Origin of the sequence: Streptomyces sp. BK79 (genome assembly GCF_044142145.1) — a bacterium.
GTDB lineage: Bacteria > Actinomycetota > Actinomycetes > Streptomycetales > Streptomycetaceae > Streptomyces.
Genome location: NZ_JBHVOC010000031.1, coordinates 1 through 53,568 on the forward strand (window position 1 = coordinate 1; position 53,568 = coordinate 53,568).

General features: G+C 72.1%; 58 protein-coding genes (1 of these 58 only partly in view). 30 read left to right on the plus strand and 28 right to left on the minus strand.

The genetic code is table 11. The annotated features are described in order from the left end of the window. Positions 1-27: 27 nt before the first annotated feature. Positions 28-693 carry a response regulator gene (locus ACFIF2_RS31410; RefSeq protein WP_395576660.1) on the minus strand — a complete coding sequence of 222 codons (666 nt, stop codon included), beginning with the start codon at positions 691-693 and terminating at the stop codon, positions 28-30. Next, positions 690-1,973 (minus strand): sensor histidine kinase, encoded by a 1,284-nt coding sequence (locus tag ACFIF2_RS31415; protein WP_395576661.1) that lies wholly within the window; start codon positions 1,971-1,973, stop codon positions 690-692. The genes ACFIF2_RS31410 and ACFIF2_RS31415 overlap by 4 nt, the downstream gene beginning before the upstream one ends. A gap of 94 nt (positions 1,974-2,067) precedes the next feature. Here ACFIF2_RS31415 and ACFIF2_RS31420 point away from each other — a divergent pair, with 94 nt between their 5' ends. Continuing rightward, on the plus strand, positions 2,068-2,634 hold the full coding sequence (locus ACFIF2_RS31420; protein WP_395576662.1) for a GNAT family N-acetyltransferase: 567 nt from the start codon (positions 2,068-2,070) through the stop codon (positions 2,632-2,634). A gap of 52 nt (positions 2,635-2,686) precedes the next feature. Here ACFIF2_RS31420 and ACFIF2_RS31425 read toward each other — a convergent pair whose 3' ends face one another. The 6 genes from ACFIF2_RS31425 to ACFIF2_RS31450 all read right to left on the minus strand — a co-directional run bounded on the left by ACFIF2_RS31425 (position 2,687) and on the right by ACFIF2_RS31450 (position 9,805). Continuing rightward, positions 2,687-4,198 carry a type IV secretory system conjugative DNA transfer family protein gene (locus ACFIF2_RS31425; RefSeq protein ID WP_395576663.1) on the minus strand — a complete coding sequence of 504 codons (1,512 nt, stop codon included), beginning with the start codon at positions 4,196-4,198 and terminating at the stop codon, positions 2,687-2,689. 22 nt (positions 4,199-4,220) lie between these two features. Beyond that, positions 4,221-5,633, minus strand: coding sequence for an ATP-binding protein (locus tag ACFIF2_RS31430; protein ID WP_395576664.1), 1,413 nt, complete (start codon positions 5,631-5,633; stop codon positions 4,221-4,223). A gap of 12 nt (positions 5,634-5,645) precedes the next feature. Next, positions 5,646-7,205 carry an SCO6880 family protein gene (locus ACFIF2_RS31435; RefSeq protein WP_395576665.1) on the minus strand — a complete coding sequence of 520 codons (1,560 nt, stop codon included), beginning with the start codon at positions 7,203-7,205 and terminating at the stop codon, positions 5,646-5,648. Beyond that, a complete protein-coding gene (locus tag ACFIF2_RS31440; RefSeq protein WP_395576666.1) occupies positions 7,202-8,542 on the minus strand; it encodes a hypothetical protein in 1,341 nt (446 codons plus the stop codon). The genes ACFIF2_RS31435 and ACFIF2_RS31440 overlap by 4 nt, the downstream gene beginning before the upstream one ends. Next, entirely contained in the window at positions 8,532-9,347 is an 816-nt protein-coding gene (locus ACFIF2_RS31445) for a hypothetical protein (protein ID WP_395576667.1), read from the minus strand. Before ACFIF2_RS31445 ends, ACFIF2_RS31440 begins: the two co-directional genes overlap by 11 nt. A 149-nt stretch (positions 9,348-9,496) precedes the next feature. Continuing rightward, complete coding sequence (locus ACFIF2_RS31450) at positions 9,497-9,805, minus strand: hypothetical protein (RefSeq protein WP_395576668.1); 309 nt, start codon at positions 9,803-9,805, stop codon at positions 9,497-9,499. Positions 9,806-10,154: 349 nt separating this feature from the next. Between ACFIF2_RS31450 and ACFIF2_RS31455 the strand changes: the two genes are divergently transcribed. Both ACFIF2_RS31455 and ACFIF2_RS31460 read left to right on the plus strand, forming a co-directional pair. Continuing rightward, complete coding sequence (locus ACFIF2_RS31455; RefSeq protein ID WP_395576669.1) at positions 10,155-11,174, plus strand: NlpC/P60 family protein; 1,020 nt, start codon at positions 10,155-10,157, stop codon at positions 11,172-11,174. Positions 11,175-11,374: 200 nt separating this feature from the next. Further along, complete coding sequence (locus ACFIF2_RS31460) at positions 11,375-12,085, plus strand: phosphatase PAP2 family protein (protein ID WP_395576670.1); 711 nt, start codon at positions 11,375-11,377, stop codon at positions 12,083-12,085. Positions 12,086-12,134: 49 nt separating this feature from the next. Here ACFIF2_RS31460 and ACFIF2_RS31465 read toward each other — a convergent pair whose 3' ends face one another. Further along, positions 12,135-12,305 carry a hypothetical protein gene (locus tag ACFIF2_RS31465; RefSeq protein ID WP_395576671.1) on the minus strand — a complete coding sequence of 57 codons (171 nt, stop codon included), beginning with the start codon at positions 12,303-12,305 and terminating at the stop codon, positions 12,135-12,137. A 93-nt stretch (positions 12,306-12,398) separates the two neighbouring features. On the opposite strand from ACFIF2_RS31465, the gene ACFIF2_RS31470 reads away from it, so the two are divergent. Together ACFIF2_RS31470 and ACFIF2_RS31475 are read left to right on the plus strand one after the other, a co-directional pair. Beyond that, the gene (locus ACFIF2_RS31470) at positions 12,399-13,349 is read left to right on the plus strand and encodes a hypothetical protein (protein WP_395576749.1); all 951 of its coding nucleotides are present in this window, start codon (positions 12,399-12,401) and stop codon (positions 13,347-13,349) included. Between the two features lie 68 nt (positions 13,350-13,417). Beyond that, positions 13,418-13,597 carry a hypothetical protein gene (locus ACFIF2_RS31475; protein ID WP_395576672.1) on the plus strand — a complete coding sequence of 60 codons (180 nt, stop codon included), beginning with the start codon at positions 13,418-13,420 and terminating at the stop codon, positions 13,595-13,597. A gap of 40 nt (positions 13,598-13,637) precedes the next feature. Here the strand turns inward: ACFIF2_RS31475 and ACFIF2_RS31480 are convergent, their stop codons facing one another. Further along, positions 13,638-14,015, minus strand: a complete 378-nt coding sequence (locus ACFIF2_RS31480; protein WP_395576673.1) for a metal-sensitive transcriptional regulator — start codon at positions 14,013-14,015, stop codon at positions 13,638-13,640. Positions 14,016-14,251: 236 nt separating this feature from the next. Here ACFIF2_RS31480 and ACFIF2_RS31485 point away from each other — a divergent pair, with 236 nt between their 5' ends. Then, complete coding sequence (locus ACFIF2_RS31485) at positions 14,252-14,872, plus strand: DUF47 domain-containing protein (protein WP_003974832.1); 621 nt, start codon at positions 14,252-14,254, stop codon at positions 14,870-14,872. A gap of 7 nt (positions 14,873-14,879) precedes the next feature. After that, entirely contained in the window at positions 14,880-15,878 is a 999-nt protein-coding gene (pitH, locus tag ACFIF2_RS31490; RefSeq protein WP_395576674.1) for a low-affinity phosphate transporter PitH, read from the plus strand. Positions 15,879-16,125: 247 nt separating this feature from the next. On the opposite strand, the gene pstB is transcribed toward pitH, so the two are convergent. The 7 genes from pstB to ACFIF2_RS31525 all read right to left on the minus strand — a co-directional run bounded on the left by pstB (position 16,126) and on the right by ACFIF2_RS31525 (position 24,566). Then, complete coding sequence (gene pstB, locus ACFIF2_RS31495) at positions 16,126-16,902, minus strand: phosphate ABC transporter ATP-binding protein PstB (protein ID WP_395576675.1); 777 nt, start codon at positions 16,900-16,902, stop codon at positions 16,126-16,128. Positions 16,903-16,959: 57 nt separating this feature from the next. After that, the gene (pstA, locus tag ACFIF2_RS31500) at positions 16,960-18,021 is read right to left on the minus strand and encodes a phosphate ABC transporter permease PstA (protein ID WP_395576676.1); all 1,062 of its coding nucleotides are present in this window, start codon (positions 18,019-18,021) and stop codon (positions 16,960-16,962) included. Then, on the minus strand, positions 18,018-19,031 hold the full coding sequence (gene pstC, locus ACFIF2_RS31505) for a phosphate ABC transporter permease subunit PstC (protein WP_395576677.1): 1,014 nt from the start codon (positions 19,029-19,031) through the stop codon (positions 18,018-18,020). The genes pstA and pstC overlap by 4 nt, the downstream gene beginning before the upstream one ends. 128 nt (positions 19,032-19,159) lie before the next feature. Beyond that, positions 19,160-20,284, minus strand: coding sequence for a phosphate ABC transporter substrate-binding protein PstS (pstS, locus tag ACFIF2_RS31510; protein WP_395576678.1), 1,125 nt, complete (start codon positions 20,282-20,284; stop codon positions 19,160-19,162). A gap of 216 nt (positions 20,285-20,500) precedes the next feature. Beyond that, positions 20,501-20,941: an NUDIX hydrolase gene (locus ACFIF2_RS31515; RefSeq protein WP_395576679.1), complete on the minus strand. Its 441-nt coding sequence runs from the start codon at positions 20,939-20,941 to the stop codon at positions 20,501-20,503. A gap of 21 nt (positions 20,942-20,962) precedes the next feature. Further along, entirely contained in the window at positions 20,963-22,345 is a 1,383-nt protein-coding gene (locus tag ACFIF2_RS31520) for a CHAD domain-containing protein (RefSeq protein ID WP_395576680.1), read from the minus strand. After that, a complete protein-coding gene (locus ACFIF2_RS31525; RefSeq protein WP_395576681.1) occupies positions 22,326-24,566 on the minus strand; it encodes an RNA degradosome polyphosphate kinase in 2,241 nt (746 codons plus the stop codon). Before ACFIF2_RS31525 ends, ACFIF2_RS31520 begins: the two co-directional genes overlap by 20 nt. Positions 24,567-24,828: 262 nt before the next feature. On the opposite strand from ACFIF2_RS31525, the gene ACFIF2_RS31530 reads away from it, so the two are divergent. The 5 genes from ACFIF2_RS31530 (at position 24,829) to ACFIF2_RS31550 (ending at position 29,452) form a co-directional block, all read left to right on the plus strand. Next, positions 24,829-25,371 carry an RNA polymerase sigma factor gene (locus ACFIF2_RS31530; RefSeq protein ID WP_395576682.1) on the plus strand — a complete coding sequence of 181 codons (543 nt, stop codon included), beginning with the start codon at positions 24,829-24,831 and terminating at the stop codon, positions 25,369-25,371. Beyond that, positions 25,368-26,276 (plus strand): zf-HC2 domain-containing protein, encoded by a 909-nt coding sequence (locus ACFIF2_RS31535; protein WP_395576683.1) that lies wholly within the window; start codon positions 25,368-25,370, stop codon positions 26,274-26,276. Before ACFIF2_RS31530 ends, ACFIF2_RS31535 begins: the two co-directional genes overlap by 4 nt. A gap of 79 nt (positions 26,277-26,355) precedes the next feature. Next, a complete protein-coding gene (locus tag ACFIF2_RS31540; protein WP_395576684.1) occupies positions 26,356-27,216 on the plus strand; it encodes an ABC transporter ATP-binding protein in 861 nt (286 codons plus the stop codon). Further along, entirely contained in the window at positions 27,213-28,730 is a 1,518-nt protein-coding gene (locus ACFIF2_RS31545; RefSeq protein WP_395576685.1) for an ABC transporter permease, read from the plus strand. Before ACFIF2_RS31540 ends, ACFIF2_RS31545 begins: the two co-directional genes overlap by 4 nt. Further along, positions 28,718-29,452 (plus strand): ABC transporter, encoded by a 735-nt coding sequence (locus ACFIF2_RS31550; RefSeq protein ID WP_395576686.1) that lies wholly within the window; start codon positions 28,718-28,720, stop codon positions 29,450-29,452. Before ACFIF2_RS31545 ends, ACFIF2_RS31550 begins: the two co-directional genes overlap by 13 nt. On the opposite strand, the gene mshD is transcribed toward ACFIF2_RS31550, so the two are convergent. Further along, positions 29,412-30,341 (minus strand): mycothiol synthase, encoded by a 930-nt coding sequence (gene mshD, locus ACFIF2_RS31555; RefSeq protein ID WP_395576687.1) that lies wholly within the window; start codon positions 30,339-30,341, stop codon positions 29,412-29,414. The genes ACFIF2_RS31550 and mshD overlap by 41 nt on opposite strands. Positions 30,342-30,522: 181 nt before the next feature. Between mshD and ACFIF2_RS31560 the strand changes: the two genes are divergently transcribed. Beyond that, on the plus strand, positions 30,523-32,334 hold the full coding sequence (locus ACFIF2_RS31560; protein WP_395576688.1) for a bifunctional metallophosphatase/5'-nucleotidase: 1,812 nt from the start codon (positions 30,523-30,525) through the stop codon (positions 32,332-32,334). Positions 32,335-32,499: 165 nt separating this feature from the next. Here the strand turns inward: ACFIF2_RS31560 and ACFIF2_RS31565 are convergent, their stop codons facing one another. Continuing rightward, entirely contained in the window at positions 32,500-32,790 is a 291-nt protein-coding gene (locus ACFIF2_RS31565) for a hypothetical protein (RefSeq protein WP_395576689.1), read from the minus strand. A 124-nt stretch (positions 32,791-32,914) separates the two neighbouring features. Between ACFIF2_RS31565 and ACFIF2_RS31570 the strand changes: the two genes are divergently transcribed. Both ACFIF2_RS31570 and ACFIF2_RS31575 read left to right on the plus strand, forming a co-directional pair. Next, positions 32,915-33,748 carry a helix-turn-helix domain-containing protein gene (locus ACFIF2_RS31570; protein WP_395576690.1) on the plus strand — a complete coding sequence of 278 codons (834 nt, stop codon included), beginning with the start codon at positions 32,915-32,917 and terminating at the stop codon, positions 33,746-33,748. Next, on the plus strand, positions 33,745-33,954 hold the full coding sequence (locus tag ACFIF2_RS31575) for a DUF397 domain-containing protein (protein ID WP_395576691.1): 210 nt from the start codon (positions 33,745-33,747) through the stop codon (positions 33,952-33,954). The genes ACFIF2_RS31570 and ACFIF2_RS31575 overlap by 4 nt, the downstream gene beginning before the upstream one ends. 4 nt (positions 33,955-33,958) lie before the next feature. Here the strand turns inward: ACFIF2_RS31575 and ACFIF2_RS31580 are convergent, their stop codons facing one another. The 5 genes from ACFIF2_RS31580 to ACFIF2_RS31600 form a co-directional block, all read right to left on the minus strand. After that, the gene (locus ACFIF2_RS31580; RefSeq protein ID WP_395576692.1) at positions 33,959-35,380 is read right to left on the minus strand and encodes a sensor histidine kinase; all 1,422 of its coding nucleotides are present in this window, start codon (positions 35,378-35,380) and stop codon (positions 33,959-33,961) included. Next, positions 35,377-36,117: a response regulator transcription factor gene (locus tag ACFIF2_RS31585; RefSeq protein WP_395576693.1), complete on the minus strand. Its 741-nt coding sequence runs from the start codon at positions 36,115-36,117 to the stop codon at positions 35,377-35,379. The genes ACFIF2_RS31580 and ACFIF2_RS31585 overlap by 4 nt, the downstream gene beginning before the upstream one ends. 61 nt (positions 36,118-36,178) lie before the next feature. Further along, complete coding sequence (locus tag ACFIF2_RS31590; RefSeq protein WP_395576694.1) at positions 36,179-37,237, minus strand: S1C family serine protease; 1,059 nt, start codon at positions 37,235-37,237, stop codon at positions 36,179-36,181. Positions 37,238-37,363: 126 nt separating this feature from the next. Further along, the gene (locus ACFIF2_RS31595; protein ID WP_395576695.1) at positions 37,364-38,386 is read right to left on the minus strand and encodes a LacI family DNA-binding transcriptional regulator; all 1,023 of its coding nucleotides are present in this window, start codon (positions 38,384-38,386) and stop codon (positions 37,364-37,366) included. 42 nt (positions 38,387-38,428) lie between these two features. Next, the gene (locus tag ACFIF2_RS31600; RefSeq protein WP_395576696.1) at positions 38,429-39,226 is read right to left on the minus strand and encodes a response regulator transcription factor; all 798 of its coding nucleotides are present in this window, start codon (positions 39,224-39,226) and stop codon (positions 38,429-38,431) included. Positions 39,227-39,472: 246 nt separating this feature from the next. Here ACFIF2_RS31600 and ACFIF2_RS31605 point away from each other — a divergent pair, with 246 nt between their 5' ends. The 7 genes from ACFIF2_RS31605 (at position 39,473) to ACFIF2_RS31635 (ending at position 44,782) form a co-directional block, all read left to right on the plus strand. Next, entirely contained in the window at positions 39,473-40,324 is an 852-nt protein-coding gene (locus ACFIF2_RS31605) for an alpha/beta hydrolase (protein ID WP_395576697.1), read from the plus strand. A 62-nt stretch (positions 40,325-40,386) separates the two neighbouring features. Then, positions 40,387-40,641, plus strand: coding sequence for a MoaD/ThiS family protein (locus tag ACFIF2_RS31610; RefSeq protein WP_395576698.1), 255 nt, complete (start codon positions 40,387-40,389; stop codon positions 40,639-40,641). Positions 40,642-40,644: 3 nt separating this feature from the next. Continuing rightward, positions 40,645-41,904, plus strand: a complete 1,260-nt coding sequence (locus ACFIF2_RS31615; RefSeq protein ID WP_395576699.1) for a hypothetical protein — start codon at positions 40,645-40,647, stop codon at positions 41,902-41,904. Between the two features lie 160 nt (positions 41,905-42,064). After that, complete coding sequence (locus ACFIF2_RS31620) at positions 42,065-42,802, plus strand: DUF2993 domain-containing protein (protein ID WP_395576700.1); 738 nt, start codon at positions 42,065-42,067, stop codon at positions 42,800-42,802. 438 nt (positions 42,803-43,240) lie between these two features. Beyond that, positions 43,241-44,086 (plus strand): sulfurtransferase, encoded by an 846-nt coding sequence (locus ACFIF2_RS31625; protein ID WP_395576701.1) that lies wholly within the window; start codon positions 43,241-43,243, stop codon positions 44,084-44,086. Between the two features lie 31 nt (positions 44,087-44,117). Next, complete coding sequence (locus tag ACFIF2_RS31630) at positions 44,118-44,405, plus strand: DUF1416 domain-containing protein (protein ID WP_100569102.1); 288 nt, start codon at positions 44,118-44,120, stop codon at positions 44,403-44,405. Positions 44,406-44,506: 101 nt separating this feature from the next. Beyond that, positions 44,507-44,782, plus strand: coding sequence for a DUF3099 domain-containing protein (locus ACFIF2_RS31635; protein ID WP_395576702.1), 276 nt, complete (start codon positions 44,507-44,509; stop codon positions 44,780-44,782). A gap of 51 nt (positions 44,783-44,833) precedes the next feature. On the opposite strand, the gene ACFIF2_RS31640 is transcribed toward ACFIF2_RS31635, so the two are convergent. Then, entirely contained in the window at positions 44,834-45,196 is a 363-nt protein-coding gene (locus tag ACFIF2_RS31640) for a DsrE family protein (protein WP_395576703.1), read from the minus strand. 244 nt (positions 45,197-45,440) lie between these two features. Between ACFIF2_RS31640 and ACFIF2_RS31645 the strand changes: the two genes are divergently transcribed. Genes ACFIF2_RS31645 through ACFIF2_RS31655 form a run of 3 tightly spaced genes read left to right on the plus strand, consistent with a single transcriptional unit; the run spans position 45,441 to position 47,460 of the window. Then, positions 45,441-46,016, plus strand: coding sequence for an FABP family protein (locus ACFIF2_RS31645; protein WP_395576704.1), 576 nt, complete (start codon positions 45,441-45,443; stop codon positions 46,014-46,016). A gap of 31 nt (positions 46,017-46,047) precedes the next feature. Then, positions 46,048-46,485 carry a Fur family transcriptional regulator gene (locus ACFIF2_RS31650; protein ID WP_395576705.1) on the plus strand — a complete coding sequence of 146 codons (438 nt, stop codon included), beginning with the start codon at positions 46,048-46,050 and terminating at the stop codon, positions 46,483-46,485. 9 nt (positions 46,486-46,494) lie between these two features. Next, the gene (locus ACFIF2_RS31655; RefSeq protein WP_395576706.1) at positions 46,495-47,460 is read left to right on the plus strand and encodes a YgfZ/GcvT domain-containing protein; all 966 of its coding nucleotides are present in this window, start codon (positions 46,495-46,497) and stop codon (positions 47,458-47,460) included. Positions 47,461-47,470: 10 nt separating this feature from the next. Here ACFIF2_RS31655 and dtd read toward each other — a convergent pair whose 3' ends face one another. After that, the gene (gene dtd, locus ACFIF2_RS31660; RefSeq protein WP_395576707.1) at positions 47,471-47,896 is read right to left on the minus strand and encodes a D-aminoacyl-tRNA deacylase; all 426 of its coding nucleotides are present in this window, start codon (positions 47,894-47,896) and stop codon (positions 47,471-47,473) included. A gap of 170 nt (positions 47,897-48,066) precedes the next feature. Between dtd and ACFIF2_RS31665 the strand changes: the two genes are divergently transcribed. The 3 genes from ACFIF2_RS31665 (at position 48,067) to ACFIF2_RS31675 (ending at position 51,357) form a co-directional block, all read left to right on the plus strand. Continuing rightward, on the plus strand, positions 48,067-48,753 hold the full coding sequence (locus ACFIF2_RS31665) for an aerial mycelium formation protein (protein ID WP_395576708.1): 687 nt from the start codon (positions 48,067-48,069) through the stop codon (positions 48,751-48,753). A gap of 97 nt (positions 48,754-48,850) precedes the next feature. Further along, entirely contained in the window at positions 48,851-49,852 is a 1,002-nt protein-coding gene (locus ACFIF2_RS31670; protein WP_395576709.1) for an asparaginase, read from the plus strand. Positions 49,853-50,064: 212 nt separating this feature from the next. Next, positions 50,065-51,357: a GNAT family N-acetyltransferase gene (locus tag ACFIF2_RS31675; protein WP_395576710.1), complete on the plus strand. Its 1,293-nt coding sequence runs from the start codon at positions 50,065-50,067 to the stop codon at positions 51,355-51,357. A gap of 174 nt (positions 51,358-51,531) precedes the next feature. Here the strand turns inward: ACFIF2_RS31675 and ACFIF2_RS31680 are convergent, their stop codons facing one another. Next, positions 51,532-51,717 carry a hypothetical protein gene (locus tag ACFIF2_RS31680; RefSeq protein ID WP_003974784.1) on the minus strand — a complete coding sequence of 62 codons (186 nt, stop codon included), beginning with the start codon at positions 51,715-51,717 and terminating at the stop codon, positions 51,532-51,534. Between the two features lie 153 nt (positions 51,718-51,870). Here ACFIF2_RS31680 and ACFIF2_RS31685 point away from each other — a divergent pair, with 153 nt between their 5' ends. Continuing rightward, positions 51,871-52,782 (plus strand): FadR/GntR family transcriptional regulator, encoded by a 912-nt coding sequence (locus tag ACFIF2_RS31685; protein ID WP_395576711.1) that lies wholly within the window; start codon positions 51,871-51,873, stop codon positions 52,780-52,782. A gap of 11 nt (positions 52,783-52,793) precedes the next feature. On the opposite strand, the gene ACFIF2_RS31690 is transcribed toward ACFIF2_RS31685, so the two are convergent. Further along, positions 52,794-52,982, minus strand: coding sequence for a hypothetical protein (locus ACFIF2_RS31690; protein ID WP_395576712.1), 189 nt, complete (start codon positions 52,980-52,982; stop codon positions 52,794-52,796). Between the two features lie 149 nt (positions 52,983-53,131). Here ACFIF2_RS31690 and ACFIF2_RS31695 point away from each other — a divergent pair, with 149 nt between their 5' ends. Then, a protein-coding gene (locus tag ACFIF2_RS31695) for a winged helix-turn-helix domain-containing protein (protein WP_395576713.1) crosses the window boundary here: on the plus strand, positions 53,132-53,568 show its 5' end (the start). 439 nt of this gene lie beyond the right edge of the window; the window shows 437 of its 876 coding nt (coding positions 1-437); the start codon lies at positions 53,132-53,134; the stop codon falls past the right edge of the window.

A 53,568-nucleotide genomic window follows, 5' to 3' on the forward strand; every position in this document is an offset into this window, starting at 1 on the left:
GGTCCTTTTGGTGTCAGGCTTTTCGTGTCAGGACGGCTTCACCAGTTTTGTGTCGTACGCCAGGATGACCGCCTGGACGCGGTCCCGGGAGCCGGTCTTCGCCAGGATGCGGCCCACGTGGGTCTTCACCGTCGACTCGGCCAGGTGGAGGCGCTCCGCTATCTCCGTGTTGGTCCAGCCCTGGCCCATGACGCGGAGGATCTCGCTCTCGCGCTCGGTGAGGGAGGCGAGGCGGTGGTCGGGGGAGCCGTCCGGTTCTGTGGCGGCCGGCAGGTGGTGGACGTAGGCGTCCAGCAGGCGGCGGGTCAGGCTCGGGGCGACGACCGCGTCGCCGGTGGCCACCGCGCGGATGCCGGAGAGCAGTTCCTCCGGCTGGGCGTCCTTGACGAGGAACCCGGAGGCTCCGGCGCGCAGACCGGAGTAGGCGTACTCGTCGAGGTCGAAGGTGGTCAGGATGAGCACCCGGGTGCGTCCGCCGGCCGCGACGATGCGGCGGGTCGCCTCGATGCCGTCCGAGCCGGGCATGCGTACGTCCATGAGGACCACGTCGGGGCGGAGTTCGGCTGCCATCCGGGCCGCTTCGGCGCCGTTGGCCGCCTCGCCCACGACCGTCATGTCGTCCTGGCTCTCCAGGAGCATGCGGAAGCCGAAGCGCTGGAGTGGCTGGTCGTCGGCGATGAGGACGGTGGTCACTGCGGGGATTCCTCCGGTAGGTGAAGGTGAACGCGCCAGCCGCGTTCGGGGTGAGGGCGTGGCCCGGCCTCAAGTGTGCCGCCGTACAGGGCGGTTCGTTCGCGCATTCCGGGCAGTCCGCGGCCGTCGGAGGAGGCGGAGAGGGCGGAGGGGCCGGGGGCCGGGCCGCCGGTACCGGTGTCCGAGACGGTGAGGGTGACGGCGCCGGCGGCCTCGTAGGAGAGGTCGACGTGTGCGGTGGCGTCCGGGCCGGCGTGCTTGAGGGTGTTGGTGAGGGCCTCCTGGACGACGCGGTAGACCGTGAGCTGGCGGCCCTCCGGGAGCGTGGCCCGGCCCCGGACGGTCGTGCGGACCGGGAGGCCGGCCTTGCGGACGCCGTCGAGGAGGCGGTCGAGGTCGGTGAGCGCGGGCTGGGGGGAGAGCTCGGCCGGCTCGGGTCGTCCGGTCTGTTCCTCGTCGCGCAGGATGTCGAGCAGGCGGCGCAGTTCGCCCAGGGCCTGGCGGCTGGTGGTGCCGATGGCGTCGAGGGCCTGGGCGGCGCGGTCGGGGGACTTGGCGGCGGCGTAGCGGCCGCCGTCGGCGAGGCTGGTGATGACGGAGAGGTTGTGACCGATGATGTCGTGCATCTCCCGGGCTATGCGGGCGCGTTCGGCGGCGGCGGCGAGGCGGATCTGCTGGTCGCGCTCGGTCTCCAGACGGCGGGCGCGGTCCTCCAGGGCCTCGGTGTAGTCGCGGCGGGTGCGGACGGTGATGCCGATGAGGGCGGCCACGCCGATGGCGGAGAGCTGCGAGCCGACCTGCTGGGTCCAGGAGCCCGCGCTGTCCCCGTAGCGGGCGACCGTGACGCAGGTCGGGGCGAGCACGACGGCCACCGCCCACGAGAGGTGGCGCAGCGGCCGGCGCAGGGCGATGTGGTGGACGAGCAGGAGCTGGAGCAGGGCCGCTTGGAGGGCGGCGCCCGACCAGGCGCTCACCAGGGCCGCGGGGAGAGTGAGGAGCAGGGCGAGCCCGGGGTGGCCGCGCCGCCACAGGAGCGGCACGGAGAGGGCGAGGCTGAGGGTGACGACGAGGCCGGTGGGGACGTCGGGGTCGTGGGCGACGTTGCGCCAGCCGCCGGAGGCGTCGATCAGGGCGGCCAGTACCCAGAAGCCGGTGAGGAGCAGGTCCCATACGAGGGGACGGCGGCGGTCGAAGGCGCGGACGCGGCGGTTGACGCGCTGCACGTACTCGGTGAGGGGTTCCGCCGTCCGCTCTCGCGCGGCGGGGTGCACGGGCTCCATCCGACCATGGTCGGGGATACGGGCGCGGAGGGCGTCCGTCCCGGGGGCGTATATCAGGTGAGGGGCGTAGTACCCGGGTATTACGGTGGCCCGCATGAGTACCTCGGTCCCCGGTGACTACGTGATCCGCTCCATACGCGCCGACGAGTGGCCCGCCGTGAAGGAGCTGCGGCTGCGTGCGCTGCGGGATCCGCTGGCGCACCTCGCGTACCTGGAGACGTACGACGACGCGGTGGTCCGGCCGGACTCCTACTGGCAGGAGCGGGCGAAGGGCGGGGCCGAGGGCGGGGACGGCAGGGCGCGGCAGTTCGTCGCCGAGGGGCCGGGGGGTCTGTGGCTCGGGACGTTGACCGTGCTGGTGGAGGAGGCCGGGACGACGGACTGGGCGGGGTTCCCCGTGGAGCGGAGCCAGGGGCACGTCGTCGGGGTGTTCGTACGACCCGAGTGGCGGGGGAGCGGGCTGACCAAGGCGTTGTTCGCCGCCGGGCTGGAATGGGCGTGGGAGAGCGGCCTGGAGCGGGTGCGGCTGATCGTGCACCCGGACAACGGGCGCGCGCAGGGGGCGTACCGGAAGGCCGGGTTCGTGCCGAGCGGCCGGACCGTGCCGCTCGCGGGCGGGGGCCCGGGGGATCACGAGCTGGAGTTCGTGCTCGAGCGGTGAGGCGGTGCCGGGGGGCCGGGGCGCCGGGGTCGCGGGGTTGCAGTGGCCGTCGCTAGACGGGGAGTTCGTGGTGGGGCCAGCGGGACCTGCCCTGTTCGCGGGAGCGGAGCAGGGCCAGGGTCGGCAGGCCGCGGTCGGCGCCGGTGGCCAGCAGCTCGGGGAGCTGGGGGAGCGGGGCCACGGCCGCCACGTCGTCCAGGACGAGGGTGAGTGGTGGGTCGAGGCGACCGGAGGATGACCGTTCGGCCATGCGCCGGCCGCGCTCGACCACGCTTGAGACGAGCGCCGTCAGCAGCGGCATCGCGCCGGGACTCGTCCGGGGGTCCTCGATGGATTCACCCACCACGTAAAGCGTTCCCTGTTCTTGGACGAAGGAATCCAAGGCGAGGGCATCAGTTCGGTTGGGAGTGCACGCCTCGCGGATGTTGACCGTGGAGAGGGCGGCGAGGGCCCGGGTGGTGAGCTGCTGTGCCATGTCCCGGCGCTCGGGGTGGGCGGTGAGGGCGCCTTCGAGTTCGCCCGCGGCTCCGGGGGCGGCCTTCGGGCTGGTGCGGAGGATGCGTACGGCGTCCTGGATCTGGAGGCCCTGGGACCAGCGGTGGACGTGGCGGACGGTACGGCCGTCGACCGCGGCGGCGTGAAGGTAGCTGCGCAGGAGCAGCTCGGCCGTGTCGCCGACCGCCTGGTCGAGCCGCGCGGTGGGGCGGACCGGGGCGAGGAGCGCGGCGGCCCGTGCCGTGGCCGTCGGCCGGTCCTCGCACCCGGCGAGGGGGGACCAGTGGAGGCGGGCCGGGGTGTCGCACAGGTGGCCGGGGTCGTAGAGGTGACAGGGGCCGAGTTTCGCGCGGGCGTCCTTGGTGTCCGCCCACAGGGCCGGGCTGGAGGTGATGACGAGGGCGGCGCCGTCCGCTTCGCGCAGGGCGTTCGCGGCGGTGGAGTGGCGGGTGGCCGGGGGGCCGTAGTGGACCGTGCCTTCGGTGCGGGGGGTTTCCCAACCGCCCAGCCGTTTGCCGTCGGCCACGGCAGCGAGGGGTTCGGTCACCGGTGGTGTCGGCTGCCGCGGCGCCCTCGGGGTCGGTACGTCGTGCACCTGCTCCGGTTCCGGCTGCCGCGCCGGCTGTGGCTGCGGCCGCGGCTCCGGTTCCGGTTGGGGATCCGGCTTCCGTACGGCCGTCATCGCCGCCCGCGCCTCCGCGCGTCGGCGCTGCCGTACCGCCCGCCAGCGGGCGACCGTGCCCATCACGAACACGGTCAGCACGACCAGCACCATCAGCTGGCCGATGAACAGCCCCCAGAACAGGCCGTACCCGGAGAGGTCCGTCGCCGGGGTGTCGGGCCAGGCGCCGGGGAGGTCGTGGGGTTCGGCGACCAGGTGGCGCATGGCGAGGGGGGTGCCGGCGAAGGTCACGCCGGCCGGCCAGGCGCCGTGGGCGAACAGGGCGGACAGGCCGGTCGCCGTCCACACCAGCAGCGTCATGCCGAGGAGGAAGGCGAGTATGCCCAGCAGCAGGCCGTCCGGGATGCCTCCCTGGCCGTCCCGCCGCCGGTCGTCGTCCGGTCTCATCCGTCCCGTTCCTCCCCCTCGGCTACGCCACCGTCGATTCGGACGAGTCGGCGATGTGCTGTTCCACGAAGGCCGCCGCCCGTTCCTCCGCCTCCAGCTCGGCCGCGCGCAGGGCGTCGTCGTTGAAGTCGGCGGAGGACTCGGTCATCGCGCGGTCGGTGAAGACCAGCGGGCGTTCGGTCTCGGTGATCAGGTGTTTGACCACCTGGACGTTGCCGTTGACGTCCCAGACCGCGATGCCCGGGGTGAGGGTGGGGATGATCTCCACGGCCCAGCGGGGCAGGCCGAGGACGCGGCCGGTCGCCCGGGCCTCGTCGGCCTTCTGGGCGTAGATCGTCCTGGTGGAGGCCATCTTCAGGATGGCCGCGGCCTCTCTGGCCGCCGCCCCGTCGACGACGTCCGACAGGTGGTGGACCACCGCCACGAACGACAGGCCCAGCCGGCGCCCGAACTTCAGCAGCCGCTGGAAGAGCTGCGCCACGAACGGGCTGTTGATGATGTGCCAGGCCTCCTCGACCAGGAAGATGCGCTTCTTCCGGTCGGGCCGGATCCAGGTGTGCTCCAGCCACACGCCCACGATCGCCATGAGGATCGGCATGGCGATGGAGTTGCGGTCGATGTGGGAGAGGTCGAAGACGATGAGCGGGGCGTCCAGGTCGATGCCGACCGTGGTCGGTCCGTCGAACATGCCGCGCAGGTCGCCGTCGACGAGCCGGTCGAGGACGAGGGCCACGTCCAGGCCCCACGCCCGTACGTCGTCTATGGCGACGTTCATCGCCTCGGCCGACTCCGGCTCGGGGTGGCGGAGCTGCTCGACGATGTCGGTGAGGACCGGCTGGCGCTCGACGATGGTCTCGTTGACGTAGGCGTGCGCGACCTTGAGCGCGAAACCGGAGCGCTCGTCGAGGCCGTGGCCCATCGCGACCTCGATGATCGTGCGGAGCAGGGCCAGCTGCCCGGTCGTCGTGATCGCCGGGTCCAGGGGGTTGAGCCGGATGCCGTGGTCCAGGGCGGCCATCGGGTCCAGCCGGATGGGCGTTATGCCCAGCTCCTCGGCGATGAGGTTCCACTCGCCGACGCCGTCCTCGCCCTGCGCGTCCAGGACGACGACCTGGCGGTCCTTGAAGCGGAGCTGGCGCAGGACGTACGTCTTCTCCAGCGCCGACTTGCCGTTGCCGGACTCGCCGAGGACCAGCCAGTGCGGGGCGGGGAGCTGCTGGCCGTAGAGCTGGAAGGGGTCGTAGATGTAGCCCTTGCCGGAGTAGACCTCGCGGCCGATGATCACGCCGGAGTCGCCGAGGCCGGGCGCGGCGGTCGGCAGGTAGACGGCCTGCGCCTGGCCGGTGGAGGTGCGGACGGGCAGGCGGGTCGTCTCGACCTTCCCGAAGAGGAAGGACGTGAAGGCTTCGGTGAGGACGGACAGCGGGTCCCGCATCAGGCTCAGCCCCTACCTTCGGATGCCGGTGGCGAACGGAAGTGTGTTCACGAAGGCGCGGTGGTGCTCGCGGTCGCACCACTCCAGTTTCAGGTACGACTTTCCGGCCGAGGCCCTTATCGTCCGCTTGTCGCGGGCCAGTGCCTCGGGGGAGCGGGAGGAGACGGTGATGTAGCCGACCAGGTTGACGCCGGCCGCGCCGCTGGCGAGGTCCTCGCCCCGCTGGTCCAGGCGGCCGTGGGCGGCGATGTCGCGGGGGTCGACGGTGCGGTTCATCTTGGCGGCGCGGGACGCCTCGGCCTCGTCGTTCGTCTTCTCGGTCAGCATGCGCTCGATGGCGACCTCGGTGGGTTCGAGGTCCATCGTGACGGCGACCGTGCGGATGACGTCCGGGGTGTGGACGAGGAGCGGCGCGAGGAAGTTCACGCCGACCGGGGTCATCGGCCACTCCTTGATCCAGGCGGTGGCGTGGCACCAGGGGGCGCGGGTGGAAGACTCGCGGGTCTTGGCCTGGAGGTAGGTGGGCTCCATCGCGTCCAGCTCGGCCGGCCAGGCGTTGCGCTTGGTCATCGCCTGGATGTGGTCGATGGGGTGGTCCGGGTCGTACATCGCGTGGATGAGGGAGGCGAGCCTGCCCTGTCCCAGCGGCTGGCGGACGCGGATGTCGGCCTCCTGGAGGCGCGAGCAGATGTCCGTCAGCTCCCGCGCCATCACCACCGCGAGGCCCGCGTCCCGGTCCAGCTTGCGGCCGTTGTGCGGGCGGGCGGCGCGGGCCATGGCGTTGGCCTCGGCCGCCAGCTCACGGGTGTAGTGCATGCAGGCGATGAGATAGGCGCGGTGCTGCTCGCTGCTGGTGGACACCATCGACTGGAGCTGGTCGTACGACTGCTGGAGCCACGGCAGCGCCTTGTCGTCGCCGCGCTGGGCGACGTCCTTGGCGTGCGCGTCCGGGTCGGCCGGGAGGGTGCGGGCGAGCATCTGGATGCGGGTGACGAAGCCGTCGCCGTTGGCCACGTGCTTGAGCAGGGTGCCGAAGCGGTCGACCAGGGCCTCCTGGTCCTCCGAGTCGCGCAGGCCGACGCCGGGGCCCTCGATCTCGATCGCGGCGGTCACCGTCTTGCGGTCGGCGTGCAGCAGTACGGCGATCTCGTCCGGCCCGAAGGGCGCCGCGAGCCAGGTGATGCGGCCGATGCCGGGCGGCGGGCCGACCTCGACCTCCCGCCCGTCGAGCCGGGTGCCGGCCTCGACGGCGCCGGAGCGGTAGGTGGTGCCGCTGCGCAGGGTCCGCTTGTAGCTGCGGTTGATCTCGAACCACTTGTAGAACGTCCGGTGCTTGTACGGCACGTAGACGGCGGCCAGCGCGAGCATCGGGAAGCCGACGAGCAGCACGATGCGCAGGGTCAGGACGGGGACGAGGAGCCCGCACATCATGCCGAGGAACGCGCCGACGACGATCAGCGCGATCTCACCGGTCTCGCGGTTGCGGCCGACGATCGCGTTCGGCCGGGCGCGGCCGATCAGATACGTACGGCGGGGCGTGACCGGATGGGACACGTGGGACTCGGTCGTCAACGCCCGTCACCTCCTGTGCTGTTCTTGCTGTTGCGGGTGTTGCTGGCGTGGGGCGTGTTCACCGGGCTGCCGGAGCGCGGTGCGGGTGCGGCGGAGGGGACAGTTCCGCCGCCGCCGTTCGAGGGGCGCGCGCTGTGCGCGGCGACTCCGCCGGAGGCGGGGTTCGAGGGGCGGGGCGCGGAGGAGGACGCGGACTGGCCGCCGCCTCCGCTGTCGCCGTTGTGGCGGGTGCTGTGGGTCCGGATGCCCTGGGCGACCAGGTTCGCCGGGGAGCTGATCACGGCGGCGGCCTTGCCCTCGGCGCCCTGCATGATGCGGTTGTTGCGGGAGCCGGCGATCTCGTCGCCGAAGCCGGGGACGAAGCGGTAGATCATCGCGGACGCGAAGATGGCGAGCAGGATGATCGCGAGGCCGGAGACCACGGCGGAGAAGGCGTCGGGTCCGTCGTCGGCGGACAGCGCCCCGGCGAGGCCGAGGACGATCACGATGACGGGCTTCACCAGGATGACCGCGATCATGATCCCGGCCCAGCGGCGGACGTGGCCCCACAGGTTCTTGTCGACCAGGCCGGCGTAGACGACCGTGCCGAGCAGGGCGCCGACGTAGAGCAGGGCGGCGCGGATGACCAGTTCCAGCCACAGGACGCCGGCGGCGAGGATCGACACCAGGGAGACGACGATCAGCATGATCGGTCCGCCGCCGATGTCCTCGCCCTTCTTCAGGGCGCCGGAGAACGTGCCGAAGAACGTGTCCGTCTGGTCGCCGGTGGTCTTGGCGAGGACGTCGGTGATGCCGTCGGTGGCCGATACGACCGTGTAGAGGATCAGCGGGGTGAAGGCGGACGCCAGCACGGTGAGCCAGAGGAACCCGATGGCCTCGGAGAGCGCGGTGCTGAGCGGGACGCCGCGCACGGCACGCTTCGCCACCGCGAGGAGCCACAGGACGAGCGTGAGGACCGTCGACGCCGCGAAGACGACGGCGTACTGCTGGAGGAACTTCGGGTTCGTGAAGTCGACGTCGGCGGTGTCCTCGACGGCGGCGCTGAGCTTGTCGACGGTCCATGCGGCGGCGTCGGCACAGCCCTTGGCGAGGGAGGAGAGGGGGTCGAGGGTGGTGGTGACGTCGGGGGTGTCGCGGCTGGTGGATCCGGCGCCGGCTTGGCCGTTCTCGCAGTACTCCTTGGCGGGGCCGCGGATGAGGTCGCAAGGGTTGTCAGTATCGGCCGGCGTCGGCGTGGGCGTGGGTGCGGCGACGGCGCGGGCGGCCAGCAGCACCACAGTCGTCTGTACTGCGGTGACGGCGGTTGCGACCTTGAGGACGCGGTGGTTAGCGCGCATACGTGAACCCTCCGTACTCCTCGACGGCCTTCGTCATGTCGTCGGCGGTGGAGGCTCGCTGATCGCGCCCGACCGGCACCGGTCCGTCCTTCTGCTGGAAGTCGATGACCTTCCAGTCGTTGTTGGTCCACGTCAGCTGGTACGTCGTGGTGTACCAGCTCTCCGTCACCGGATTGGTCGAGTTGTTACCCGACAGCCCGAACAGGGACGTGTACCAGACTTCGACGGTGGCCTTGTCGGCGCTGGATGACGTGACCTTGGTGCCCACCGGGATCACCCGCGAGACGAAGGTCTGGCCGCTGGGCGCCTTGCCGTTCTTGTCGAGACCGATGTTCGCGAGGAACTCCGCGCTCGAGTACGCACCGTCCAGGGCCTCCCTGCGGGAAGCAGCGACGTCCGGTGCATAGACGGTGTCGATGATTCCCTGCCGTCTGGCCTTGTCGAACATGTCGGCCGAGCCCAACGCCACCGCGTAGTTCGCCGCCGCGCTCTGGGCTCCCTGGTCGTCGTGGGCGAAGCCGGACTGGACCGGGCGGGTGCCCGAAGGGGCCGTCGCCGCGGCTTTCGGCTTGTCGGCGGCCGGGTCGTCCGAGGACGCGGAATCGTCTCCTCCACGGTTCGCGAAGGCGATCGCCGCGATGAGGAGGACGACGACGCCGACCACCGTGACCAGGCTCCGGGACGACGAGCGGCCGCCGCGCCGGGGGGTGCCGTAGCCGTCGCCCTCTCCGTCGGGCAGCCGGGTCCGTGTCTGCCCGGTGCCGCCGTAACCGCCGGAGGACTGGTGGTCGTCTCCCAGACTCATGCCGCGAACGCCCCCTCGACGTCGTGCCTGCCGTAGAAGTACGACGGTAGCCGTGCTGGTTCCCGCGCGGGCGCGGTGTGGTGACTCGACATCAGGGAAACGCAACCTCAGCCGGTTGGCACGACGGGCGGGTGGGATGGGTGGTGGAGCTACACGGCCATGCCGTACACGATGGTGAAGAGCGTGCCGAGTGAGCCGATGATGAACACGCCTGTCAGCCCGGCGATGATGAGGCCCTTGCCCTGTTCCGCGCTGAAGGTGTCGCGGAGCGCGGTGGCGCCGATGCGCTGCTTGGCGGCGCCCCAGATGGCGATGCCGAGGCAGAGCAGGATGGCTACGGCCATGACGACCTGGACCAGCGTCTTCGCCTCGGCCCCCAGCGCACCGAAGGGGCCCCAGTCCGGAGCGATCCCCCCGATGATGGTGTTGATGTCTCCCTCGTCGGCCGCAAAGAGCATGTAAGTCACCGCCCCTGTTGGGTAGTTCCGCACCCTCTGCGGACATGCAGAGGTCAGGCATCATTGTCGCCGACGAAGGCGCCGTCGTATGTCGACTTGGCGTCATCGATTGGCGGGTTTCGTGCGAATAGCTTGCCACCGGTCCGTCCCGGGCCCTGACAGGGTGGTGCGGACCGGTGTGCGATGAGTCGTATGGTCACTCTGTGTATCACGTCAGGTTACGCCTAGCAATGATGCTGGAGCGCAACCTGACGGGTGGTTGTGTCGTTGGGCCCTTCTGCGAAGTGACGGTTCGTCTTCCCGATCAAGTGCGCGACATGGCTGGAAAGTGTCATTGAACGGGCCGGGCATGGGGGAAAGTTGGCCCATGCGGAAGTTGTGGGTCGGTGCCGGTGTCGCGGTCGCCCTCGGGATGGGCTTCGTGATGCTGCTCGTCGTGGGCGTCTACGTCATCGCCGGGAACCTCGCGGGCGGCTCCGGCGGCGGGTCGAAGAAGCTCGCCAAGGGATCGGTGCCGGCGGCGTACCAGCCGCTCGTGCAGAAGTGGGGCAACCTCTGCCCCGCCATCAACCCCGCGCTGCTCGCCGCCCAGCTCTACCAGGAGAGCGGCTTCAACCCGAGGGCGCAGAGCCACGCGGCGGCGCAGGGCATAGCGCAGTTCATCCCCGGTACGTGGGCCACCCACGGGATCGACGGGGACGGCGACGGCGACCGGGACGTGTGGGACCCGAAGGACGCCATTCCGTCGGCGGCGTCGTACGACTGCTCCCTCGCGTCGTACGTGAAGGACGTGCCCGGGAATCCGACCGAGAACATGCTGGCCTCCTACAACGCGGGGGCGTACGCGGTGATCAAGTACCAGGGTGTGCCGCCGTACAAGGAGACCCAGAACTACGTCAAGGTGATCACGACCCTGGAGAAGAGTTTCGCGGCGCCCGAGACGCGGGTGGATCCGTCCGAGCAGGCCGCCGGGGCGATCGCCTACGCGCAGGAGAAGCTCGGGACGCCCTATCTGTGGGGTGGGAACGGGACGGCGGACCAGGGAGGCCGGTTCGACTGCTCGGGGCTGACCAAGGCGGCGTACGAGAGCGTGGGGATCGAGTTGCCCCGGGTCGCCAACGACCAGTACAACGCGGGGCCGCATCCGGGGCGGGACGAGTTGCTGCCCGGGGACCTGGTGTTCTTCTCGGACGACCTCACCAACTCGCGGGCCATCCGGCACGTGGGGATGTACGTCGGCGGCGGGTACATGATCAACGCGCCCCGGCCGGGGGCCGTGATCCGGTTCGACCCGATCGACACCCCCGACTACTTCGGGGCCACCCGGGTCACCGAGGATGGCGCGAAAGCGCTGCCCACCACGGTGTGAATGAGATGGTTTGAACACAGCGTGAAACCATGCCCTGAGCTGCGGCGACGTATCTCTCTTCGATAACGTCTGCGTGATCATTCCGTGGAGTGTGGAACGTATCAACGGGGGCCGTGCGTTCCTGTTGGCGTGACCACGGGGGTGGCGGAAGAGGCGCGCGCACGGCGCGCCGCAGGACATGACGAAGGGGCCGCAGCACCATGGCTGGACTCGCCGAATCCGGGTCGAACCCCGACGTCGAGCTGCTCTACGACATCAACGGCCTGGCCAAGGACGCGCCGCACTGGTTCGACCGCGTCATGGAGTTCGTGGGTGAGTACGGACTGCTGTTCGCGATCGTGCTGCTGGTGCTGGGGTGCTGGTGGTCCGTGCGGCGGCGGGGCGGTGAGGACGCGGCGTCGAGCGTGGCCGCCTTGGTGTGGGCGCCGCTCGCGGCCGGTGTCGCGGTCCTGGTCAACGTGCCGATACGGGGTTTCGTGGAGCGGCCGAGACCGTTCAAGACCCATGACGGGCTGGAAGTGCTGGTCGCGGGGAAGGACGACTTCTCCTTCGTGAGCGATCACGCCACCCTGTGCATGGCGCTCGCCGTCGCCCTGTTCGTCGCCAACCGGAAGTTCGGGATCGGCGCGATCGTGCTCGCGCTGTTCGGCGGCTTCATCCGCGTCTACATGGGTGTGCACTACCCCACGGACGTCATCGGCGGCTTCGCGCTCGGTACGGCCGTCGCGCTGCTGCTGTCGCCGGTCGCCATGGCCCTGCTGACGCCGCTGACCCGCGCCGTCGAGCGGTCGCCCCGGGTGGGGTGGCTGATCAGCGCGCGAGGGCGGGGCGGCGCCGCCGAGCGCGACGCCGTGATCCCGGAGGCCCGCAGGGAGAGCGCCGGCGCGGGGGAGCGCGACCTCGCCGCGTAGGGACCGCTGCGTAGGGGCCGCTCACGCGGGGTCGCGGACGCGCGGTCCGTCAGGCCGAGGCGTGCGCTCTCGCGTCCGTGCGGGCCTGGCTTCTCGCCCTGCGCGCCGGGCCGCGCCAGCCGCAGACGCAGCGGGCCAGACAGAAGCGGCCCTGCTCGACCGTCGTCGTGAGGTGTTCCGGGACTTCCTGGGGAGCTTCGAGACCGTCCTGCTGCGCCACGCCCACCACGTTACCGGCGTCGCCTGCCCCTCGTTAACCCGGACGGCAGGAGGTCCGGAGCGGGCGTGACGGCTGGGGCAGGTGGCGGTGGCGATGGTCGGGTGGGCGAAGGAGCGGCAGGGCAGGAGGGCGGGCGGCGGTCTCGCCGTCGCCGGGGGCGTGGTCGTCGTGTGTCTGACCGGCGCCGCCTGCTCCGGGGAGGGCGCGGCGGCCCAGGGAGCGGGCGGCGGCGCCGGTGATCCGGTCGCCGTGCTGCACCGGGCCGCCGACCGGCTGGTGGCCGCCGGGAGCGCGAGGACGCGTACCGCCATGGAGATGGCCAGCGGCGGGACGCGGGTGACCATCCGCGGCGAGGGCGTCTACGACTTCGAGCGGCGGTTCGGGCGGCTGGAGGTGCGGCTGCCCCAGGACCCGGCGGGGACGAGCGAGCACCGGCCCATCACCGAGCTGCTGGCGCCGGGAGCGCTGTTCATGAAGAACCGGGGAGCCGGTGTCCCCGACGACAAGTGGGTGCGGGTGGACACCACCTCGCTGTCCGACGGGAACCTGGTCACCGGCGGGGCGACCGACCCCTTCGCCGCCGCCGAGGTGCTGCGCGGGACGCGGACGGCGACGTACGTGGGGCGCACGGAGGTCGAGGGGATCGCGGTGCGGCACTACCGGGGGACCGCCGACCTGGCCAGGGCGGCGCGCGGCGCGTCGGAGGGCAACCGGGAGGCGCTGGCCGCGGCGGCCGAGGGCTTCGCCACCGCCGAGGTGCCGTTCGACGCCTACCTCGACGACGAGGGCCGTATCCGCAAGGTCCGGCACCGCTTCAGCTTCGTGAACGGGCACGAGGAGGAGACCGTGGCCGTCGCCTCGACGACGCTGCTCCGCGACTTCGGCGCCGCCGTGCGCGTACGGCTGCCCGAGGACCGGGACATCTACGCCGGCAAGATCGCGTCGGAGCCGGGGGAGGCGGGGGAGGCAGGAGAGCCGGGGGAGCAGGGGGTGCCCGGAGAGGCGGGGGCGGGTGGCTCGGGCGGCTCGGGTGGCAAGAACTAGCCCTTCCGTGCCATGCGCGGTGCGTAGGCCGCTCCCTACTCTAGGAAGCCGGTGACGGCAGAGACGAGGTGACGCGCGTGGCTCCGGTCGGCGGTACGACGGTTCAGGACCACGTGGCCCTCGCCGAGATCGAGCTGTGCGGCGAACTGATCATCGCGGCGTCGGCCGCCCGGGAGCGGCTCAGCCTGGAGAGCATCGACGAGGTGCTGCGGGTGGCGGAGGAGCGGCGGACCGGGGCCGACCAGTAGCCGGCCCCTCGGGCCGCCCTCCCCGGGGGGCCGGGGCCGGTCAGGTGCGCAGCAGGCGGCCGATCGCCTTCGTCGCCTCCTCCACCTTCGCGTCGATCTCGGCGCCGCCCTTGACGGCCGCGTCGGCGACGCAGTGGCGCAGGTGCTCCTCCAGGAGCTGGAGGGCGAAGGACTGCAGGGCCTTCGTGGAGGCGGAGACCTGGGTGAGTATGTCGATGCAGTAGACGTCCTCGTCGACCATCCGCTGCAGGCCGCGGATCTGGCCCTCGATGCGGCGCAGGCGCTTGAGGTGCTCGTCCTTCTGCTTGTGGTAGCCGTGCACCCCGCGGTCGTGGTCGGTCACGATGTCCGTCCCGTCCGTCTCCGCCGTGTCCACGGTGGGGGAGGGCGCACCTGCGCCGGCCTCGGTGGTCGTCATCGCGTCCTCCTGTGGGGCGGTGTGGGAAGAGTTCGGGGCGATAGCGGACATATACCCCTGGCGGGTATATGGTAACGAACTTTGCGGGGTAGGGGCCCTTCGCAGAGCCCTCGGCGTCGCCCCCCTGCTCATCACTCTGCCTGATGGGCGACACTGGGGGACGGCCCGTTAGCCGTGGCCGGATGATGCGCCTAGCATCAGCCTGACCGAAACCGATGCACCCCGAGGACCCCAACGTGCGCTTTCGTCTGACCCCCAGGGAGACGAGCTTCTACGACATGTTCGCCGCCTCCGCGGACAACATCGTCACGGGCTCCAAGCTCCTGATGGAACTGCTCGGGGCGGACGCATCCGCCCGGGCCGAGATCGCAGAGCGTATGCGGGCCGCCGAACACGCGGGTGACGACGCCACGCACGCGATCTTCCACCAGCTGAACTCCTCCTTCATCACGCCCTTCGACCGCGAGGACATCTACAACCTCGCCTCGTCCCTCGACGACATCATGGACTTCATGGAGGAGGCCGTCGACCTGGTCGTCCTCTACAACGTCGAGGAACTTCCCAAGGGCGTCGAGCAGCAGATCGAGGTGCTGGCCCGGGCCGCCGAGCTGACCGCCGAGGCCATGCCCAACCTGCGCACGATGGACAACCTCACCGAGTACTGGATCGAGGTCAACCGGCTGGAGAACCAGGCCGACCAGATCCACCGCAAGCTGCTCGCCCACCTCTTCAACGGCAAGTACGAGGCCATCGAGGTGCTGAAGCTCAAGCAGATCGTGGACGTGCTGGAGGAAGCGGCCGACGCGTTCGAGCACGTGGCCAACACGGTGGAGACCATCGCGGTCAAGGAGTCCTGACCTCTTCATGGACACCTTCGCTCTGGTCGTGACCATCGGGGTCGCGCTCTTCTTCACGTACACCAACGGCTTCCACGACTCGGCGAACGCGATCGCGACGTCCGTGTCGACACGTGCGCTGACGCCTCGGGCGGCGCTCGCGATGGCCGCCGTCATGAACCTCGCCGGCGCGTTCCTCGGCTCCGGGGTCGCCAAGACCGTCAGCGAGGGGCTGATCGAGACACCCGAGGGATCGAAGGGGATGGGGATCCTCTTCGCGGCGCTGGTCGGCGCGATCGTCTGGAACCTGATCACCTGGTACTTCGGCCTTCCCTCGTCGTCCTCGCACGCGTTGTTCGGCGGCATGGTGGGCGCGGCGCTGGCCGGCGGCACGACCGTGTACTGGCACGGGGTCGTCGACAAGATCGTCATCCCGATGTTCATCTCGCCGGTGGTCGGTCTGCTCGCCGGGTATCTGGTGATGACCGCGATCATGTGGATGTTCCGGCGGGCCAATCCGCACAAGGCGAAGCGGGGCTTCCGTATCGCGCAGACCGTCTCGGCGGCGGGGATGGCGCTGGGGCACGGGCTCCAGGACGCGCAGAAGACCATGGGCATCGTGGTGATGGCGCTGGTCATCGCCGATGTCGAGGACTACGGCGATCCCATCCCGGTGTGGGTGAAGATCGCCTGTGCGCTGATGCTGTCCGCGGGGACGTACGCGGGTGGCTGGCGGATCATGCGGACGCTGGGACGGAAGATCATCGAGCTGGATCCGCCGCAGGGGTTCGCCGCGGAGACGACGGGGGCGTCGATCATGTTCGGGTCGGCGTTCCTGTTCCACGCGCCGATCTCGACGACGCATGTGATCACTTCGGCGATCATGGGTGTGGGGGCGACGAAGCGGGTGAACGCCGTGCGGTGGGGGGTCGCGAAGAACATCATCATGGGGTGGTTCATCACGATGCCGGCGGCGGCGTTGGTGGCCGCGGTGTCGTTCGGGGTCGTGAACCTGGTGTTCTTGTAGGCGTCGCCCGGTGTCTTGGCTGGGCGGGGGTGGGGCGCGTGGTCCGGCGCTGGCCGGGTGCCGCTGCGCCCACCCGTGCCGCCCCTGGGGGTACCTCCCAGGCCGTTCAGGCACTGGGGGAGGCACGACTGCCCGCAGCTAAGTGAGCAGGTAAGAGGGCCCGCCCCCGTGATCGGGGGCGGGCCCTTTGTGCGCCTCGCGGTGGCACCGCCATGCAGCACCGCGAGGGGTCGGGGGGTGGGGCGGCCTAGCCGAAGCGGCCGGAGATGTAGTCCTCCGTGGCCTGGACCGACGGGTTGGAGAAGATGCGCTCCGTCTCGTCGATCTCGATCAGCTTGCCGGGCTGGCCGACCGCCGCCAGGTTGAAGAACGCCGTACGGTCCGAGACGCGCGCCGCCTGCTGCATGTTGTGCGTCACGATGACGATCGTGAAGCGCTCCTTCAGCTCGCCGATCAGGTCCTCGATGGCGAGGGTCGAGATCGGGTCCAGGGCGGAGCAGGGCTCGTCCATAAGCAGGACGTTCGGCTCGACCGCGATGGCGCGGGCGATGCACAGGCGCTGCTGCTGACCGCCGGAGAGGCCGGAGCCCGGCTTGTTCAGGCGGTCCTTGACCTCGTTCCAGAGGTTCGCGCCGCGCAGGGACTTCTCCACGACGTCGTCCAGCTCGGACTTCTTGAACTTGCCGTTGAGCTTCAGGCCGGCCGCGACGTTGTCGTACACCGACATGGTCGGGAACGGGTTCGGGCGCTGGAAGACCATGCCGACCTCGCGCCGCACGGCCACCGGGTCGATGCCGGCGCCGTACAGGTTCTCGTCGTCGAGCATGACCTTGCCGTCGACCCGGCCGCCGGGCGTGACCTCGTGCATGCGGTTGAGCGTGCGCAGGAACGTGGACTTGCCGCAGCCGGAGGGGCCGATGAAGGCCGTCACCGAGCGGGGTTCGACGGTCATCGAGATGTCCTCGATGGCCAGGAAGGAGCCGTAGTAGGCGTTGAGGCCGCTGACGTCTATGCGCTTGGCCATGGGTATCACTTCTTCTTTCGCGTGTCCGGGTCGCTGACTGTTCTTGCTCTGGCCGCGTCAGCGACCCGTCTTCGGGGCCTTCCAGCGGGCGATGCCGCGGGCCACCAGGTTGAGGATCATGATGAACGCGATGAGCGTCAGGGCAGCCGCCCAGGCACGGTCGTGGGACGACTCGTAGCCGGCGCCGTACTGCAGATAGATGTACATCGGCAGGGACGCCTGGGGGTCCGAGAAGGGGTTCGAGTTGATGAGGTTCGTACCCCAGACCAGCAGCAGCACGGGTGCCGTCTCGCCGGTGATTCGGGCGACCGCGAGCATCACACCGGTGATGATTCCGCCGATGGACGTCGGGACGACCACCTTCAGGATGGTGCGCCACTTCGGCACGCCCAGCGCCAGGGACGCCTCGCGCAGCTCGTTCGGGACGAGCTTGAGCATCTCCTCGGTGGAGCGGACGACGACCGGGATCATCAGGATGCACAGGGCCAGGGAGCCGGCGAAGCCGGAGTAGCCCATGTCCAGGATGATGATCCACAGGCTGAGGATGAACAGACCCGCGACGATCGACGGGATGCCCGTCATGACGTCGATGAAGAAGGTGACGGTCTTGGCGAGCTTGCCGCGCCCGTACTCGACCAGGTAGATCGCGGTCAGCACGCCGAGCGGCACGGAGATCGCGGTGGCGATGCCGACCTGCTGCAGGGTGCCGAGGAGGGCGTGGTAGATGCCGCCGCCCGGCTCGGAGTCGGAGACGACGCCCATGGAGTGGCTCAGGAAGTAGCCGTCGAGGACCTTCACGCCCTGCTGGACGGTCTCCCAGACGAGGGACGCCAGCGGGATCACGGCCAGGAGGAACGCGACCCAGACCATGCTGGTCGCGACGCGGTCCTTGGCCTGCCGCCCGCCCTCGACCTTGGCCGAGATGCCGTAGGAGCCGAGGACGAAGAGGACCGCGGCGATCAGGGCCCACTGGATGCTGCTGTGCAGGCCCGCCGCGGCGCTGATGCCGAGGCCGAGGGCGACGGAGCCCGCCGCGACCGCCCAGGGGAACCACTTGGGCAGGGTGGCGCCGCGCAGCGAGCTGGGCGGGCGCTGGTCGGAGAGAGTTGCGTGGCTCATGCGTTGGCCCCCGAGTACTCCTTGCGGCGGGCGATGATCATCCGGGCGGCTCCGTTGACCAGCAGGGTGATCACGAAGAGCACCAGGCCGGACGCGATGAGGGCGTCCCGGCCCATGGGGGTGGCCTCGTTGAACTTGCTGGCGATGTTCTGGGCGAAGGTGCCGCCACCCGCGTTCAACAGGCTGGCGTTGATGTCGAAGGTCGAGGAGAGGACCATGGCGACGGCCATCGTCTCGCCGAGCGCGCGGCCGAGGCCCAGCATCGAGGCGGAGATGATGCCGGAGCGGCCGAAGGGCAGGACGGACATCCTGATGACCTCCCAGCGCGTGGCGCCGAGGGCCAGGGCCGCTTCCTCGTGCGTCTGCGGCACCTGCCGGAAGACCTCGCGGCTGACGTTGGTGATGATCGGCAGGATCATGATGGCCAGCAGGATGCCGACGGTGAACAGCGAGCGCGGCGGGCCCTCGTTCCATTCGAGGACGCCGGTCCAGCCGAAGTACTCGTCCAGCCAGCCGAAGAGTCCCTCCATGTGCGGCACGAGGACGAGCGCGCCCCACAGGCCGTAGACGATCGAGGGCACGGCGGCGAGCAGGTCGATCACGTACGCGATGGCGCCGCCCAGCCTGCGCGGCGCGTAGTGCGTGATGAACAGGGCGATGCCCACCGCGATCGGGACCGCGATGGCCATGGCGATGATCGACGACACGACGGTGCCGAAGGCCAGGACGGCGATGCCGAACTCGGCGGGGATCCCGCTCGGGTTCCACTCGAAGGTGGTGAAGAAATTGGCCTCGTCCTTGCTGATCGCGATCGAGGCGCGGTAGGTCAGGAAGGCCGCGATGGCGGCCATGATGACCAGCACGAAGATGCCGGACCCGCGGGACAGCCCGAGGAAGATCCGGTCGCCGGGGCGGGTGGCGCCGCGGGCGGCGCGCTTGGCCTCGGCCGTGGGGGGCTGCTGGGGTGCGGGTGCTGGTGTCGGCTTGTGGGAGTCAGTGGTTATGTCCATCGGGTTCTCCGGTCTGCGGAGCCGTCGTACGCGGCGGCTCGGGTGGAGCCGAGTCGTGCGGGGCTCCTGGCGGCGGTGCACCGGACGGTGCGGCCCGGCCCCCGGGTGGAGGCCGGACCGCACTCGGGTCAGCTCAGGCCCGAGATGGTCTCGCGGACCTTGGTGATGATCTCGGTGGGCATCGGGGCGTAGCCGGCGTCGGCCAGCAGGCCCTGGCCGTCCTCCGAGGCCATGTAGTTCAGGAAGGACTTGGTGGCGGGCAGGGTGTCCGCCTTGTTGCCCTTGTCGCAGGCGATCTCGTAGGTCACGAGGACCATCGGGTAGGCGCCGTCGGCGGAGGGCGTGTAGTCCAGCTCCAGGGCGAGGTCCTTGCCGGTGCCGACGACCTTCGCGGCGCCGATGGCGGCCGTGGCGTTCTCGACGGTGGCCTTGACGGGCTCGGCGGCCTCGGTCTTGATGTCGACCGTCTTGATGCCGTCCTTGGCGTAGGACAGCTCGAAGTAGGAGATCGCGCCGCTGGTCTGCTTCACCTGCTGGGCGACACCGGAGGACTGCGGAGCGGACTGGCCGCCCTTGGCCGCCCATGCCTTGGCCGGCTCGTACTTCCAGTCCTTGGGCGCGGCGGCCTTGAGGTACTTGGTGAAGTTGTCCGTGGTGCCGGACTCGTCCGAGCGGTGGAAGGCCTGGATCTTCAGGTCGGGAAGCTTGGCGTCGGGGTTCAGCTTCGCGATCGCCTCGTCGTTCCAGTTGGTGATCTGGCTGTCGAAGATCTTGGCGAGGGTCGAGGCGTCCAGGACGAGCGTGTCGACGCCCGGGACGTTGAAGCCGACCGCGATGGGGCCGCCGACCATCGGCAGGTTGATGCCCTGGCCGCCGGAGCAGACCTTCTTGGAGGCCTCGACCTCGTCGGGCTTCAGCGCCGAGTCCGAACCGGCGAAGGCGGTCTGGCCCTGGTTGAACGCGGTGATGCCGGCGCCCGAACCGTCGGGGCGGTAGTTGATCTGCACGTCCTTGCACGCCGTGGTGTACGCCTTGACCCAGGCGTCGATCGCGTTCTTCTGGGCCGAGGAGCCGGAGGCCTGGAGCTGGCCCTTGGCGTCGTCGCACTTGATGTTGCTGTTGGCGGCCGCCGAGGCGTCGCCGCCGCTGCCGCCGCTGGTGTCGTCCGAGCCGCACGCCGTGAGGGCCAGGGCGCCGGAGACGGCGAGAGCACCGAGAGCGAGGGCCCGCCGGTTCATGCGCTGAAGCTTCACTTGAGGGAGTTCCTTCCAGGAGCCGCCGTCCTGAATCCGGCGGCGTGCGAGGAGTGGCGTTGAAGACGAAGGCTGGGGTGATACGGACGCGTATTCGGGATGCGCCCCGTATCGGTAAGGCCGAAATTAGGCAGAACAGGTGAAGCCGCCGATGGGCGTAAATGAACGGGGGGTGAACCCCTGTGGTCGGTGCGGTGAGGTCACGGAACGCTTACGTCAAGGACACGGCGGGGTACCGAGCGGACGCGTCGCGAGCAGGGCGTCGACGAGGGTCCGGTCGCGCGGCTGGGTGAGGACGACGCGGGCCGCGGCGGGCGCCAGCCACAGGATGCGGTCGACCTCGTCGGAGGGGGTGAAGGCGCCGGTGGCGGCGGCCGCCGCCCAGTACCGGACCTCCTTGGGGCGGCCGGCCGCGAGGTAGCGCACGGTGGGCAGCTCGGCGCCCGGCACGGCGGCGTACCCCGTCTCCTCCGCGACCTCGCGCAGGGCGCCCGCGAGGGAGTCCTCGCCGGGCTTCAGCTTGCCCTTCGGGTGGGACCAGTCGTCGTATTTCGGGCGGTGGACCAGGCACAGCTCCAGCCCCGGGGAGCGGGGGGAGCGGCGCCACAGGACGCAGCCGGCCGCGTGCACGGTGGTCTCGTCGTGCCCTGGGCTCACGGAACGTCCCCGCCTTCCGTCCTACGGCAGCCTGATCGGGTCCTTGCGCCAGCTGTGCTGGAACGCGTACCTCGCCGCCTCCACCTCATGCCGCTGGTCGGCGTGGAGCACGCCGAGCGCGTACGCCGTCGCCGGGGCGATGCGCGGGGTGCGGGCGGCCTGGGCCGCGGCGGCGGCGGCCTCCGAGGCGTCGCGGTGGCGGTCGAGGGCCTCGCCGGCGGCCAGGAGGCGGACGTCCTCGGTGGTCCTCTCGCTCCCGCCGCCCAGGACCTCGAGCGCGTACCGGTGCAGGCGCAGCAGCAGGCGGACCTGGTGCCACTGGGCGTCCTGGGGGTGGGGTGCCGGGTCCGGGGAGAGGCCGTGGACCAGCGCCTGGGCGTTGTACGGGTTGCCCGCGGTGACGAGGGGGAGGGCGGCCACGGCGTCGGTCAGGCGGTCCTGAGCGGCGGCGGCCAGCCGGCTCAGGTCGGTGGCGGAGGTGGCGGAGGTGGCGGAAGCGGCGGAATGGGGGGAGGCGGTGGAGGTTCCCGTGGTCCGCAGCGGGACCTCGCTGGCCAGTAAGGCGACCTTGTCGGCGACCGCGTGGAAGCGGCTGCTGCCCAGCGCCTGGAGCGCGGTGGAGTGGGCCCGGGTGCGGGCCAGGGTCAGCTGGCGGTCGAGCAGCGCGCCGGCCTTGGCGGCGCCCACGGTGAGGCTGCCGCGGTCCGGGGACGCCGGGTGGGCGGCGGGCACGGAGACGGACACGGCGGTGGTGGCGGTGGCCCGGCCCGCCTGCTGGGCCGGGAAGGCCGCCGGGCCCGACAGCCGGTGCAGGGCCTGGAGCAGGCGTTCCAGACGGGACGCGTACGCGTGCTCCAGCGCCAGCGTGCCGGACAGCCAGGCCAGCTCGGGGCGCATGCCCTCCGCCCAGTCGGCGTCCAGCAGGGGCTGGAAGGTGTGCAGGGTGCCGCTGAGCCGCCGGGCCGCGCGGCGCAGGGCGCGGACCGCGTCGACGGGGCCGGTGTGGCCGGTGGAACCGGTGGGGCCAGTGGGGCCGCCGTGGCCCGCGTGGCTCAGGTGGCCGGCGTGGCTGGTGCCGGCGTGGCCGGCGTGATCCGGGGCGTCGCCCGCCGGGCCGGACCGTCCGCCCGTGTCGCCGGTACGGGCCGTGAGGCGGGCCGGGCCCGCCCGGCCGGCGGACGGGGCCGCCGCCCGCTCCGCGCCGCGCGCCCGGTCCGCGGGGTGCGCGCCGCCCGCGCCCGCCCCCGTTTCCCGGTGCAGGCGCAGGGCGCGGAGGAACTCCGTCGCCTGGGCGCGCAGGTACCCCGCCAGGGCGTCCGCGTCCGCCGGGGCCGGCGGGCCGGCAGCGGCCGGGGCCGGTGCCGGTGCCGTGGGGTCCGTCGGGTCAAGGTGTCGCTGTGCCACGCCGGCGCCTCCGGGCGTCTATGAGCATCTCCTGGATGTTGCGCAGGGGCTGGCCGTCCGCGTCGGTCGCGTGCCGGGTCCACTCGCCGTCCGGGCCGAGGTGCCAGGAGGCGGTGCCGTCGGACATACCGGTCTCCAGCATCCGGTTCAGGGCCGCCCGGTGGGCCGGGTCGGTGACCCGGACCAGGGCCTCTATCCGGCGGTCGAGGTTGCGGTGCATCATGTCGGCGCTGCCGAACCACACCTCCGGCTCGCCGCCGTTGCCGAAGGCGAAGACCCGCGAGTGCTCGAGGAAGCGGCCGAGGACCGAACGGACCCGGATGTTCTCCGACAGGCCCGTCACCCCCGGGCGCAGCGCGCAGATGCCGCGCACCCACACGTCGACCGGGACGCCGGCCTGGGACGCGCGGTAGCACGCGTCGATCACGGCCTCGTCGACCATCGAGTTGACCTTGATGCGGATGGAGGCGGGGCGTCCGGCGCGGTGGTGCTGTATCTCCTTGTGTATGCGGGAGACCAGGCCGTCGCGCAGGGACTTCGGCGCGACGAGGAGGCGGCGGTAGGTCTCGCGGCGGGAGTAGCCGGAGAGGCGGTTGAACAGGTCCGAGAGGTCGGCGCCGACCTGCGGGTCCGCGGTCAGCAGGCCGAGGTCCTCGTAGAGGCGGGCCGTCTTCGGGTGGTAGTTGCCGGTGCCGACGTGGCTGTAGCGGCGCAGGGTGTCGCCCTCCTGGCGGACGACCAGGGACAGCTTGCAGTGCGTCTTGAGGCCGACCAGGCCGTAGACGACGTGGCAGCCGGCCTCCTCCAGCTTGCGGGCCCACTTGATGTTGGCGTGCTCGTCGAAGCGGGCCTTGATCTCGACCAGCACGAGGACCTGCTTGCCGGACTCGGCCGCGTCGATGAGCGCATCGACTATCGGGGAGTCGCCGGAGGTGCGGTACAGCGTCTGCTTGATCGCCAGGACGTCCGGGTCGGCCGCCGCCTGCTCCAGGAAGGCCTGGACGGAGGTCGAGAAGGAGTCGTACGGGTGGTGGAGGAGTACGTCCCTGCTGCGCAGCGCGGCGAAGACGTCCGGCGCGGAGGCCGACTCGACCTCGGCCAGGTCGCGGTGGGTGCCGGCGACGAACTTCGGGTACTTCAGCTCGGGCCGGTCGATGCCGGCGATGCGGAAGAGGCCGGTGAGGTCGAGCGGGCCGGGGAGCGGGTAGACCTCCGCCTCGCCGATCTTCAGCTCGCGGACGAGGAGGTCCAGGACCTCGCGGTCGACGGACTCCTCGACCTCCAGGCGTACCGGCGGCCCGAAGCGGCGCCGCATGAGTTCCTTCTCCAGGGCCTGGAGGAGGTTCTCGGCGTCGTCCTCCTCCACCTCGAGGTCCTCGTTGCGGGTGAGGCGGAAGGCGTGGTGCTCCAGGACCTCCATGCCCGGGAACAGCTCCTCCAGGTGCGCGGCGATGACGTCCTCGATGGGGACGTAACGGCCCGGGGACGCCTCCAGGAAGCGGGAGAGCAGCGGGGGCACCTTGACGCGCGCGAAGTGGCGGTGGCCGGTCACCGGGTTGCGGACGACGACCGCGAGGTTGAGGGAGAGGCCCGAGATGTAGGGGAACGGGTGGGCCGGGTCGACCGCGAGGGGCGTGAGGACCGGGAAGATCTGGTGCCGGAAGAGGGTGAACAGGCGGGCCTGCTCCTTCTCCGCCAGCTCGTTCCACCGGACCAGGTGGATGCCCTCCTCGGCGAGGGCGGGGGCGACGTCCTCGTGGAAGCAGGCGGAGTGCCGGGCCATCAGCTCGCGGGAGCGGGCCCAGATCATCTCCAGGACCTCGCGGGGCTGGAGGCCCGAGGCGGAGCGGGTGGCGACACCGGTCGCGATGCGGCGCTTGAGGCCGGCGACGCGGACCATGAAGAACTCGTCGAGGTTGCTGGCGAAGATCGCCAGGAAGTTCGCGCGCTCCAGGAGCGGCGTGTTCGGGTCCTCGGCGAGTTCCAGGACGCGCTCGTTGAACGCGAGCCAGCTGCGCTCACGGTCCAGGAAGCGGCCCTGCGGGAGCTGGGCGCCGCCGGCCTGGGACTCCTCCGACTCCTCGTACCCGTCGAGGTCGGCGTCGATGTCGGGTTCCAGGTCGGAGACCGTGGCCGCCACGGTGTGCGGGCGGTGCGCGGCGATGGAGCCCACGGACGGCTGCGTGTGCTGGACCTCTGCCTGGGTGTTCGGCTGCCTCATGAACCCATTCTTCCGCGCCATGCGCAGGACAGGCGCGTCGGAAGGCGCGGGATGCTCTGCTCCTGGTGGCTCTGGCACGGTCGGCTGCATTCGGTGAGGGTCGCAAGGCAGTCTGAATCGATGGTTACGGGGACATGACGTGTGGGATAGCGGGGGGCTTCCGGCGGTGGATGGGGGCTGTCGGCGGCGGGCGGGACCTCGGCGGAAAAATTGACCCACCGTGACCGTGAACCGGTCGGCCGGGGTCGTGCGATGAGGAGACGTGAGCGAAACGAGAAGCGACGGTGAGCTGCTGCGGGCCGTCGCCGCGGACGGCGACCGGCGGGCCTTCGAGGAGCTGTACCGCCGGTACGCCCCCTGGCTGACCGCCCGCATGCGCGGCCGCTGCGCCGACGCCGGTGTCGTCGACGACGTCGTGCAGGAGACGTTCCTCGCGGTGTGGCGGGGCAGCGCGCGCTACCGGGAGGACGGCGACGTCGCGGGGTGGCTGTGGCGGATCGGGTCCCGGCGGCTGATCGACGCGCTGCGGGGCGACGGGGCCCGGGGCCGGTTGCGGCAGGCCCTGGCGCGGCTCAGGCACCGGGACGAGGCCTCGGCGGAGGAGCGGGTGCTGGCGGGCGTGGAGCACGGCGACCTCGCCGGCGCGCTCGTCCGGCTCTCGCCGGAGCTGCGCGCGGTGCTCCAGGCCACGGTCGTCGACGGGCTGACCACCCGCGAGGCCGCCGTCCTGCTCGGCATCCCGCCGGGCACGGTCAAGACGCGGGCCATGCGCGCCCGCCGGCAGCTGCGGGAGGCGCTGGCATGAGCATCGAGGACAGCGGTCACGAGGACAGCGGTCACGAGGGCAGCGGTCGCCGGGGCAGCGGTCGCCGGGACGCCTGGCACGTGGACGCGGACGATCTGCGGGCCTACGCCCGCGGGGAGCTGGCGGTGCCCGCGCTGTGGTCCGCCGACTCCCACCTGACCGCCTGCGCGCGGTGCCGGGGGGTGCTCGCCGAGGTGAGCGACGCCGCCGCGCTGGACGCGGGCTGGGAACGGCTCGACGCCGAGCTGGACGCGCCCCGGCCGGGGTGGTTCGAGGGGCTGCTGGTGCGGTGCGGGGTCGGTGACGGCACCGCGCGGCTGCTCGCGGCCACGCCCGTCCTGCGCCGGTCCTGGCTCGGCGCGGTCGTCGCCGTACTGCTGATGACCCTCGTCGTCGCCCTCACGGCCGGCGCCGCGGGCAGGCCCACCCTGTTCCTCGCCCTGGCGCCGCTGCTGCCCCTGGCCGGGGTGGCGCTCGCCTACGGGCCCGCGCTGGACCCGACGTACGAGATGGCCGTGGTCTCGCCGACGCACGGCTTCCGGCTGTTGATGATCCGCACGGTCGCGGTGCTCGTCGTGGCGCTCGGGGTGGGCGGTCTGGCGAGCCTCGCGCTGCCCGGCTACGGGCTGCTGGCCCTGGCCTGGCTGCTGCCCGGCCTCGCCCTCACCTCGACCGGGCTGGCGCTGACGCCCCGGCTGGGTCCCGTCCTCGCGCCGTCCGCGGTCGCGGGGGCGTGGGTGGCGGTGCTGCTGACGGCCGACGCGGCGCGCGCGGCCGAGGACGGCCTGCTCGCGCCGTTCACCGCCGCCGGGCAGGGCGTGTCCGGGGTGGTGGCCGCGGGCGCGGCCGGGCTGCTCTTCCTCGTCCGCGACCGGTTCGACGTCTTCGCGCGGGGTGCCGCGTGAGCCGCCCTTCCTCCGCCCTTCGCGTGATCCCCGCCTCGCCTTCCCCTTCCCTCCTCTCCTACGTGTACGGGAGCGCCGTATGAACACCACCGTGTCCGCCTCCGGGCTCAGCCTCAGTTACGGCCGGACCCGGGCCCTCGACGACGTGTCGCTGCGGCTGACGCCGGGGGTCACCGGGCTGCTCGGCCCCAACGGAGCCGGGAAGACCACGCTGCTGCGGGTGCTCGCCACCGCCGTCCCCGCCGACCGGGGGGCCTTCACCGTGCTCGGGCACGATCCGGGGACCTCGCGCGGCCGGCAGGAGGTGCGGCGGCGGCTCGGTTACCTGCCGCAGACGCCCGGCTTCCACCCGGACTTCACCGCCTTCGAGTTCGTCGACTACGTCGCGATCCTGAAGGAGCTGGCCGACCGCACCGCCCGGCACCGGGAGGTGCGCCGGGTACTGGAGGAGGTCGACCTGGGCGGGGTGCGCGGGCGGCGGATCAAGAGGCTGTCGGGCGGCATGCGGCAGCGGGTCGCGCTGGCGGCGGCGCTGGTCGGGGACCCCGGGTTCCTCGTCCTCGACGAGCCGACCGTGGGCCTGGACCCGGAGCAGCGGATGCGGTTCCGCGAGCTGGTCGCCGGGGCGGGGGAGGGGCGGACCGTGCTGCTGTCCACCCACCAGACCGAGGACGTCGCGATGCTCTGCCATCGGGTCGTCGTCATGGCCGCCGGGACGGTGCGCTTCGACGGCACCCCGGCCGAGCTGACCGCGCGGGCCGCCGGGCGGGTCTGGCACGGTGCGGAGCGGGACCCGGGCGCGAAGGCCGGGTGGCGCACGGGGACCGGATCGTTCCGGAACGTGGGCGACCCGCCCCCGGGGGCGGACCTGGCCGACCCCACGCTGGAGGACGGCTACCTCCTCGTCCTCGACGGCGCCGGCGCGGAGGTGGCCGCGTGAGCGCCGTACTGACTCCGGCCGCGCCCGCCGTGGGGACCGAGCCGCGCGCGGGTGCGCGGGCGGTGCTCGCCCTGGCCCGCTTCGAGGCGCGCAGGCTGCTGCTGAGCGCCCCGGTCGTCATCGCGTTCGCGGTGCACGTCGCCTGGATCGTCTGGCGCACCCGCAGCTCCTGGGACGGCCACCCGGCCCTCCAGGACGTCGACCGCGCCACCCAGAGCGTGCCGATGCTCGTCGGCCTCGCGGTCCTGCTGTCCGCCAACCTCGCCGTCCTGCGCTCCGCGCGGCACGGCACCGAACAGCACTTCGCGGTGCAGGTGCTGACCCCCTGGCACCGTACGGCCGCGCACGCGCTCTCCCTCGTACCGGCCGTCCTGCTCACCGCGCTCTGCGTGGCCGGGCAGTTCACCTGGGAGGCGCTCAAGCCGGGCGCGATCGGGCACGGTTCGCCGGCCGAGCTGCTCGTCGGGCCGCTGACGGTGCTGCTGTTCGGGGCGCTCGGGGTGCTGTCGGCCCGGGTGGTGCGGTCGGCGCCGGCCGCGCCGCTGCTGGTGGTCCTCCTGCTGTTCACCCTCGTCCTCGGCACCGGCCCGGACGGCGACAGCGGTCTGTCGTGGCTGACCCCGGTCGTCTCCGCGATCAGCTTCGACACCCTGCCCTCCGAGCTGCTGGGCCGGCCCGCCGCCTGGCACGCCCTGTATCTGGCGGGCGCCGGCCTGTGCGCCGCCTTCCTCGCGGTGCTCGTGGCCGGCGGACGGCACCTGGCCGTGCGGGCGGGCGTCGCCCTGTCCCTCGCGCTGGCGGTGACGGGCGGCGTGCTCCAGGCGCGGGGCGTGGCGCCGTCGCCGGAGCTGACCGCGGCCCGGGAGCGGGCCTCGGTGCGCCCGGACCTGACGTGCGCGGAGCACGGGCGGTCGACGTACTGCGCCTTCCCCGAGTGGGCGCCGCGGACCGGCACCTGGGCCGGGGTCGTCGACCGGGTGCAGTCCCTGGCGGGCGGCAGCGCGCACGACCAGCCGCTCGTCGTACGGCAGCGGATCGACGCCCGCTACGGACTGGAGGGCGATGCCGCGATCCCCGCGCTGACCGACGCCCACCAGGTGACCGTGGGCACGGCCTGGGGCGGCAACCGGGTCCCGGAGTTCGCCGGCGCGGTCGCCGCCGTCCTGGTCGCGGGCACGGAGGAGGCGGCGGGTGAGATCTGCGACGGGCGGATGGTCACCCTCATGTGGCTCGCCCTCAGCTGGCAGGACGACCCGATGGACGCCCTGCGCCGGGTCCGCCTCGACGACAGCGTGAAGGGGTCCGCGGTCGTCCTGTCGCCCACGAACCCGCTGTCCATGACGGAGGGACAGACGGACGTCGTACGGCGGCTGCTGGAGGACCCGCCCGCCCGGGCCGGCGAGCAGGTGAAGGCGCACTGGGACGAGCTGACCGAGCCGGGCGTCACCACCGCCCGCGCCGCCGAACTGCTCGGCGTCGCCGGGCCCGGCAAGGCGGACTCGTGCGAGGAGTGACGGCGGCCCTCGTCCGCCCGGTGTGGCGCACCCTGCCGTGGCGGGCGCTGACCGCCGCCGGGCTGCTCGGACTGCTGCTCGCCGGTACGCCGCGGGCGGCCGGCGCGGAGCCGAACGCCTGGGAGACGCTCACCCTCGTGCGGGGCGTCGCCCTGACCGGCGCGCTCGGCCTGGCCTTCCTGCTGGACGACCCGGCCCGGCACCTCACCGCCCCCGTCCCGGTCCGGCGCCCGCCGCGGCAGGCGCTGCGGGTGGCGCTGGTCGCGCCGCTCGCCGCGCTGTGGTGGACGGCCGTCCTGCTGCTCGTCCCGTCCGCGACCCGGCCCCCCGCCGGTGACCTCACGCTGGAGGCGGCGGCGACGGGCATGACGGCGCTCGCCGCCGCGGCCGTGGCGGTGCGGCTGACGGACGAGGCGCGTCCCGGCCCGGCCGTCGCCGCGGCACTGCTGCTCGCGGCCGTCCTCGCGCCCCTGCTGACGCCGGACGGCTGGGCGCTGTTCACCGTGCCGGACGACCCTCGGTGGGCGGCGGCGCACGACCGGTGGGCGCTGCTTCTGGCGGTGGCGGCCGTCGCGTGGGGGGCCTGCGGGCCGGAGCCCGTGGGACGGCGGAGGGCGCGGGCGGCCGGGGGCCGGGGAGGCCGGGGAGGCCGGGGAGCCGGCTCGGCGGCGGGTCCCGGGCTCAGGTCTCCGTGCGGTACATCAGGTCCGTCTCGTGGGTGACGAAGCCCAGGCGCTCGTAGACGGACACCGCCGCCTTGTTGTCGGCGTCGACGTACAGCATCGCCGTGGGCAGACCCTGGTCCGCCAGGTGCCGCAGGCCGATGGTGGTCAGGGCCTTGCCCAGGCCGCCGCCCTGCGTGTCGGGGCGGATGCCGAGGACGTACACCTCACCGAGCCGCTCCTGGGCGTGCACCTTGGTCCAGTGGAAGCCGATCAGCTCGCCGTCCCGCTCGGCCAGGAAGAACCCCGCCGGGTCGAACCACGCCTCCGCCTTCCGGTCGTCCAGGTCCCGCTGGGTGAGGGAGCCCTGCTCGGGGTGGTGGGCGAAGGCGGCGGCGTTCACCGCGAGCCAGGCGGCGTCGTCCCGCCCCGGCACGAAGGTCCGTACGGTCACGCCCTCCGGCAGCCGCGGGTCCGGCAGCTCCAGGTCCGCCAGCGGGCGCCGCATCTGCCGCAGCTCCCGGAAGAGGGTCAGGCCGAGCACCTGGGCGAGGTGCCGGGCGGCGGAGTGGCCGCCGTGCGCCCAGACCCGCAGCCGCTTGCCCGAGGCGGCGAGCAGCGCGGAGCCCAGCGCCCGCCCGTGCCCCTGCCCCCGGTACGAGGGGTGGACGACCAGTTCGGCGGCCGGCGGCTCGATCGGGTCGGCGCCCTCCAGCTGGGCGTACCCGACGAGTTCACCGCCGTCCAGGGTGAGCAGCAGATGCGCGACGCCCTCCCGCGCGGGGCCGCGCAGGTGCAGCCGGCCCTGCTCGGACACGGCCTGCTGCCCGTCGCCCCGGGCGGCCTCGGCGAGCAGGGCGAGGACGGCGTCGCTCTGCTCCGGCGTCAGTTCGGTGAGGGTCTCGATCGATCGGGGGCGGCCGGGCCGCACGGAGTCGTCGCTGGTCATGCGTACGAGGGTAAGGGGCGGACGCGGCAAAGCGGCGGCACCCGCGGGAGATGGCCGGGCGGGAAGGTAAACCAGGATGTAACCCGGAACCCCTGTCGCGCTACGCGCGTTGACCCTAGGCTGTCGCGCCGGCGGGCCGTCTCCTCAGCGGCCCGTGTCACGTACACCCACAGGGGGGCGCATGCCAGCCACAGCACAGTCGCACCAACCGCGCCGCAGACGCCGTACGACCCGTCTCCTCGCCGCAGCCACCGTGGTCACCGCCGGGGCGCTCGCCGCGGCGGCCCTGCCGGCGTCGGCGAACGCGGACGGGAACCACCGGGGCCACGGCGGTCCCGGCCGCTACCAGGACGTCCAGCTGCTCTCCTTCAACGACCTGCACGGCAACCTGGAACCGCCGGCCGGGTCCGCCGGCCGGGTCACCGAACTCCAGCCGGACGGCACGACGAAGACGGTCGACGCGGGCGGCATCGAATACCTCGCCACGCACCTCCGCGAGGCCCGCGAGGGCAACCGCTACTCCATCACCGCCGCGGGCGGCGACATGGTCGGCGCGTCCCCCCTCCTGTCCGGCCTCTTCCACGACGAGCCGACCATCGAGGCGCTGAACAAGCTCGACCTGGACGTGACGAGCGTCGGCAACCACGAGTTCGACGAGGGCGCCAAGGAGCTGGCCCGCCTCCAGAACGGCGGCTGCCACCCCACCGAGGGCTGCTACACGGACGAGGAGTTCGAGGGCGCCGACTTCCCCTACCTGGCGGCGAACGTCCTCGACGAGAAGACGGCCAAGCCCCTCCTGAAGCCCTACTGGGTCTGGAAGCACAAGGGCGTCAAGGTCGGCTTCATCGGCGTGACCCTGGAGGGCACCCCGGACATCGTCTCGGCGGAGGGCGTGAAGGGCCTCGCCTTCAAGGACGAGGTCGAGACGATCGACAAGTACGCCAAGGTGCTCCAGCGCCAGGGCGTGAAGTCCATCGTCGCCCTGGTCCACGAGGGCGGCTTCCCGGCCTCGTCCTCCTACAACTACGACTGCGACTCCCCGGGCGCCGGCGACGGCATATCCGGCCCGATCGCCGACATCGCCAAGAACGTCACGCCCCAGGTCGACGCGCTGGTCACCGGCCACACCCACGCGGCGTACGTCTGCACGATCCCCGACCCGGCGGGCAAGCCCCGCATGGTCACCTCGGCGTCGTCCTTCGGCCGCCTCTACACCGACACGACGCTGACCTACGACCGCGCGACGGGTGACATCGCCCGTACGGCCGTGAAGTCGGCGAACCACGTGGTGACGCGGGACGTCCCGAAGGCGCCCGACATGACCCGCCTCATCGACAGGTGGAGCACCCTCGCCGCCCCGATCGGCAACCGCCCCATCGGCTACATCTCCGGCGACATCGACCGCGACGGCACCGAGTCCCCGCTCGGCGACCTCATCGCCGACGCGCAGCTCGCGTACGGCAGGTCCCAGGACCCGGAGACCGACCTGGCCTTGATGAACCCCGGCGGCATCCGCGCGCCCCTGACCTACGCGGCCTCCGGCACCGAGGGCGACGGCGTGGTGACCTACGCCGAGGGCTTCACCGTCCAGCCCTTCGCCAACACGGTGAACCTCAAGGACTACACGGGCGCCCAGCTGATCCAGGTCCTCAAGGAGCAGGTCAGCGGCCCGAACGAGGCGGCCCCGAAGATCCTCCAGATCTCGTCCGGCCTCACCTACACCCTGGACCTGACCAAGTCGGGCGCGGACCGGGTCGTCGCGGACTCCATCCGCCTGAACGGCTCGCCCATCGACCCGGCGGCCACCTACCGCGTCGCGTCGAACAGCTTCCTCGCGGGCGGCGGCGACGGCTTCCCGACCCTGGGAGCGGGCACGGACGAACTGGTCGGCGCGGACGACCTGACCGCCCTGGAGCAGTACCTGACGGCCAACTCCTCCGCGGCCGACCCGATCGCACCGCCGGCGGCGGACCGCATCACGGTCGTGCGGTAGGCGTCACCGTCTCCGAGAGGGGCCCGGTATCCGCACGCGATGCGGACGCCGGGCCCCTTGTGGTTGTTCTGGAACGAGTACACGACGCCGCATGTTGTTCGTGGTGCGCTCGAATGAGAGGGCGGTCAACAAATGCCCTGTGAGTGTCCTCGGTTTTGGGGGAGGTCAGTCGTGGGGGGCGTCGAGCCGGGCACCGCGGCTGATCGCGACCCGGAGCACGTCCTGCAGCGCCTCGGTCGCCCTGACCAGAGCGAACCGCACCGCCCGCTCCCCGGCCCTCCGGTCCCCGAGCACGGCCCTGGCCCCCGCGAGCACCTGCTCCCCCGACTCCACCTGCGCCTCCTCGATGTCATCCGCGAGCCGGGAGAGCCGGCTGCCCCCGTCGTCGGTGCTCAGGTAGCAGGGCTTGCCTTCGGGGGTGGTCCAGGGGAGGAGGCGGAGTGGAGACGGCTTCATTGCTCTTGTCCCTTCGGGTCCCGACCAGCGGTGATTACTGATCGTGCGTCGATCGTCACTGCCCCGGCGTACGCTGCGGAAGGGGCCCGCCGTTGCCTGTGGGCCAGACAACGGGGAGGGCGACGTGGCCGACAGTCCGGGTGCGGAACGGGATTCGAGGCGTGCCGAGCTTGGCCAGACGCTTCGGATGCTGCGCGAGAAGGCGGGCCGATCGCTCGGGCAGTTGGCTGAGGAGACGTCGTACGACAAGAGCTACCTGTACCGCTTGGAGAAGGGGGAACGGCTCTCCAAACGAGCGGTGATGGAGGACCTGGACCGCTTTCACGGCACGGGTGACCTGCTGGTTCGCCTCTGGCGGGACGCGCACAAGGAGGTGATCAAGGACAAGTACAAGGCATTCATGGAACTGGAGGAGACGGCCCGGGTCATGTGGCTCTTCCAGCTACGGGTACCCGGACTGTTGCAGACCGAGGACTACGCCCGGACGGTGTTGTCGGGGTTGTCCGGCGCGCAGACAACGGCGGGCAACGGTGAGGCAGTGGAGGAACAGGTGGCGCTGCGCCTGGGACGCCAGGAGCTGCTGCGCCGTCAGCCGGCTCCGAGTGTCCGCGTGATCCTGGACGAGGGTGCGCTGCGGCGACGTGTGCCGGACGAAAAGGTGTGGCAGGACCAACTGTCGTACTTGCTGGACGCGGCGGAGCTGCCGTCCGTCGCACTCCAGGTTCTGCCCTACGCGGCTGGGGTGCACGACCTCATGGACAGTCACCTCTGGCTTCTCTGGCAGCGAGTGGGCGACCCTGTCGCCTACGTGGAAGGCAACGGCTTCGGTGAGTTGATCGACGATCCGGACAAGGTCCTGTCGTTTCGCTTGTCCTACGATCTGGTGAGGGACGCGGCTCTGACTCCCGTTGAGTCGATGGCGTTCATCAAGGGCCTTCTGGAGGAGCGCAGAGCATGAACCGAATCCCTGACCTCACCACCGTGACCTGGCGCAAGTCCTCCTACAGTGACGGCGGCGGAACCAACTGCGTCGAGGTGGCCACCGGCCACCCCACCCTCGTGCCGGTCCGGGACAGCAAGGTGCGGGACGGGCGCGTGCTCCTGTTCGGCGCGGCACCCTGGCGGGCGTTCGTGACCGGGATGAAGCGCGCCGGGCAGCCGTAAGACCCTATGGAACCTCCGGCGGCGGTACCGGCGCCCCCGGCAGCCGTACCGTCGCGGTCGTGCCGCCGCCCTCGGCCGGGGTGAGGTCCACCTCGCCGCCCGCCTGCTGCACGGTCCGCGCCACGATCGACAGACCGAGCCCCGAGCCGGGCAGGGCGCGTGCGCTCGGTGAGCGCCAGAAGCGGTCGAAGACGTGGGGGAGTTCGTCGGCGGGGATGCCGGGGCCGTGATCGCGGACGGTGAGGACGCCGTCGGCGAGGCGTACGTCGACCGTGCCGGACTCGGGGCTGAACTTCACCGCGTTGTCCAGGACGTTGACGACCGCGCGTTCCAGCGCGGCCGGTTCCGCCCGTACGTACCAGGGCTGGACGTCGGCCGTGATGGTCAGCTCCGGACCGCGCAGGCGGGCGCGGCGCAGCGCCGACTCGACGACGTCGTGCCAGGCGAGGATGCGGGTGCGGCCCTCGTGCTGGCCGGTGTCGGGACGGGACAGCTCCTGGAGGTCGCCGATCAGCGCCGCCAGTTCCGTCATCTGGGCCTTCACCGAGGCGAGGAGGGCCTTGCGGTCCGCCTCGGGGATCGGGCGGCCGGTCTCCTCGCTGCGGGTGAGCAGCTCGATGTTGGTGCGCAGGGAGGTGAGGGGGGTGCGCAGTTCGTGGCCGGCGTCGGCGATGAGCTGCTGTTGCAGGTCCCGGGAGCTGGCCAGGGACGAGGTCATGCTGTTGAAGGAGCGGGAGAGGCGGGCGATCTCGTCCTCGCTGTCGTCGGCGACGGGGATACGGACGGTGAGGTCCTCGGTGAGGGCCACGTGCTCGACGGCCCGGGTGAGTTCGTCGACGGGGCGCAGACCGGTCCGGGCCACCCACAGGCCGGCGGCGCCCGCGCCGACGACCCCAGCGCCCGCGACGAACAGCAGCACGAGCGCGAGGTTGCTCAGGGAGCTGTTCACCTCGCCCAGCGGCCGGGCGGCGGAGACGGCGACGCCCGGCAGGTCGGGCACGGTGTAGGTGAAGACCCGGTACTTGGTGCCGTCGGAGCCCGTGGCCTCGTGCAGCGCGGTGACGGAGGCGCCCTCGGCCACGGCGTGGTCGGCGTCGGTGAGCGGGACCTCCTCCGTGCCGATGATGAGACAGCTCCCGCCCTGCCGGTCCACGAGCTGCACGGACGAGCCGTAGGGGTTCTGCTCGTGCGTGACGGGGTCGTGGGCGCACAGGCCGGTGCGCAGGTTGACGTACTGGCTGACCTGCGCCCTGTCCATGCGGTTGGCCTTCAGGGCCTCGTCCAGCGAGTTCACCAGCACGGTCTTCACCACGAACCAGCACGCCACGGCCGCCGCCGCCACCGCGAACGCCACCGCCGCCGCCACCAGCAGCGACAGCCGCGCCCGGATGGGCAGCGCCCGGACCCGGCGGAGCGGACCTCTCACTCCGCGCCGCCCTGCCGCAGCACGTACCCCACGCCCCGGACCGTGTGCACGAGGCGGGGTTCGCCGGCCGCCTCGGTCTTGCGGCGCAGGTACATGACGTACACGTCGAGGGAGTTGGAGGAGGGCTCGAAGTCGAAGCCCCAGACGGCCTTCAGGATCTGCTCCCGGGTGAGGACCTGGCGCGGGTGCGCCATGAACATCTCCAGGAGGGTGAACTCGGTGCGGGTCAGTTCCACCGGGCGTCCGGCCCGGGTGACCTCCCGGGTCGCCAGGTCCATGGTCAGGTCGGCGAAGGTCAGGGTGTCGTCGTCCTCGGCGGTGGCCTCGACCGCCGCCGCGTACGAGCTGCGGCGCAGCAGCGCGCGGATGCGGGCGAAGAGTTCGTCCAGTTCGAAGGGCTTGACCAGGTAGTCGTCGGCGCCGGCGTCCAGGCCGGTCACCCGGTCGCCGACGGTGTCGCGGGCCGTCAGCATCAGGATGGGGGTCGTGTCGCCGGCGCCGCGGATGCGCCGGGCGGCGGTCAGGCCGTCCATGCGGGGCATCTGGATGTCGAGGACGACCAGGTCGGGCCGGTACGCCGCCGCCTTCTCGAGCGCGTCCGCGCCGTCCACGGCGACCTCGGTGCCGTAGCCCTCGAAGGCGAGGCTGCGCTGGAGTGCTTCGCGGACCGCCGGCTCGTCGTCGACGATCAGGATGCGCTGGACGTCACGGTCGCGGTCGCCGTCTGCGGGGCTCATGGGCTCGGATTCCTCGGATGCGGTCTCGGGTGCGGCTGCCAACGCCTTCAGCGTCGCACGTTCAGCCGTCGGCGCCCGCGCGCAGCTTGGCCAGGTCGGCCTTGACGGTGTCGATCGGGATGGCGAAGCCCAGGCCGACGCTGCCCGCAGCGGCGGAGGACTCGGCCGAGGAGTACATCGCGGAGTTGATGCCGATGATGTTCCCGCTCATGTCGATCAACGCGCCGCCGGAGTTGCCCGGGTTGAGGGACGCGTCGGTCTGGATCGCCTTGTACGTCGTCGTGGACGAGCCGGTGTCGCCGTTGAACTCCTGGCCGCCGAACTCGAAGGGCCAGCCGCCGCCCTGGCGCTGCTGCTGTTGCTGCTGCCCCTCGTCGGTCGAGACGGTCACGTCGCGGTCCAAGGCCGAGACGATGCCGCTGGTCACCGTGCCGGTCAGGCCCTCGGGGGAGCCGATCGCCACGACCTGCTGGCCGACCTTCACGGAGTCGGAGTCACCGAGGGTCGCGGCCTTCAGGCCGGAGGCGTTCTCCAGCTTGATCAGCGCGAGGTCCTTGCCGCTGTCGGTGCCGACGACCTCGGCCGTGTACTGCTTGCCGTCGCTGGTCGTGACCTCGACCGAGGAGGCGCCGGAGACGACGTGGTTGTTGGTGATGATCTCGCCGTCACCGGTGATGATCACACCGGAGCCGGTGGAGGACCCGGCGCCGGAGGTGGCGCTGATCTCGACGATGCTCGGGCTGACCGCCTGGGCGACCCCGGAGACCGTGCCCTTCTGGCTGGAGGGCACCACGTTGGTGCTGGTGGACGCGGAGGCGACGGTGTCGCCGCCGGTCAGCTCCTGTATGCCGTACGCGGTGCCGCCGCCGACGGCCGCCGCGACGATCGCCACGGCCGCGAGGAGGGCGACCGGCCCGCGCCGGGTCGTGCGCTTCTTGTGGGGCTGCTCGGGCGCCCCGTCCGGGAAGGGGGCGGCGGGCGGCTGGACCGGCGGGGGCGGCCACTCGGGGTCGACGGGAGAGGAGGCGTGCTGCTGGGCGCCCTGGTACGGGCTGCCGTACGGGGTCTCGTGCGCGTGCTCGTACTCGCCGTTCCGGCGGAGGCTCTCGGTCATGTCCATGAGCTTCCCGCCCTCGTATGAGAGCGGCCTGAGGGATGCCTGAGAAGCCCGGCAGAACCTCGTATGCCCGATGTAAAGAGGCGGCGGGCGGCACCGCGCGCGACGCCCGCCGAAGACCGCCGGAGGCTACGCGCAGCCGCAGGACTGGCGGACCACCAGCCGCGACGGGAACACCTTCAGCCGCTCGCGCCGGGACCCCGCGACCCGCAGGCCGTCGTCGAGGACCAGGTCCACGGCCTCCCGCGCCATCGCCGACCGGTCCGAGGCGACCGTCGTCAGCGGCGGGTCGGCCAGGTCCGCCTCCTTGATGTCGTCGAAGCCGGCCACCGCCAGCTCGCCCGGCACGTCGATGCGCAGCTCGCGGGCGGCGCGCAGCAGGCCGATCGCCTGGTCGTCGGTGGAGCAGAAGATCGCGGGCGGACGCCGCGGCCCGGAGAGCAGCTCCAGCGCCACGCGGTACGCGTCGTACCGGTTGTACGGCGCCTCGAAGAGCCGGCCCTCGGTGGAGAGCCCGGCCTCCTTCATGGCGCGCTTCCAGCCCTCGACGTGGTCGGAGACCGGGTCGCCGACGGACGGCGTCTCGGCGGTGCCGCCCATGCAGGCGACGTACTCGTACCCGTGCTCCAGCAGGTGGCGGACGGCGAGCTGGGCGCCGCCGAGGTCGTCGGTGACGACGGCGACGTCGTCGATGGCCTCGGGGCGCTCGTGCAGCAGGACGACCCGGGCGTCCCAGGCGTCGATCTCGGCGGCCGCGTTGTCGTTCAGCGCGTGGCTGACCAGGATCAGGCCGGAGACCCGCATGCCGAGGAAGGCACGCAGGTAGTGGACCTCGCGCTCGCCGACGTAGTCGGAGTTGCCGACGAGCACCATCTTCCCGCGCTCGGAGGCGGCCCACTCGACCGCGTGCGCCATCTCCGCGAAGAAGGGCTGGCGCGCGTCCGGCACGATCAGACCTATGAGGTCCGTGCGCCGCGATGCCATCGCCTGGGCGACCCGGTCCGGGCGGTACCCCAGTTCCTTGATCGCGGCGAGGACACGCTCGCGCGTGGCCGGGGCGACCGGCCGGGGTCCGTTGTTGATGACGTAGCTGACGACGGCGGTGGAAGTCCCCGCCAGTCGCGCCACGTCATCCCGAGTCACCTTGGCCACGCGCGGAGTCTACGCGGATGGATCCGCCCTGGGCAGGGCGTATCACACCTTGGTCGACGTCGCTTCCGCACCGGTGTCCGCCTGCGTCTTCGGCCCGGCCTTCGCCCGCGTGTCCTCGGCGGCGCGCTCCGTCTTCCCGGCGCGCTCCGTCTTCTCCGCCTTCTCCGGCTTCTCCGGCGTGACGAAGCGGTAGCCGACGTTGCGGACGGTGCCGATCAGCGACTCGTGCTCGGGGCCGAGTTTGGCGCGCAGCCGCCGTACGTGCACGTCGACGGTGCGGGTGCCGCCGAAGTAGTCGTAGCCCCACACCTCCTGGAGCAGCTGGGCGCGGGTGAAGACCCGGCCCGGGTGCTGGGCGAGGTACTTCAGCAGCTCGAACTCCTTGAAGGTCAGGTCCAGGACCCGGCCCTTGAGCTTCGCCGAGTACGTCGCCTCGTCCACCGACAGGTCGCCGTTGCGGATCTCCATGGGGGAGTCGTCGCCGACGATCTGCTGGCGGCCCATGGCCAGGCGCAGCCGGGCCTCGACCTCGGCCGGTCCCGCCGTGTCCAGCAGTACGTCGTCGATGCCCCAATCGGCGGTGACGGCGGCCAGGCCGCCCTCGGTGACGACGAGGACGAGCGGACAGCCGAGCCCGGTGGACCGCAGCAGCTGGCACAGGCTGCGGACCTGGGGGAGATCGCGGCGCCCGTCGACGAGGATGACGTCGGCGCCGGGTGTGTCGACGAGGGCGGGGCCCTCCGCCGGCGCGACGCGGACGTTGTGCAGCAGCAGGCCGAGGGCGGGAAGCACCTCCGTCGACGGTTGAAGGGCGTTGGTGAGGAGCAGCAGAGAACTCATCGCGTCCCACCTGCCTGGGTCGTCCTACGGTCGTGCACGGATCGCTCGCCCATAACGTCTGGTTCCTCCTCGGTCCCTGCGAGGACGTTTACGGCACTGCTTCGTACAGGTGCGGATCCCGTGCCCGTGGGGTCCGCGGCGCTTCCGGGAGGTGAACGCCCGGCGACTGCCCGGCGACGCTCCCGAAAGCACAAAAGGACCCGGGGGCTACGTTGCCCGAGTCCTCTGCCCAGCAGAATAGCCGACATGAGCAACCGTCCGGCAGGTCATGTGGCACGTTCCATCGATCGTCCGCATCCTGAGACGCCCGGCGGGACGCCGCGCCGCGCGCCCGCACGCACCTTCCTGCACACCTCCGACGGCGTGCGGATCGACGCCGTATACGACCCGGGAGCGACCGTCCGCGGCCCCGCTGACCTGGTGTTCGTCGTCGCGCACGGGTTCACAGGTGACGCCGACCGGCCGCACGTGCGGCGCATCGCGGAGGCGTTCGCCGACCACGGCGCCGTGGTCACCTTCTCCTTCCGCGGCCACGGCGCCTCCGGCGGCCGGTCCACCGTCGGCGACCGCGAGGTGCTCGACCTGACCGCCGCCGTCGCCTGGGCGCGCGGTTTCGGCCATACGAGGGTGGTGACGGTCGGCTTCTCCATGGGCGGCTCGGTGGTCCTGCGGCACGCCGCGCTGTACGCCGGTGCCGAGGACGGGGCGGGCACGGACGCCGTCGTGTCGGTCAGCTCGCCGGCCCGCTGGTACTACCGGGGGACGGCACCCATGCGCCGCCTGCACTGGGTGGTGCTGCGGCCCGCCGGGCGCCTGGTGGGCCGCTACGGCCTGCGCACCCGTATCCATCACCGGGACTGGGACCCGGTGCCGCTCTCGCCGGTCGAGGCGGCGGGGCGGATCGCGCCGACGCCGCTCCTGGTGGTGCACGGCGACCGGGACGGCTACTTCCCCCTGGACCACCCCCGGATGCTGGCCGAGGCGGCCGGTGACCACGGCGAACTCTGGGTGGAGCCCGGCATGGGCCACGCCGAGCACGCGTCCGGCGAGGACCTCCTGCACCGGATCGGCGACTGGGCCGCGGGCCGGGCGGGCTAGCCTGCATGTGTTCACCGCCGGTCGGCACGGACGCCGACCGGCACCGGCGACGAAGGATGCAGATGGCAAAGGTCACGGTGCGCTACTGGGCCGCCGCGAAGGCCGCGGCGGGGGTGGCGGAGGAGCCGTACGAGGCGGCCACGCTCGCCGACGCGCTGGCCGCGGTGCGCGAGCGGCACCCCGGCGAACTCACGCGCGTGCTGCTGCGCTGCTCGTTCCTCGTCGACGGCGACCCCGTGGGCACCCGCGGGCACGAGACGGTACGGCTGGCCGACGGCGGCACGGTCGAGGTGCTCCCGCCGTTCGCGGGAGGGTGAGCGATGACCGACCAGCCGCAGCAGCCGTACGGGCGGAATCAGCCGTACGAGGGACACGAGGGGTACGAGGACTGGCAGGGGCGTGCGGCGCAGGCCGGGTACGACGCCCAGGCCTGGCCCACGCATCAGCAGCCCCAGGGGCAGCAGGGGTACGACGGGTACGCGGGGTACGAGGACCCGAACGCCGCCCAGTACACCCAGCAGTGGCAGGGGCAGACCTGGGAGACGCAGGTGCAGCCGCCGGTCTCCGCCGAGGAGACGGCGTACCTGCCCCCGCAGGCCCCGCCGGACCCGCACGCCCACCCGCAGGCGGGCATGTCGTACGGGACGCCCGGGACGTACGCGCAGCCGCAGCCCCAGCCCCAGCCCCACCCCGAGCCGTACGCACCCCAACCCCAGCCCCAGCCGTACGAGCCCGCCGCCCCGGCCGCCACTCAGCAGCCCGCCCCCGCCGCCCCCGGCTCCTCCCAAGGACCCGGTTACGGCCCCGCGACCCTCGCCGGGAACACCCGGGTGACCGACGCCCAGCGGGCCCGGGCCGAAGGGCGCTCGCCGATCATCGACCCGGGGATGCAGCCGGCCGCGCTCACGGCGCTGCTCGGGCTGCTGCTGGCCGGGGGCGCGGCGCTCGGCACGTACGCCCTCCTCGTCCCGCTCGTCGCCCTCCAGGCGCTCACCGCGGCGGGCTGGTTCCGTCTGAACGGCATGTGGCCGGCCCGGCAGGGCATCGCGCTGGGCTTCGCGGGCGCGCTGGCCGCCGACGCGGCGCTGCTGGTGTCGGACCGCTCCCCGGCGGCGATCCTCGGCACGCTCGGGGTGTGGGTGCTGCTCTCCCTCGTGCTGCAACTGCGCTCGCACGCCGACCCGGACGAGCGGATGTACGGCCTGATGGCGACCGTCGCCGCGGCGGCCCTCGCCGTGATCGCGGGCGGCCACCTCGCCGCCGACGCGGACGCGGTGACGGTCGGCGCGGTCGCGGTGGCCGTCGCCGTGGTGGCCCGTGCCCTGCCGCTGCCGACGCCGGCGTCGGTGGTCGTCGCGCTGCTCGCGGCGGCCGGGGCGGGGATCGCGGTCGGCTCCGTGACGGACTTCGGGGTGGCGGGGGCGCTGCTCGGCGCGGGCGCGGCGGTGTGCGCGCTCGTCGGCCACCGGGCCGCGGCCTACGACTACCCCTCCCGGTTCGTCCACTTCACGGCGGGCGTCGCCCTGCCCCTGGCGGCCTCGGCCCCGGCGGTGTACCTCCTCGGCAGGGCACTGGGCTGATCCGCCCGCGACCGGCGGGGCGCGCGGGACATCCCGCGCGCCCCCTGTCACAGGTGATCGACAAAACCCCGGTGGCCCCGGCCGTCCGCGTTACCCTCGCGCTGGACGGCCGACGGTCGTCGGGGACCCTGTCGTTGGCCGCCCAGGTTGGGAACACCGCATGCGCGCATTGCGAATACTGCTGATCGTCGTCGTGATCCTGGGCGGGCTCTTCGTGATCGCGGACCGCGTGGCGGTCGGCTTCGCGGAGGACGAGGCGGCGGACAGGCTGCGCAGCACCGAGAACCTGGCCTCGACGCCGGACGTCTCGATCAAGGGCTTCCCCTTCCTCACCCAGGCCGCCGGCGGCGAGCTGGACGACGTCGAGGTCGGCATCGACGACTACGAGGCGGCCACGGGCAACGGCGCCGAGAAGATCCGTATCGCCCACCTGAGCGCCCACATGAAGGGTGTCGAGTTCGCCGGCGACTTCAGCTCCGCCACCGCGGCCACCGCCACCGGCACCGCGACCGTCGGCTACGACGAGCTGATGAAGGCCGCCAAGTCCGAGCCGACGGACATCGCCCCCGGCGTCACCGGGCAGGTCGTCGGCCTCTCCGACGGCGGCAACGGCAAGATCAAGGTCTCCCTCCGGGCCACGGTGCTGGGCGTCGAGCTGCCGGAGCCGGTCGAGGTGCTCAGCTCGATCACGGTCAAGGACAACGACGTCGAGGTCGTCGCCGACGGACTGCCGGCGATAGGCGGCAGGCAGCTCGCCGAGTCCCGGATCCGGGCCATCACCGACTTCCAGCAGACCATCGACGAACTGCCCGGCGGCATCGAGCTGGACAAGGTCGAGGCGGCGAAGGACGGTGTCGAGATCACGGTGAAGGGTTCGAACGTCCGGCTGGCCGGGTAGGACCACCGGCGGTCGCCGCCCGCGCACGCGGGAGACGCGGCGCACGCACGCGAGCGTCCGACAGGCGAGACGATGTCGTCCGTACCGCAGATGCGAGGGCCGGGGCCCCGGTCCGCGCGGCACTCGAGGGCCCACCGGAGGGCGCACGCATCCCACATCCCGGACGATCCCGTCTCATGATGCGACACGCCGGTGACATGCCCCGCCGTCCGTCCCTACGATCGGGCCTTATGAAGCGACAGGCGGACCTCACGAAGCGGCGGGCAGTGGACCTGTGCCGCGTTGCCGCCATGCTCTGTCGCACCTTCTGAGCGGACGGCGGCGCCGCCGTCCGTGTTCCCTCACCCGCCCTGCCCAGGGCTCCCGCGCGCCGTCCCGGCATGAGCGCGCGCACCCTCTCACCGCACGCCCCGCCGCACCTGCCCCGGAGGAGAAATCATGAGCCGCAGCGACGTCCTGGTCGACGCCGACTGGCTGCAGGACCACCTGGACGACCCGTCCATCGCGATCGTCGAGGTGGACGAGGACACGTCCGCGTACGACAAGAACCACATCAAGAACGCGATCCGGATCGACTGGACCCAGGACCTCCAGGACCCGGTCCGCCGCGACTTCGTCGACCAGGAGGGCTTCGAGAAGCTCCTGTCGGCCAAGGGCATCTCCAACGACCACACCGTGGTCCTCTACGGCGGCAACAACAACTGGTTCGCGTCCTACGCCTACTGGTACTTCAAGCTGTACGGCCACGACAACGTCAAGCTCCTCGACGGCGGCCGCAAGAAGTGGGAGCTGGACGCCCGCGAGCTGGTCGACGGCACCGAGGTGCCCGAGCGCCCGGCGACCCAGTACAAGGCCAAGCCGCAGGACACGTCGATCCGCGCCTTCCGCGACGACGTCGTCAAGGCGATCGGCGCCCAGAACCTGGTCGACGTCCGCTCGCCCGACGAGTTCTCCGGCAAGCTGCTCGCCCCGGCCCACCTCCCGCAGGAGCAGTCGCAGCGCCCGGGTCACGTCCCGTCCGCCCGCAACATCCCCTGGTCGAAGAACGCCAACGACGACGGCACCTTCAAGTCGGACGAGGAGCTGAAGCAGCTCTACACCGACGAGCGGGTGGACCTGGCGAAGGACACCATCGCCTACTGCCGCATCGGTGAGCGCTCGGCCCTGACCTGGTTCGTCCTGCACGAGCTGCTGGGCGTGGAGAACGTCAAGAACTACGACGGCTCCTGGACCGAGTACGGCTCCCTGGTCGGCGTGCCGATCGAGCTCGGCGCCAACAAGTAAGCCCGCCCCCTCAACCCCTCAGGAGTACGACATGTGCGGAGCGAAGGCCGGCGGCCCCGACGCCTCGACGATCAAGCCCGGTGAGACCACGATCCAGGGCCAGGTGACCCGCGACGGCGAGCCGGTGACGGGCTACGTCCGGCTGCTGGACTCCACCGGCGAGTTCACGGCGGAGGTCCCGACCTCCGCGACGGGCCAGTTCCGCTTCTACGCGGCCGAGGGCACCTGGACCGTCCGCGCGCTCGTCCCGGGCGCCAGCGCCGACCGCACGGTCGTCGCCCAGCAGGGTGGACTGGCGGAGGTCGCGATCGCCGTCTGACGGCCACCGCGGGCCCCAGGGGCCGCACCCCGCCGGGTTGGACGCCCGGGGTGCGGCCCCTCGGCCTGTCCGGACCCCGGGTCCGGGCCTACCCTGGACGTATGTACGCGCGGCGGCGGCATCGCTACTTCGTGATGATGGGCATCTGCATCGCGCTGTTCGTCCTGGCCTGGGGTGTCGTCCGCCTCTGGTCGGTCCCTGCGGCCGTCGCCATGTGCCTGGTCGCCATGGTCATCCCGCCGCTCGCCGCGATCGTCGCCAACCGCCGCGGCCCCGACGACCGCTGGTGGGACGACCCCTCCGGCGACCCGCAGTCCGACGCGTGGTGGGACGAACTGGACGGCCGCAGACCCCCGCGCCACCAGGACCGCCCCTAGGACCGGTTTCTCCGGCCCGTCCGGTCCTTCTGCCCCGTCTTCCGTCTTCCGTCAGTAGACCAGCGCCTGCGTCTCGTCCCCCAGCGCCTCCTGCACGAAGACCTGCGCGCCCGCGATCCGCACGCCCTCGATGACGTCCTTCTCGGTGATGTCGCGGCGGGCCGCGCACTGGGTGCACAGGGTCAGCCGGCCGCCCGCCAGGACCGAGTCCAGCAGGTCGGGCAGCGGCGCCGCGTGCGGCAGCTCGAACTCGGCCGCGCGGCCCGGCAGCGCGAACCAGGCGGACTCGCCGGTCAGCCACACGGAGACGTCGACCCCGCTGGCCACGGCCACCGCCGCCACCGTGAACGCCTGCGAGCACCGCTCGGGGGCATCGGCCCCCGCGGTCACCTTGATCACGAGCTTCTTCGCCATGGCCGCATCGTACGGCGCACGGGACGGCCCACCTCACAAAGAGGCGCCGCCCCGGGCCGCGTAAGCTGGGCCCCGGCCCTGTGCGCACGCACCGCACCCCGCTTTACCGAGGAGCACCCCGTGGAGATCTTCTTCGAAGCCCTGCTGGTTCTGGTCTGCGTCGGCGTCCTCGCCTTCGCGGGGCTGACCGTGAAGAAGCTGTACCAGGGCCAGCGCTGATCCCCCACGCCAGGAAGTTCTGCTCATGATCGAGATCCCGTCCGACCTCCACAAGGACCTCGTCCCGCTCGCCTTCCTGCTCGGCGACTGGGCCGGCGCGGGCGTGCACGACTTCCCCGGCGCCGAGAAGTGCAACTTCGGCCAGGAGGTCTCCTTCACCCACGACGGCCGTGACTTCCTGGAGTACCAGTCCCACACGTGGGTCCTGGACCAGGACGGCGAGAAGGTGCGTCCGCTGGAGTCCGAGCACGGCTTCTGGCGCATCGACGCGAACCGCAAGGTCGAGGTGACGATGACCCGCGACGACGGCGTCATCGAGATCTGGTACGGCGAGATGGCCGCCCAGAAGCCGCAGATCGACCTGGTCACGGACGCGGTGGCCCGCACGGCGGCCTCGCGGCCCTACACCGGCGGCAAGCGGCTGTACGGCTACGTCAAGAGCGACCTGATGTGGGTGGGCGAGAAGCAGACCCCCGAGGTCGAGCTGCGTCCGTACATGTCGGCGCACCTGAAGAAGGTCGTCACGCCGGAGGACGTGGAGCGCTGGGCCAAGGCCCTGCCCGACGACATGCCCGACGACGGGATCGCCTTCTTCAAGTAGGCCCCGGCGCGAGAGGTCCTAGACTCGTGGTGTGGTGAGCACCGACTGGAAGAGCGACCTCAGGCAGCGCGGCTACCGGCTGACCCCGCAGCGGCAGCTGGTGCTCGAAGCCGTGGACACCCTGGAACACGCGACCCCCGACGACATCCTCGGCGAAGTGAGGAAGACGGCGTCGGGGGTCAACATTTCCACCGTCTACCGCACGCTGGAGCTGCTGGAGGAGCTGGGCCTGGTCAGCCATGCCCACCTCGGGCACGGGGCGCCCACCTACCACCTCGCCGACCGGCACCACCACATCCACCTGGTCTGCCGGGACTGCACCAACGTGATCGAGGCCGACCTCTCGGTGGCCGCCGAGTTCACCGACAAGCTGCGCGAGCAGTTCGGGTTCGACACCGACATGAAGCACTTCGCGATCTTCGGCCGGTGCCGGGACTGTTCCCTGAACGGTTCAACTACCGAGTCGTAGGCTAGGCGTATGAAGAGCCCCTTGCTGTCCCTGCCCGGCGCCGTCCCCGCCGAGGGCGTGGACGAAGGCGTCGCCGCCCACTACGGCGACCTGTTCCGCGAGCAGCGTGCCCTCGCCGACGGCACCGGCTTCGTCGACCTCTCCCACCGCGGAGTCGTCACGGTCACCGGCGACGACCGGCTGAGCTGGCTGCACCTGCTGCTCACCCAGCACGTCAGCGACCTTCCGGCCGGCACGGCCACCGAGGCGCTGATCCTCTCCGCGAACGGACACATCGAGCACGCCCTGTACCTCGTCGACGACGGCACGACCACCTGGGCCCACGTCGAGCCCGGCAGCCAGGAGGCGCTGATCGCCTACTTGGAGTCGATGAAGTTCTTCTACCGGGTCGAGGTCGCCGACCGCACCGCCGACACCGCCCTCGTCCACCTGCCCGCCGGTTCGATCACCGAGGTCCCCGAGGACGCCGTCGTCCGCGAGACGCCGTACGGCCGTGATCTCTTCCTGCCGCGCGAGCGGCTGGAGGCGTTCGCCGACCGGGCCGGTCCGCCCGCCGGGATCCTCGCCCACGAGGCGCTGCGCGTCGAGCAGCACCGCCCCCGCCTCGGCTTCGAGACCGACCACCGCACCATCCCGCACGAACTGGGCTGGATCGGCACCGCGGTCCACCTCCAGAAGGGCTGCTACCGGGGGCAGGAGACCGTCGCCCGGGTGCAGAACCTCGGCAAGCCGCCGCGCCGCCTGGTCTTCCTGCACCTGGACGGCAGCGAGGTCCACCTGCCGGGCCCCGGCGCGGAGATCCGCCTCGCCGACGACGGCCCCGACGGCCGGAAGGTCGGCTTCGTCACCACGTCCGTGCGCCACCACGAGCTGGGCCCGGTGGCCCTCGCCCTGGTGAAGCGCAACGTCCCGGTGGACGCCCGGCTGATGGCGGAGGCCACGGCGGCGGCCCAGGAGACGGTCGTCGAGCCGTAGGGACCGGGGTCTAGACCTCGACGAGGACGGTGAACGGGCCGTCGTTCGTCAGGGACACCCGCATCTGGGCGCCGAAACGTCCCGTCGCCACCGTCGCGCCCAGCGCGCGCAGCCGCGCCACGACCTCCTCGACGAGCGGTTCGGCGACGTCGCCGGGCGCGGCGGCGTTCCAGGTGGGGCGGCGGCCCTTGCGGGCGTCGCCGTAAAGGGTGAACTGGCTGATCACCAGGAGCGGAGCGTCGACGTCGCTGCACGACTTCTCGTCGTGCAGCACCCGCAGCGACCAGAGCTTGCGGGCCAGCCGCGCCGCCTTCTCCTCGGTGTCGTCGTGGGTGACGCCGACCAGGACGCACAGGCCCTCCCCGTCGACCGAGCCCACCGTCTCGCCGTCCACGACGACGCTCGCGCCGTCCACCCTCTGTACCACCGCACGCATCCCCTCATGATGCCGTGCGCCCCCAGGGTGTCGGCACACGGGCCCGTACGGGGTTTCTTTTCGCTCCCTAACCCCCCATCTGGGGCCGATCGTGGGCACTCGGTCACATAGCGGCCACTTGGGGTGGCACGATGCTCTCCAGACGCCGGTCGAGGGGACGGTAGAGGCGCATGAGCACACCGAGTACGGGGCAGCCGCTTGGGACTGTCGCGATCACATATCCGGGCGGCCTGGAGGCGCCCCGGCCGCCCGTGCAGCGCACGGACAGCCCGGAGCTGCCCGCGGACGCCTTCCCGGGCTCTCCGGGCTCCCCGGGGTCTCCGGTTTCTCCGCCTTCTCCGGGCGCGGGGCACACCAGGGCGCACGACCTGACCGTGCTGAGCCTGCCGGAGCTGCGCACGCTGCGCCGGGACGCCCAGCGGGAGGAGGCCGACCTGAGCTACGTACGCCGGCTGTTGCAGGGGCGGATCGACATCCTGCGCGCGGAGCTGGCGCGGCGCGGGCCGGCGTCCGTGGTGACCACCGCGGCGAAGGGGTCCGTGGTCGAGCGGCTGTCGGAGATCCTGGCCGACGCTCCGGCCCGGCAGCGTTCCTCCGCCCGCCACGTGACACTGGCGACGCCGCGAACCGAGGAGTGCCGGCAGCTGGCCGCGGAGATGCTCGGCGAGGTGGAGCTGTCCGACCTGACGGCCCGCACCGACGTCGAGCTGACCACCGGGATGGGGCGGCTCGTGCGGTACGAGCAGCAGGTGTCCCGGCGCAGGCAGCGGCTCCAGCGCACGGCGGACGACTGCAGCGCGGAGATCGCACGCCGGTACCGTGAAGGGGAAGCACAAGTCGACGACCTGCTCGTGTGACGTGGGGGGCGGCTGATCCGGCCGTCCTCCAGGAGGCCCGGTGACCCCCGGGCCGTCGCCGCGCGGTGGGTCACCCCGTCCGGAAGGCCCACCGCCGATGCCCGAGCCCCAGCCGTCGCAGCCGCCCCAGCCCGCCCCCACGTCCGCCCTCTCGACGGTCGTACCGCCCGTCCTCGCCGAGGTCGTCCGGTCCGGCTTCGTCGAGGGGCGGCACCGCGGCAGCCTGGTCGTCCTGGGCGCCGACGGGGCCGTCCAGCTGGCGCTCGGGAAGGTGACCGCGCCGGTCTTCCCGCGCTCCGCCAACAAGCCGATGCAGGCGGCCGGCGTCCTGCGGGCCGGCCTCGACCTGGAGGGCGAGCGGCTGGCGATGGCCGCCGCGAGCCACTCCGGAGAACCGTTCCACCGCGACCTGGTCCGCCAGATGCTGGACGAGTACGGCCTCGACCCGGCCCTGCTCCAGTGCCCGCCCGACCTGCCGCTGGACGCCGAGGAGCGGGACACGTACCTGGCGTCCGGCGCGGAGCCCGACCGGGTCACCATGAACTGCTCCGGCAAGCACACCGCGATGCTGGCCGTCTGCGCCCAGCGGGGCTGGCCCCAGGAGACCTACCTGGACCCCGGGCACCCGCTCCAGCGGATCATCCACAAGGTCGTGGAGGACGCGGCGGGCGAGCCGGTCGCCGCCGTCGGCACGGACGGGTGCGGGGCGCCGCTGATGGCGATCAGCCTGGTGGGGCTGGCCCGCGCCTTCCGCTCCTTCGTCGGCGCCGAGCCCGGCACCCCGGAGCGCCGGGTCGCCGACGCGATGCGCGCCCACCCCGAGTACGTCGCCGGCACCCGCCGCGCGGACACCTGGCTGATGCGTGAGGTGCCGGGCACGCTCTCCAAGATGGGCGCCGAGGCCGTGCAGGCGGTGGCCCTGCCGGACGGCCGCGCCCTGGCCTTCAAGGTCGAGGACGGCGCGACCCGGGCGCTCGGTCCGGTGCTGGCCCGCGCGCTGACCCTGCTGGGCGTCGAGAGCCCGGTGGTCGAGCGCATCGGCCGCACGCCGCTGCTGGGCGGCGGCCGCGAGGTGGGGGAGATCCGGGCGGCCTTCTGAGGGGCGACGCGGCGGGCGAGGTGACCGGGAGGAACGTTCCTCTCCGGTGAGTCGGCGCGCGGACGGCGCGCCGCCGGGGCGTGCGCTCCGGCGCGGCGCCGGGAAGCGCGCGCCCTCTCGCCGGTGCCCGGCGGAGGGAGCCGTGCCCCCCCGTCACCGCTGCCCGGCAAATCCGCGCGACGCGGGCGAGGGCGCCGACCTACCGTGAGCGCATGACCCGCCGCACCGACATCGACGTACGTCCCATCACCGAGGCCGAGTTCGCCGACTGGCAACGGGCCCTGAACACCGGGTTCCTGATGCCGCCCGCCGTCGCCGCGGAGCAGTTGGAGGCCCGTCGCCACCTCTTCGTGCCGGGCCGGTCGATCGGCGCCTTCGACGGCGAGCGCTGCGTGGCGACCTTCCGGTCCTTCGACCAGGAGCTCACCGCCGTCGGAGGCGCCCTCGTCCAGGCCGACGCCGTCTCCAACGTCACCGTCTCCCCGACCCACCGCCGCCGCGGCCTGCTCACCCGCATGATGGCGCGGGACCTGGCCGCGGCGAGGGAGCGCGGGGACGTCGTCGCCACCCTGATCGCGGCCGAGTACCCGATCTACGGCCGCTACGGCTTCGGGCCCGCGACCACCATGACCGAGTGGACGGTCGACGTGCCGCGCGCCGGTCTCGACCCGCGCCGGGCGGTCCCCGGGGACGGCGGCCGGATCGACCTCGTGGACGGCGAGGACGTCCGCAAGCTGGGCCCCGAGCTGCACGAGCGGCTGCGCCGGGCCCAGCCGGGCGCGGTCAGCCGGGCCGACCTGTGGTGGCAGACCCGGACCGGCGTGCTGAGCACGGACGGCTCCCCGTGGACCGAGCCCTTCTACGCCGTGTACCGCTCGGCGGACGGCGGGGTCGAGGGCATGGTCGCGTACAAGGCCGACGACCGCTGGGGCGACGCCAAGCAGCCGCTGAACACGGTGACCGTCCAGTGGCTGCTGGCGGTGACGCCGGCCGCCGAGCGCGCCCTGTGGAGCTACCTGTTCTCGATCGACTGGGTCACGACGGTGAAGAGCGGCTGGCGGGCCCCCGACGACCTGCTCCCGCACCTCCTGCCGGACCCGCGCGCGGCCAGGATCACCACGCAGGCCGACTGGCTGTGGGTGCGGATCCTGGACGTCGTACGGGCGCTGGAGGCGCGGACGTACGAGGGGCGGGGGTCGCTGGTGCTGGAGGTCGTGGACCGATGGGGGTCCCCCCGCTCGAGCGGACCTGAGAGCGGGGGAGGGACGAGCGGCGGGCGGTGGCGGCTGGAGGCCGGGCCGGACGGGGCGTCCTGCACGGCGACCACCGAGAGCGCCCACCTGGTGCTCGACGTGGGGGAGCTGGCGGCGCTGTGGCTGGGCGACGAGTCGGCCGTGCGGCTGGCCGCGCTCGGCCGGGTCCGGGAAGAACGAGCGGGCGCCGCCCGTGTGGCCGACGCCCTGCTGCGTACGTCCAGGCGGCCTTGGTGCCCGGACATGTTCTGAGCCGGCTCCCTTCTGCCGGTGACGGTGGGTGCGCGCATCCGTAGCGCGTGCTCTTCGGTTGTGGTGCCGCTGTTCGGTTGTGGTTGTGGTTGTGGTTGTCGTGCGGTGGTGCTGACTGACCGTCCGGGCCCCTGGCTCCCCTCCGGAGAAGGGCCCGGACAGCAGTACGTCTCTTCAGCCGGACTGGGCGAGCAGCATCACGAGGATCACCGCGCCCACACCGCCGATCATGGTGTTCTTCGCCTTGATGCCGATGGACAGCGCGACGAACGCGATGATGCCCATCGGCCCGTACTTCCACTGCACGAGCTGCTCGAACCCGATGGCCAGAGCGGCGACGACGATGGCGATGAGCGGCATGGTGGACCCCCTGACACCGTGGTGGCCAACCCCCGAGAGGCTCGACCACGTTGCTCAAGTTGGCTGCCAACTTCACTGTACTTATTGCCACTTGGGTGCGTCTCATAACCACCTTTCCTCGAACTGCCCAAAGATGGCGGGAAGTTGTAGTGTTTGGCCGTGGAGCCGGAACATGCCCCCGTCAATGGGCGGAAGAGACCGCAGCGGCCACAGAGAACGCATCGCGAGGTGGCCGACGAACTGCGCGCCCGGATCAGGTCCGGTCGGCTGCAGCCGGGCCAGCGCATGCCCACGCAGGCCCAGTTGGCCGACGAGTTCGGCGTGGAGCGCGGCGCCGTCCGCCAGGCCCTGCGCATCCTCCGGTCGGAGCGGCTGCTCACCAACGTGTCCAAAGGGAGCCCCGCGACCGTCGCACCCGACCCGGGCGGCCCGCTGACCGGGCCCTTGGCACCGCCGATGCCCACCACGGCCGCCCTCGCGCCCAGGATCGCCGAGGCCTTCGCCGCACCCCACGTCGAGATCGACGCCCTGTGCCTGACCGCGGTCTCCCTCACCCTCGCCCTCGGCGAACCGCTGCGCGAGATCCACGCGGGGCGACTGAAACCGGCCAAGATCGACGTCCGGGTGCTGCTCCCGGGCCGCGACATCGACCTTGCCTTCCCGGTGGCGGTGGGGGGCCGGGGGGACGGGGGAGCGGTGCACGAGCGGTGGCTGGCCATGCGCAACGCCCAGGGCCGGGTGCTCCGGCACAACCTGCTGGGCCTGCGGGCCACGCACGGCATCGACGTGCGGGTCTCCTTCCGCGCGCTGCCCTTCACGCCGCCCGTGAAGCTGTACCTGCTCAACGGCACGGAGGCCCTCTTCGCGTACTACACCCTCAGCCGGCGTGAGCAGGAGATCGACCACGAACCGATGGAGATGTACGACGCGGAGGGCATCCGTTCGACGCTGTTCGCGTTCGGGCAGGCCGGGGGCCTGCGGGACGGGGTGTTCGTGAAGCAGTCGCGGCTGTGGTTCGACGCGCTGTGGGAGACGATCAGCTCCGAGCTGCTGCTCACCGCGTGATCATCCCCGGGTCACAGCGCGGGGCCCGCGACCAGCAGGGCCAGCACCACCGCTCCGGTGGAGCTGACCGACGGGCTCTTGGCCTTGATGCCGATGGTGAGCAGGAGCAGGCCGACGATGCCGGAGGTGCCGTACTTCCACTGGACGATCTGCTCGAAGGTGACGACGAGGAGCGCGGAGACGAGTGCGAGGACGGGCATGGGCTTTCCCCCTTCGGAAGCTCGGGGCGGCGAGACCTCCGCCAACTGAGCCGAGTTGGCAACCAACTCTGCCTAGGTTGTCCCCACTTGGCTGCTACCTATAAACAAGTTTCAAACAACTCCCGATAGGTAGGTCGAAGTTGTAGCGTTTGGTCGTGACTCAGGAGAACGTGTCCGTGAACGGCGGCAGAAGGCTCTCGTCCCAGGAGATCGCCGAGATCCTGCGGGAGCGGATCCGCGGGGGAGACCTCAAGGCGGGCGACCGCCTGCCCACCCAGGCCGAGCTGGCCGACGAGTTCCACGTGGAGCGCGGCACCGTACGCCAGGCCCTGCGGGCACTCCAGGAGGACGGCCTGCTGACCAACGTCAGCAAGGGCAGCCCGCCCCGCATCGCCGAGCCCGCCACGTCCCGGGGCGAGCCGCAGCCGACGATGGTGGCGCTCGGGCCGCGGCTGTCGGAGGCGTTCTCCGCGCCGCACGTGAAGGTCGACGTCGTGTGCCACACCTCCGAGACGCTGATGCTCGCCCTCAGCGAGCCGCTCCGCCTCATCCACGAGGGCCGCATCCGGCCCGAGTCCATCGACTT

Excerpts from the sequence above, each read along its gene's own strand:
- ACFIF2_RS31590 (WP_395576694.1), bottom strand. The coding sequence starts at position 37,237 with ATGGACATGACCGAGAGCCTCCGCCGGAACGGCGAGTACGAGCACGCG.
- ACFIF2_RS31645 (WP_395576704.1), top strand. The coding sequence starts at position 45,441 with ATGATCGAGATCCCGTCCGACCTCCACAAGGACCTCGTCCCGCTCGCC.
- pstC (WP_395576677.1), bottom strand. The coding sequence starts at position 19,031 with ATGGACATAACCACTGACTCCCACAAGCCGACACCAGCACCCGCACCC.
- ACFIF2_RS31635 (WP_395576702.1), top strand. The coding sequence starts at position 44,507 with ATGTACGCGCGGCGGCGGCATCGCTACTTCGTGATGATGGGCATCTGC.
- ACFIF2_RS31605 (WP_395576697.1), top strand. The coding sequence starts at position 39,473 with ATGAGCAACCGTCCGGCAGGTCATGTGGCACGTTCCATCGATCGTCCG.
- ACFIF2_RS31690 (WP_395576712.1), bottom strand. The coding sequence starts at position 52,982 with ATGCCCGTCCTCGCACTCGTCTCCGCGCTCCTCGTCGTCACCTTCGAG.
- pitH (WP_395576674.1), top strand. The coding sequence starts at position 14,880 with ATGGACACCTTCGCTCTGGTCGTGACCATCGGGGTCGCGCTCTTCTTC.
- pstA (WP_395576676.1), bottom strand. The coding sequence starts at position 18,021 with ATGAGCCACGCAACTCTCTCCGACCAGCGCCCGCCCAGCTCGCTGCGC.
- ACFIF2_RS31600 (WP_395576696.1), bottom strand. The coding sequence starts at position 39,226 with ATGAGTTCTCTGCTGCTCCTCACCAACGCCCTTCAACCGTCGACGGAG.
- ACFIF2_RS31445 (WP_395576667.1), bottom strand. The coding sequence starts at position 9,347 with ATGAGTCTGGGAGACGACCACCAGTCCTCCGGCGGTTACGGCGGCACC.
- mshD (WP_395576687.1), bottom strand. The coding sequence starts at position 30,341 with ATGACCAGCGACGACTCCGTGCGGCCCGGCCGCCCCCGATCGATCGAG.
- ACFIF2_RS31640 (WP_395576703.1), bottom strand. The coding sequence starts at position 45,196 with ATGGCGAAGAAGCTCGTGATCAAGGTGACCGCGGGGGCCGATGCCCCC.
- ACFIF2_RS31675 (WP_395576710.1), top strand. The coding sequence starts at position 50,065 with ATGACCCGCCGCACCGACATCGACGTACGTCCCATCACCGAGGCCGAG.
- ACFIF2_RS31680 (WP_003974784.1), bottom strand. The coding sequence starts at position 51,717 with ATGCCGCTCATCGCCATCGTCGTCGCCGCTCTGGCCATCGGGTTCGAG.
- ACFIF2_RS31420 (WP_395576662.1), top strand. The coding sequence starts at position 2,068 with ATGAGTACCTCGGTCCCCGGTGACTACGTGATCCGCTCCATACGCGCC.
- ACFIF2_RS31425 (WP_395576663.1), bottom strand. The coding sequence starts at position 4,198 with ATGAGACCGGACGACGACCGGCGGCGGGACGGCCAGGGAGGCATCCCG.
- pstB (WP_395576675.1), bottom strand. The coding sequence starts at position 16,902 with ATGGCCAAGCGCATAGACGTCAGCGGCCTCAACGCCTACTACGGCTCC.
- ACFIF2_RS31480 (WP_395576673.1), bottom strand. The coding sequence starts at position 14,015 with ATGACGACCACCGAGGCCGGCGCAGGTGCGCCCTCCCCCACCGTGGAC.
- ACFIF2_RS31540 (WP_395576684.1), top strand. The coding sequence starts at position 26,356 with ATGAACACCACCGTGTCCGCCTCCGGGCTCAGCCTCAGTTACGGCCGG.
- ACFIF2_RS31415 (WP_395576661.1), bottom strand. The coding sequence starts at position 1,973 with ATGGAGCCCGTGCACCCCGCCGCGCGAGAGCGGACGGCGGAACCCCTC.
- ACFIF2_RS31625 (WP_395576701.1), top strand. The coding sequence starts at position 43,241 with ATGAGCCGCAGCGACGTCCTGGTCGACGCCGACTGGCTGCAGGACCAC.
- ACFIF2_RS31620 (WP_395576700.1), top strand. The coding sequence starts at position 42,065 with ATGCGCGCATTGCGAATACTGCTGATCGTCGTCGTGATCCTGGGCGGG.
- ACFIF2_RS31630 (WP_100569102.1), top strand. The coding sequence starts at position 44,118 with ATGTGCGGAGCGAAGGCCGGCGGCCCCGACGCCTCGACGATCAAGCCC.
- ACFIF2_RS31665 (WP_395576708.1), top strand. The coding sequence starts at position 48,067 with ATGAGCACACCGAGTACGGGGCAGCCGCTTGGGACTGTCGCGATCACA.
- ACFIF2_RS31560 (WP_395576688.1), top strand. The coding sequence starts at position 30,523 with ATGCCAGCCACAGCACAGTCGCACCAACCGCGCCGCAGACGCCGTACG.
- ACFIF2_RS31575 (WP_395576691.1), top strand. The coding sequence starts at position 33,745 with ATGAACCGAATCCCTGACCTCACCACCGTGACCTGGCGCAAGTCCTCC.
- ACFIF2_RS31525 (WP_395576681.1), bottom strand. The coding sequence starts at position 24,566 with ATGAGGCAGCCGAACACCCAGGCAGAGGTCCAGCACACGCAGCCGTCC.
- ACFIF2_RS31455 (WP_395576669.1), top strand. The coding sequence starts at position 10,155 with ATGGGGGAAAGTTGGCCCATGCGGAAGTTGTGGGTCGGTGCCGGTGTC.
- ACFIF2_RS31460 (WP_395576670.1), top strand. The coding sequence starts at position 11,375 with ATGGCTGGACTCGCCGAATCCGGGTCGAACCCCGACGTCGAGCTGCTC.
- dtd (WP_395576707.1), bottom strand. The coding sequence starts at position 47,896 with ATGCGTGCGGTGGTACAGAGGGTGGACGGCGCGAGCGTCGTCGTGGAC.
- ACFIF2_RS31470 (WP_395576749.1), top strand. The coding sequence starts at position 12,399 with ATGGTCGGGTGGGCGAAGGAGCGGCAGGGCAGGAGGGCGGGCGGCGGT.
- ACFIF2_RS31670 (WP_395576709.1), top strand. The coding sequence starts at position 48,851 with ATGCCCGAGCCCCAGCCGTCGCAGCCGCCCCAGCCCGCCCCCACGTCC.
- ACFIF2_RS31535 (WP_395576683.1), top strand. The coding sequence starts at position 25,368 with ATGAGCATCGAGGACAGCGGTCACGAGGACAGCGGTCACGAGGGCAGC.
- ACFIF2_RS31615 (WP_395576699.1), top strand. The coding sequence starts at position 40,645 with ATGACCGACCAGCCGCAGCAGCCGTACGGGCGGAATCAGCCGTACGAG.
- ACFIF2_RS31585 (WP_395576693.1), bottom strand. The coding sequence starts at position 36,117 with ATGAGCCCCGCAGACGGCGACCGCGACCGTGACGTCCAGCGCATCCTG.
- ACFIF2_RS31430 (WP_395576664.1), bottom strand. The coding sequence starts at position 5,633 with ATGCGGGACCCGCTGTCCGTCCTCACCGAAGCCTTCACGTCCTTCCTC.
- ACFIF2_RS31450 (WP_395576668.1), bottom strand. The coding sequence starts at position 9,805 with ATGCTCTTTGCGGCCGACGAGGGAGACATCAACACCATCATCGGGGGG.
- ACFIF2_RS31565 (WP_395576689.1), bottom strand. The coding sequence starts at position 32,790 with ATGAAGCCGTCTCCACTCCGCCTCCTCCCCTGGACCACCCCCGAAGGC.
- ACFIF2_RS31440 (WP_395576666.1), bottom strand. The coding sequence starts at position 8,542 with ATGCGCGCTAACCACCGCGTCCTCAAGGTCGCAACCGCCGTCACCGCA.
- ACFIF2_RS31655 (WP_395576706.1), top strand. The coding sequence starts at position 46,495 with ATGAAGAGCCCCTTGCTGTCCCTGCCCGGCGCCGTCCCCGCCGAGGGC.
- ACFIF2_RS31610 (WP_395576698.1), top strand. The coding sequence starts at position 40,387 with ATGGCAAAGGTCACGGTGCGCTACTGGGCCGCCGCGAAGGCCGCGGCG.